The 57,215-nt window shown below is 68.1% G+C and carries 56 protein-coding genes and 1 tRNA gene (1 of these 57 running past the window's edge); 29 read left to right on the forward strand and 28 right to left on the reverse strand.

All coding sequences use genetic code 11. From position 1 onward, the window contains the following. From RWO82_RS03630 to RWO82_RS03645, 4 genes are all read left to right on the forward strand, one after another. Positions 1 to 867 (forward strand): hypothetical protein (locus tag RWO82_RS03630; RefSeq protein WP_314423460.1); only part of this gene is annotated, 867 nt, incomplete at its 5' end. A 5-nt stretch (positions 868 to 872) separates the two neighbouring features. Beyond that, entirely contained in the window at positions 873 to 1,253 is a 381-nt protein-coding gene (rsfS, locus tag RWO82_RS03635; RefSeq protein ID WP_201470043.1) for a ribosome silencing factor, read from the forward strand. 1 nt (position 1,254) lies between these two features. Further along, entirely contained in the window at positions 1,255 to 1,944 is a 690-nt protein-coding gene (locus tag RWO82_RS03640; protein ID WP_314423464.1) for an SDR family oxidoreductase, read from the forward strand. Between the two features lie 102 nt (positions 1,945 to 2,046). Further along, on the forward strand, positions 2,047 to 2,331 hold the full coding sequence (locus tag RWO82_RS03645; RefSeq protein WP_314423467.1) for a hypothetical protein: 285 nt from the start codon (positions 2,047 to 2,049) through the stop codon (positions 2,329 to 2,331). A 42-nt stretch (positions 2,332 to 2,373) separates the two neighbouring features. Here RWO82_RS03645 and RWO82_RS03650 read toward each other — a convergent pair whose 3' ends face one another. From RWO82_RS03650 to RWO82_RS03675, 6 genes are all read right to left on the reverse strand, one after another. Beyond that, positions 2,374 to 2,559 carry a hypothetical protein gene (locus tag RWO82_RS03650; protein WP_314423470.1) on the reverse strand — a complete coding sequence of 62 codons (186 nt, stop codon included), beginning with the start codon at positions 2,557 to 2,559 and terminating at the stop codon, positions 2,374 to 2,376. Between the two features lie 120 nt (positions 2,560 to 2,679). Further along, positions 2,680 to 3,810: an AI-2E family transporter gene (locus RWO82_RS03655; protein ID WP_314423473.1), complete on the reverse strand. Its 1,131-nt coding sequence runs from the start codon at positions 3,808 to 3,810 to the stop codon at positions 2,680 to 2,682. A 208-nt stretch (positions 3,811 to 4,018) separates the two neighbouring features. Beyond that, positions 4,019 to 4,642, reverse strand: a complete 624-nt coding sequence (locus tag RWO82_RS03660; RefSeq protein WP_314423475.1) for a hypothetical protein — start codon at positions 4,640 to 4,642, stop codon at positions 4,019 to 4,021. Then, entirely contained in the window at positions 4,639 to 5,499 is an 861-nt protein-coding gene (locus RWO82_RS03665) for an endonuclease/exonuclease/phosphatase family protein (RefSeq protein WP_314423477.1), read from the reverse strand. Before RWO82_RS03665 ends, RWO82_RS03660 begins: the two co-directional genes overlap by 4 nt. Continuing rightward, entirely contained in the window at positions 5,496 to 6,308 is an 813-nt protein-coding gene (locus RWO82_RS03670; RefSeq protein WP_314423480.1) for a glycosyltransferase family A protein, read from the reverse strand. The genes RWO82_RS03665 and RWO82_RS03670 overlap by 4 nt, the downstream gene beginning before the upstream one ends. 218 nt (positions 6,309 to 6,526) lie before the next feature. Further along, positions 6,527 to 6,599, reverse strand: a tRNA-Ala gene (locus RWO82_RS03675). Positions 6,600 to 6,718: 119 nt separating this feature from the next. Here RWO82_RS03675 and RWO82_RS03680 point away from each other — a divergent pair. The 4 genes from RWO82_RS03680 to RWO82_RS03695 all read left to right on the forward strand — a co-directional run bounded on the left by RWO82_RS03680 (position 6,719) and on the right by RWO82_RS03695 (position 10,308). Then, complete coding sequence (locus RWO82_RS03680; protein WP_314423483.1) at positions 6,719 to 7,159, forward strand: GNAT family N-acetyltransferase; 441 nt, start codon at positions 6,719 to 6,721, stop codon at positions 7,157 to 7,159. A gap of 57 nt (positions 7,160 to 7,216) precedes the next feature. Further along, positions 7,217 to 8,287, forward strand: coding sequence for an NAD(P)-binding domain-containing protein (locus RWO82_RS03685; protein ID WP_314423486.1), 1,071 nt, complete (start codon positions 7,217 to 7,219; stop codon positions 8,285 to 8,287). A 114-nt stretch (positions 8,288 to 8,401) separates the two neighbouring features. Then, complete coding sequence (locus RWO82_RS03690) at positions 8,402 to 9,058, forward strand: SDR family oxidoreductase (RefSeq protein WP_314423489.1); 657 nt, start codon at positions 8,402 to 8,404, stop codon at positions 9,056 to 9,058. Between the two features lie 5 nt (positions 9,059 to 9,063). Further along, on the forward strand, positions 9,064 to 10,308 hold the full coding sequence (locus RWO82_RS03695) for a glycoside hydrolase family 3 N-terminal domain-containing protein (protein WP_314423491.1): 1,245 nt from the start codon (positions 9,064 to 9,066) through the stop codon (positions 10,306 to 10,308). A gap of 20 nt (positions 10,309 to 10,328) precedes the next feature. On the opposite strand, the gene RWO82_RS03700 is transcribed toward RWO82_RS03695, so the two are convergent. From RWO82_RS03700 to RWO82_RS03710, 3 genes are read right to left on the reverse strand one after another with little or no spacing between them, the layout of a single operon-like run. Next, positions 10,329 to 11,195, reverse strand: coding sequence for a 3-methyladenine DNA glycosylase (locus RWO82_RS03700; protein ID WP_314423493.1), 867 nt, complete (start codon positions 11,193 to 11,195; stop codon positions 10,329 to 10,331). Position 11,196: 1 nt separating this feature from the next. Next, positions 11,197 to 12,222: a phosphatase domain-containing protein gene (locus RWO82_RS03705; RefSeq protein WP_314423496.1), complete on the reverse strand. Its 1,026-nt coding sequence runs from the start codon at positions 12,220 to 12,222 to the stop codon at positions 11,197 to 11,199. A 4-nt stretch (positions 12,223 to 12,226) separates the two neighbouring features. Further along, positions 12,227 to 12,904 (reverse strand): DedA family protein, encoded by a 678-nt coding sequence (locus RWO82_RS03710; RefSeq protein WP_314423499.1) that lies wholly within the window; start codon positions 12,902 to 12,904, stop codon positions 12,227 to 12,229. 41 nt (positions 12,905 to 12,945) lie between these two features. On the opposite strand from RWO82_RS03710, the gene RWO82_RS03715 reads away from it, so the two are divergent. After that, positions 12,946 to 14,262: an anthranilate synthase component I family protein gene (locus RWO82_RS03715; RefSeq protein WP_314423502.1), complete on the forward strand. Its 1,317-nt coding sequence runs from the start codon at positions 12,946 to 12,948 to the stop codon at positions 14,260 to 14,262. A 33-nt stretch (positions 14,263 to 14,295) separates the two neighbouring features. After that, entirely contained in the window at positions 14,296 to 16,872 is a 2,577-nt protein-coding gene (gene leuS, locus RWO82_RS03720) for a leucine--tRNA ligase (RefSeq protein ID WP_399540708.1), read from the forward strand. A 78-nt stretch (positions 16,873 to 16,950) separates the two neighbouring features. On the opposite strand, the gene RWO82_RS03725 is transcribed toward leuS, so the two are convergent. Next, a complete protein-coding gene (locus RWO82_RS03725; RefSeq protein WP_314423508.1) occupies positions 16,951 to 17,538 on the reverse strand; it encodes a TetR/AcrR family transcriptional regulator in 588 nt (195 codons plus the stop codon). 118 nt (positions 17,539 to 17,656) lie between these two features. Between RWO82_RS03725 and RWO82_RS03730 the strand changes: the two genes are divergently transcribed. After that, entirely contained in the window at positions 17,657 to 18,643 is a 987-nt protein-coding gene (locus RWO82_RS03730) for a chlorophyllase/cutinase-like alpha/beta fold protein (RefSeq protein ID WP_314423511.1), read from the forward strand. A gap of 19 nt (positions 18,644 to 18,662) precedes the next feature. Here RWO82_RS03730 and bla read toward each other — a convergent pair whose 3' ends face one another. Next, entirely contained in the window at positions 18,663 to 19,604 is a 942-nt protein-coding gene (gene bla / locus RWO82_RS03735) for a class A beta-lactamase (protein WP_314423514.1), read from the reverse strand. 41 nt (positions 19,605 to 19,645) lie between these two features. Next, the gene (locus tag RWO82_RS03740; protein WP_314423517.1) at positions 19,646 to 20,257 is read right to left on the reverse strand and encodes a helix-turn-helix domain-containing protein; all 612 of its coding nucleotides are present in this window, start codon (positions 20,255 to 20,257) and stop codon (positions 19,646 to 19,648) included. Positions 20,258 to 20,349: 92 nt separating this feature from the next. Here RWO82_RS03740 and RWO82_RS03745 point away from each other — a divergent pair, with 92 nt between their 5' ends. Continuing rightward, positions 20,350 to 20,991 (forward strand): hypothetical protein, encoded by a 642-nt coding sequence (locus RWO82_RS03745; protein WP_314423520.1) that lies wholly within the window; start codon positions 20,350 to 20,352, stop codon positions 20,989 to 20,991. Positions 20,992 to 21,218: 227 nt separating this feature from the next. After that, complete coding sequence (locus RWO82_RS03750; protein WP_314423650.1) at positions 21,219 to 21,782, forward strand: ComEA family DNA-binding protein; 564 nt, start codon at positions 21,219 to 21,221, stop codon at positions 21,780 to 21,782. A 49-nt stretch (positions 21,783 to 21,831) separates the two neighbouring features. Here RWO82_RS03750 and RWO82_RS03755 read toward each other — a convergent pair whose 3' ends face one another. The 4 genes from RWO82_RS03755 to RWO82_RS03770 form a co-directional block, all read right to left on the reverse strand. Continuing rightward, positions 21,832 to 22,239, reverse strand: coding sequence for a TM2 domain-containing protein (locus RWO82_RS03755; protein ID WP_314423524.1), 408 nt, complete (start codon positions 22,237 to 22,239; stop codon positions 21,832 to 21,834). A gap of 591 nt (positions 22,240 to 22,830) precedes the next feature. Further along, a complete protein-coding gene (locus tag RWO82_RS03760; RefSeq protein WP_314423527.1) occupies positions 22,831 to 24,696 on the reverse strand; it encodes a heavy metal translocating P-type ATPase in 1,866 nt (621 codons plus the stop codon). Beyond that, a complete protein-coding gene (locus RWO82_RS03765) occupies positions 24,693 to 25,172 on the reverse strand; it encodes a universal stress protein (protein ID WP_314423529.1) in 480 nt (159 codons plus the stop codon). The genes RWO82_RS03760 and RWO82_RS03765 overlap by 4 nt, the downstream gene beginning before the upstream one ends. A gap of 145 nt (positions 25,173 to 25,317) precedes the next feature. Next, positions 25,318 to 25,731, reverse strand: coding sequence for a pyridoxamine 5'-phosphate oxidase family protein (locus RWO82_RS03770; protein ID WP_314423531.1), 414 nt, complete (start codon positions 25,729 to 25,731; stop codon positions 25,318 to 25,320). A gap of 157 nt (positions 25,732 to 25,888) precedes the next feature. On the opposite strand from RWO82_RS03770, the gene RWO82_RS03775 reads away from it, so the two are divergent. After that, complete coding sequence (locus RWO82_RS03775) at positions 25,889 to 28,357, forward strand: phosphoketolase family protein (protein ID WP_314423534.1); 2,469 nt, start codon at positions 25,889 to 25,891, stop codon at positions 28,355 to 28,357. Here RWO82_RS03775 and RWO82_RS03780 read toward each other — a convergent pair. Next, positions 28,323 to 28,994 (reverse strand): response regulator transcription factor, encoded by a 672-nt coding sequence (locus RWO82_RS03780; protein WP_314423536.1) that lies wholly within the window; start codon positions 28,992 to 28,994, stop codon positions 28,323 to 28,325. The genes RWO82_RS03775 and RWO82_RS03780 overlap by 35 nt on opposite strands. Before the next feature lie 181 nt (positions 28,995 to 29,175). Between RWO82_RS03780 and RWO82_RS03785 the strand changes: the two genes are divergently transcribed. The 8 genes from RWO82_RS03785 (at position 29,176) to RWO82_RS03815 (ending at position 36,963) form a co-directional block, all read left to right on the forward strand. After that, on the forward strand, positions 29,176 to 29,781 hold the full coding sequence (locus RWO82_RS03785) for a pyridoxamine 5'-phosphate oxidase family protein (RefSeq protein WP_314423538.1): 606 nt from the start codon (positions 29,176 to 29,178) through the stop codon (positions 29,779 to 29,781). A 269-nt stretch (positions 29,782 to 30,050) separates the two neighbouring features. After that, complete coding sequence (locus RWO82_RS03790; protein WP_314423540.1) at positions 30,051 to 31,748, forward strand: GAF domain-containing protein; 1,698 nt, start codon at positions 30,051 to 30,053, stop codon at positions 31,746 to 31,748. Beyond that, positions 31,745 to 32,392, forward strand: coding sequence for a response regulator transcription factor (locus RWO82_RS03795; RefSeq protein WP_314423543.1), 648 nt, complete (start codon positions 31,745 to 31,747; stop codon positions 32,390 to 32,392). Before RWO82_RS03790 ends, RWO82_RS03795 begins: the two co-directional genes overlap by 4 nt. Before the next feature lie 171 nt (positions 32,393 to 32,563). After that, the gene (locus RWO82_RS03800) at positions 32,564 to 33,145 is read left to right on the forward strand and encodes a hypothetical protein (protein WP_314423546.1); all 582 of its coding nucleotides are present in this window, start codon (positions 32,564 to 32,566) and stop codon (positions 33,143 to 33,145) included. After that, the gene (locus RWO82_RS03805; protein WP_314423547.1) at positions 33,142 to 34,578 is read left to right on the forward strand and encodes an MBL fold metallo-hydrolase; all 1,437 of its coding nucleotides are present in this window, start codon (positions 33,142 to 33,144) and stop codon (positions 34,576 to 34,578) included. The genes RWO82_RS03800 and RWO82_RS03805 overlap by 4 nt, the downstream gene beginning before the upstream one ends. 80 nt (positions 34,579 to 34,658) lie before the next feature. After that, entirely contained in the window at positions 34,659 to 35,717 is a 1,059-nt protein-coding gene (locus RWO82_RS03810; protein WP_314423550.1) for a zinc-dependent alcohol dehydrogenase, read from the forward strand. 133 nt (positions 35,718 to 35,850) lie between these two features. Continuing rightward, complete coding sequence (locus tag RWO82_RS15535; RefSeq protein WP_399540709.1) at positions 35,851 to 36,075, forward strand: BON domain-containing protein; 225 nt, start codon at positions 35,851 to 35,853, stop codon at positions 36,073 to 36,075. 48 nt (positions 36,076 to 36,123) lie between these two features. After that, positions 36,124 to 36,963 (forward strand): universal stress protein, encoded by an 840-nt coding sequence (locus tag RWO82_RS03815; RefSeq protein ID WP_314423552.1) that lies wholly within the window; start codon positions 36,124 to 36,126, stop codon positions 36,961 to 36,963. A gap of 133 nt (positions 36,964 to 37,096) precedes the next feature. Here RWO82_RS03815 and RWO82_RS03820 read toward each other — a convergent pair whose 3' ends face one another. From RWO82_RS03820 to RWO82_RS03830, 3 genes are all read right to left on the reverse strand, one after another. Beyond that, a complete protein-coding gene (locus tag RWO82_RS03820; protein ID WP_314423556.1) occupies positions 37,097 to 37,558 on the reverse strand; it encodes a hypothetical protein in 462 nt (153 codons plus the stop codon). Positions 37,559 to 37,656: 98 nt separating this feature from the next. Next, entirely contained in the window at positions 37,657 to 38,115 is a 459-nt protein-coding gene (locus RWO82_RS03825; protein ID WP_314423559.1) for a universal stress protein, read from the reverse strand. 97 nt (positions 38,116 to 38,212) lie between these two features. Beyond that, complete coding sequence (locus RWO82_RS03830) at positions 38,213 to 38,977, reverse strand: universal stress protein (protein WP_314423562.1); 765 nt, start codon at positions 38,975 to 38,977, stop codon at positions 38,213 to 38,215. A 228-nt stretch (positions 38,978 to 39,205) separates the two neighbouring features. Here RWO82_RS03830 and RWO82_RS03835 point away from each other — a divergent pair, with 228 nt between their 5' ends. Then, entirely contained in the window at positions 39,206 to 39,700 is a 495-nt protein-coding gene (locus RWO82_RS03835) for a hypothetical protein (protein ID WP_314423565.1), read from the forward strand. A gap of 13 nt (positions 39,701 to 39,713) precedes the next feature. Here RWO82_RS03835 and RWO82_RS03840 read toward each other — a convergent pair whose 3' ends face one another. Together RWO82_RS03840 and RWO82_RS03845 are read right to left on the reverse strand one after the other, a co-directional pair. After that, positions 39,714 to 40,565: a hypothetical protein gene (locus RWO82_RS03840; protein WP_314423567.1), complete on the reverse strand. Its 852-nt coding sequence runs from the start codon at positions 40,563 to 40,565 to the stop codon at positions 39,714 to 39,716. A 21-nt stretch (positions 40,566 to 40,586) separates the two neighbouring features. Continuing rightward, a complete protein-coding gene (locus tag RWO82_RS03845) occupies positions 40,587 to 41,681 on the reverse strand; it encodes a hypothetical protein (protein WP_314423569.1) in 1,095 nt (364 codons plus the stop codon). 445 nt (positions 41,682 to 42,126) lie between these two features. Here RWO82_RS03845 and RWO82_RS03850 point away from each other — a divergent pair, with 445 nt between their 5' ends. Then, positions 42,127 to 44,415, forward strand: a complete 2,289-nt coding sequence (locus tag RWO82_RS03850) for a ComEC/Rec2 family competence protein (RefSeq protein ID WP_314423572.1) — start codon at positions 42,127 to 42,129, stop codon at positions 44,413 to 44,415. Positions 44,416 to 44,502: 87 nt separating this feature from the next. After that, positions 44,503 to 45,540, forward strand: coding sequence for a DNA polymerase III subunit delta (gene holA, locus RWO82_RS03855; protein WP_314423575.1), 1,038 nt, complete (start codon positions 44,503 to 44,505; stop codon positions 45,538 to 45,540). A 121-nt stretch (positions 45,541 to 45,661) separates the two neighbouring features. Here the strand turns inward: holA and rpsT are convergent, their stop codons facing one another. The 6 genes from rpsT to RWO82_RS03885 form a co-directional block, all read right to left on the reverse strand. Further along, a complete protein-coding gene (gene rpsT / locus RWO82_RS03860) occupies positions 45,662 to 45,922 on the reverse strand; it encodes a 30S ribosomal protein S20 (protein ID WP_314423577.1) in 261 nt (86 codons plus the stop codon). Between the two features lie 150 nt (positions 45,923 to 46,072). Continuing rightward, positions 46,073 to 46,858, reverse strand: a complete 786-nt coding sequence (locus tag RWO82_RS03865; RefSeq protein ID WP_314423580.1) for an alpha/beta hydrolase — start codon at positions 46,856 to 46,858, stop codon at positions 46,073 to 46,075. 30 nt (positions 46,859 to 46,888) lie between these two features. Beyond that, a complete protein-coding gene (locus RWO82_RS03870) occupies positions 46,889 to 48,589 on the reverse strand; it encodes an ABC transporter ATP-binding protein (RefSeq protein ID WP_314423583.1) in 1,701 nt (566 codons plus the stop codon). Further along, a complete protein-coding gene (locus RWO82_RS03875) occupies positions 48,586 to 49,629 on the reverse strand; it encodes an ABC transporter permease (protein WP_314423586.1) in 1,044 nt (347 codons plus the stop codon). Before RWO82_RS03875 ends, RWO82_RS03870 begins: the two co-directional genes overlap by 4 nt. Positions 49,630 to 49,634: 5 nt before the next feature. Further along, positions 49,635 to 51,155 carry an ABC transporter permease gene (locus tag RWO82_RS03880; protein WP_314423589.1) on the reverse strand — a complete coding sequence of 507 codons (1,521 nt, stop codon included), beginning with the start codon at positions 51,153 to 51,155 and terminating at the stop codon, positions 49,635 to 49,637. A gap of 89 nt (positions 51,156 to 51,244) precedes the next feature. Further along, positions 51,245 to 52,972, reverse strand: a complete 1,728-nt coding sequence (locus RWO82_RS03885; RefSeq protein WP_314423592.1) for an ABC transporter substrate-binding protein — start codon at positions 52,970 to 52,972, stop codon at positions 51,245 to 51,247. A 226-nt stretch (positions 52,973 to 53,198) separates the two neighbouring features. Between RWO82_RS03885 and lepA the strand changes: the two genes are divergently transcribed. From lepA to hrcA, 4 genes are all read left to right on the forward strand, one after another. Then, positions 53,199 to 55,052, forward strand: coding sequence for a translation elongation factor 4 (gene lepA / locus RWO82_RS03890; protein WP_314423593.1), 1,854 nt, complete (start codon positions 53,199 to 53,201; stop codon positions 55,050 to 55,052). A 72-nt stretch (positions 55,053 to 55,124) separates the two neighbouring features. Further along, positions 55,125 to 55,778, forward strand: coding sequence for a DUF1990 family protein (locus tag RWO82_RS03895; RefSeq protein ID WP_314423595.1), 654 nt, complete (start codon positions 55,125 to 55,127; stop codon positions 55,776 to 55,778). A 16-nt stretch (positions 55,779 to 55,794) separates the two neighbouring features. Then, positions 55,795 to 57,012 carry a radical SAM family heme chaperone HemW gene (hemW, locus tag RWO82_RS03900; protein ID WP_314423598.1) on the forward strand — a complete coding sequence of 406 codons (1,218 nt, stop codon included), beginning with the start codon at positions 55,795 to 55,797 and terminating at the stop codon, positions 57,010 to 57,012. Between the two features lie 149 nt (positions 57,013 to 57,161). Then, positions 57,162 to 57,215 carry the 5' end (the start) of a heat-inducible transcriptional repressor HrcA gene (hrcA, locus tag RWO82_RS03905; RefSeq protein WP_314423601.1) on the forward strand. The gene runs 978 nt beyond the window's last position, so 54 of the gene's 1,032 nt are visible here — the first part of the coding sequence; it begins with the start codon at positions 57,162 to 57,164; its stop codon lies beyond the right edge, outside the window.

Genomic DNA, 57,215 nt, shown 5'->3' on the forward strand with positions numbered 1-57,215 from the left:
GAGCTCGAGCGCGCGCGGTCGGGCTCGGTCGCACCCGCCACCGATGACGCACCCGTCACCGATGACGGTGCGGACAGCGATGACGAGAATTCCGATGACGCTCCCACCGCCCACGAGGCGACGGATGCCGAATCGCCCGCCGAGATCCAGCCCGCGCAGTCGCCCGCCGCAGACATCGACGACGTGGACGACGACGTCGATGCGGAGATCGTGGTCGCCGCCCCCGTGAGCGCATCGTCCGGAGCCGACCGTGACGACGAGGTGTCGGTGATCCCCGAGGCGGAGGCCGTGGACGAGTCCGAGGCGGCCGCAGCCGCTGCAGACGACGCCTCAGCCGACGTCGAGGCGGAGGACGAAGAGCGACCCACCGTGAACTCGACGTTCGGCCAGGCAGTGCTGAGCGATGAGACCGAACCCGCGAAGCCGTTCACTCCGTCGTTCGACGAGCTGCTCACCGTGGGCGACTCGACGGGCTCGCAGCACCGCGGCGGAAACACACTGATCTTCAACCCGGCGCCCGGCGAGGGCTCGCTGTCGGGACCGGTCGCCTCGACGGGGGAGATCCTCGTCACAGGCTCGTACGAGCTTCCGCGGGGCCTCGGCTCTCAGGGACATGCTCACGGCACGACCGACGGCAAGGAGGCGGACGCCGTGCTCATCGACGGCGAGCTGCCGCCTGCATCCTCGCCGACGCCGATCGCAGCGAGTGCTGCGGTCAGCACCATCAAGCCCGCCGGAGAGGTCATCCGACCGCCGGCCCCGGAAAAGGGCAACAAACTCATGCTCATCCTCGCGATCGTGGCGGGTGGTCTCGCGCTCGCGCTGGGCGTCGCCCTGATCGTGGCCTTCACCACGAATGTGTTCTGAATCTGATGCAGTCACCCGAAAACGCCGTACACATGCTGCAGCTCGCTGCAGACGCCGCCGTCTCGAAGGGCGGTGAAGACCTCGTCGCGCTCAACGTGTCGGAGCCTCTTCCGCTCGTCGACATCTTCCTCCTCGTCACCGGAAACAGCGAGCGCAACGTCGCCGCCATCGCCGATGAGATCGAGGACAAGCTGATCGAGGCGGGCCACAAGCGCGTCCGCCGCGAGGGCCGTGCCGAAGCGCGGTGGGTGCTGCTCGACTTCGGCGATCTGATCGTGCACGTCTTCCACCAGGAGGAGCGGGTCTACTACGGTCTCGAGCGCCTGTGGAAGGACTGCCCGGTCGTCCCGTTCGAGGTCGCGGATCCCGCCGCGGATCGCGCCTGACGTGCCCCTCCACCTGATCACCGGAGCCGGATCCGGCATCGGCGCGGTCGTCGCCCGTCGCCTGCTCGACCGAGGCGATCAGGTGCTCCTCCTCGCGCGTGATGCGGGACGAGCGCGAGAGATCGCTGACTCCCTTCCCGGTGCGTCCACGATCGTGGGGGACCTGGCTCAACCGGGCCGATTGTCGTGGGCTCTGTCGAAGCAGGCATTGCCGGAGCGGATCGACTCTCTCGTCCACGCGGCCGGTGTCGTCGACCTCGGCCCCGTCGCCGACCTGCCCGCGACGCTGTGGGAGCATCAGCTCGCCGTGAACCTCGTCGGTCCCGCTGAGCTCACGCGGCTCCTGCTGCCCCTGCTTCGCGTCTCGCGGGGGAGGGTCGTGTTCGTCAATTCCGGCGCAGGGCTGCACGCCCACGCCGGCTGGTCTGCGTATGCCGCCTCGAAACACGGACTCAAGGCGCTTGCCGATTCGCTCAGGGCCGAGGAGGCGGAGCACGGCGTCCGCGTCACCTCGATCTATCCGGGGCGCACCGCCACTCCGATGCAGGAGCGCGTGCACCAGCAGGAGGGGCGTTCCTATGAGCCCGAGCGCTTCATCACCGCCGACTCCGTCGCGGCGACCATCCTCACGGCACTCGACCTCCCGGATGACGCGGCATTGACCGATCTGACGATCCGCCCGAGAGGCTGACCTCCCGAGGACTGCGCGACAAGCGCAAACTGTCAAGGCCCTATCGACTGCCTTCGAGTTCACGCATGCTGCATGCGGGGAGAAAGTCATGGAGGCCAAAGAATGTCCGGAGACCCAGAGCCCAGATATGTCCTGAAGCGGATCACGCCCTCGGAGTGGGTGATCAACGACCTGCGCTATGCCGCGGATGATCCTCGTCATGTCGTCGCGTGCGTCTACGAGTACGCCGAGACGGAGGTCGAGGTCGTCTGGCTGCGGGACCTGCCGCTCGCCGTGAGGTATGCCAACGCGCGCGAGGTGCTCGACGAAGTGGCACGTGTGCAGGACTCGAGCCGCGCGACGCGGCCGATCGCGATCCCGCATCTCCCGCCGTTACTGGCGAGATGACGAGACGAGGCAGGCTCCAGGGGAGCCTGCCTCGTCGTCGTCTCAGACGTCGCGCTGCTCGGCCGTGCCGTGCTCCGCGGCGATCCGATCGGCGTCAGCGCTGTCGATCTCGTCGGGATTCGCATCCGCGTCGAGCGCGGGCTCTCCGTCGACGTCCTGACGCGGCACGCTGTCGTTCGGGTCGCCGTCGTCCGGGATCGGCACCAGTGGGGGAATGGGTGTGGACATCGTCGTCTCCTCTCGTGTGGGTGGCCCTCACGGTAGAGCCGGCGAGCGGCTCGCGGCAGATGCTTGACCGCCGCGCCCGCAAGGAGTAACGGGCGGCCGACGCATGCGGGCCCCGGCCGTTCAGACCGTCTCGGGACGCTTCTTCCGGAACGGACGGGCCGGCAGGTGCGGCCCGTCCCAGACCGTGATGATGCCCCAGGCGACCGCGGCGATCGGCACCGACAGCACCGCGCCGACGATTCCACCGAGGATGGTCCCCGTGGTCAGAGCGAGCAGGATGACGAGTGCATGCAGCTTGAGAGAGCGGGCCATGACCACCGGCTGCAGGAAGTTGCCTTCGAGCTGATTCACGAGCACGACGATGCCGACGACGATCAACGCCGAGAGCGGACCATGAGTCACCAGCGCCACGAGCGCCGCGAGGATGCCGGCGGCGGTCGCTCCGACCAGCGGGATGAACGCGGTGAGGAAGACGATCACGGCGAGCGGGAGTGCGAGTGGGATCTGGAGGATCGCGAGGCCGACGCCGATGCCGACGGCGTCCGCCGCCGCCACGATCGAGGTTCCGCGGACGTAGCCACCGAACACGTCCACGGTCTTGTCGCCGATGCGGCGAGCACGTGCGTAGCTGGCACCGGTGAAGGGTCGCAGCATGAACTCCCAGATGCGCGGCCCGTCCTTGAGGAAGAAGAACAGGACCACGATCATCAGCGCGAGACCGGTGAAGAAGCTCGCCGTCGCCGAGACGCCCGCGAGCGCACCGCGACCGAACGAGGCGCTGGTGAGGAACTCGCCCGCGCTCGCCCAGAGGTCGTCGAGATCGATCGCCGCGATGTCGAACGGCAGCGTGTCGAGCCAGGCCGTCACCTGGGAGATGCCGTCGGACGCCGACTCGACGAGGTCGTCCCACTGCGATCTCACGGTCAGCACGATCACCCAGACGACACCGCCCAGGATGGCCAGGATGCCGATCAGGGCGATCCACGTCGCAAGGATCGACGGCACGCCGCGTCGCCGCATCCACGCGACCAGCGGATGGATGGCCGAAGCCAGGATCAACGCGATCGTCACAGGGATGAACACGAGCGACAGCTGCGTGATCACGAGCACGCCGACGGCCACCACGGCGAGCACGGCGAGGATCTGCACGCTGCGGGTCGCGACGAGACCGAAGCCTCGGGCCCAGAGGCTGTCAGCGACCGGACTCGTCGAATCCGCTGTCATCGGCTCCGGTCGTCGGAACAGTCCCATCGCGTGCGCCTCCTGGTCGCGCCGACGCCGGAATGACGAACGATCGCCCCGTCTTTCTATCCAGGCCTGCCTCCGATGGCAAGCCCCTGGCGCGCGGGTCGCGTAAGTCGCGCCATTCCTGTATGGCGCCTGTGCGGCGACGGCAGAGGGCACAGGCGCGTCTCGCCGGTGGCCGACACCGGCACCGCTCGGGTGCGAGATGGTTCGTTCAGGTGAGGGGTGCGGTCGCGGCAGTGCGAACCCGTGCGCGCCGCCCCACCGGAACGAGCGCGAGAAGGATGCCGGCCGCGATACCGCCGACACCTCCCAGCACCATGTCGCCGATCGTGTCCTCATAGGTGACGAAGATGTCATCGCTGAGATATCTCCAGCCGAGCCACTCGATCATCTCCCAGACCGCGCTGATCGCGAGCGCGACAAGCGGGACGAGGGTGACCGGTGTTCGACGCCGCCGCGAGGGCCCGCTGTCGTCGACTGACGCCACGAGGGCGACGACGCCCGTCCGGGTGAGGATGACGGCGGCGATGACCGCCAGCACTCCGGTGCAGAGGAAGTGCAGGACGAGATCCCAGCCGGTGACGGTGCGGTAGAGGTCGAAGACGTTGCTCCACGCCGCGACGAGCACTGTCGCACAGGCGGTGATGTCGAACCAGGCGGCGAGGCCCAGCATCCGGGGGAGCATGAGCGCGGGCAGAGCGAGCGCGGCGATCCCCGCATCCGTGGGTGTCAACCAGATTGCGGCGGCGATCGTCCCGAGCACGCCGATCAGGCGCAGCACATCGGCGAGCCAGTCGCCGGGCGTCGCCGGTGGTCGGAGGAAGTCGTCTTTCACCGTGTTCCTCCGATGCGCAGGATGCCGTGCACGGCCAGGTGGTCGGAAGGAGAGACTCCGTCGAAGCGCCGGGCGTCGATGGCCGCCGATCGGACGTCGATGTCAGGCGTGGTGAAGATCCCGTCGATCCGTCTCGCGCCGGTGCGAGGCCGCCGGTAGTTCGGGTGCGTGCCCCACTCCGGTGTGCGCCGCGTGTGCGCGGTCGTCCACGCATCGACCAACAGCCCACCGTCGCGCATCCGCTGCAGGATCTTCGAGCGGGGTCCGGCGTTGAAATCCCCGAGCACGATCGTCGGCAGCGCCCGGTCCCTGAGCAGCGAGTGGGTGCGGGAGACGAACCGGTCGCGGGAGCGGGCGGACATCGGATCGAGGTGCGCGTTGACGACGAGGAACACGGACCCCGTGCGTCGGTCCTCGAATTCGGCCCACACGAGGATCCTCGGGAACGGGGTTCCCCGGTCTCGGGACCCCTCACGGTCCGGCTCATCGGACAGCGGTTCCTGCCTCCACGTCCGCACGGTCAGTCGGGTGCTGTCGTACAGCAGCGGAGTGCCCTCGCCGCGGCCTTCGGGCCCGCGCCCGCGACCGAGGCTGCGGTAGGCGTCGCCCAGCGCATCGCGCACGGTCGGCATGGCGTGCGGCAGCGCCTCCTGGAGGGCGAGCACGGCTGGTCGGGTGGCACGCATCAGCGCCGAGACCGCCGGAGCTCTCGTGCTCCACCGATCCGCTCGCCGCTGCAGGGCGCTGTCCGTCGGACGACGGAGATTGAAGGTCATCACGTGCAGATCGTCGGGATCCATCGGTCCCACCGGCGTCCCGCCGCTCCTCGTGGGAATCGCGGGGTCGGATGCTGTCATGCGGCGATCCTCGCCGATGTGCGAACGAGCGTCGCGCGGCGATGTCGCGCGACGAGACGACGGCGCGCGACGACACGACGCCAGCGACGGGGAGGGAAGTCCTCTGGCCAGTGCATCATCACGCTCCGGAAACCTCGACGCACGCGGCGGCCGAAGGCGCCCTGAGTCAGCGGTCGCATCGACATGCCCATCGACGACCCAGGCAGCCGAGCGATCGTGAACGCGTCGCCGAGGTGGAACGCGAGGTCGAGGTCGTCGTGGACCTCGGCGTCTTCGCGGTGCACGTCACCCTTGACCTGGTCCCAGGCTGAACGGCGGAAGGCGAGGTTCGACCCGAAGAGCGGCAGATGCCCGAGCGCCACGCCGGTCATCGCCGCGTACGTGCCGAGATAGAGCAGCGCGAGCGGTGCGCGGAGAGCGCGGGGGCCGTCGGTGAAGTGCGCACGCCCCGTGAACGCCGCGACCTGCTCGGCGCTCGAGAAGGCGTCGCGCACCTCCGCTACCCAGGTCGGTGCCGGCACGCAATCGGCGTCGAGGCGCAGCACGAGGGCTCCCCGCGCGGCGTCGTATCCGGCTGACGCTGCGGCGGGAATGCCCGGCACGGGGCACGGGATGACGCGGGCGCCTGCGGCGAGCGCCATGGCCGCCGAGTCGTCGGTGGAGCCGTTGTCGACGACGATCACCTCGTCGGGTGGAACGGTCTGCGCGGCGAGCGCCTCGAGGCAGCGGGCGAGCAGCGGGGCATCGTCCTTGACCGGGATGACCACGGAGGTTCGGAGGTGCTCCGCATCGACCGACAGCTCTGGCATCCGTGCGCCTCCCGTGACGTCGCCCACACGGAGGTCCGCCCGTGCTCTTGTCCCACCCTACGGAGGATGCGGGATCGGCGTGGCCGGGTTGACGACGGTCTGTCGCGCCGCTAGCGCCTGGGAGCGCCGCGGCGGCGGGTCGTCGCGTCCGCGGATGGCTCCTGCTCACGGACGCCGAGAGATACAAGAAAACCCGCGATCTCTCGCGGGTTTCGTTGTGGACCTGAGGGGACTCGAACCCCTGACCCCCTGCATGCCATGCAGGTGCGCTACCAGCTGCGCCACAGGCCCAGAATCGCTCCGTGAACTCTCGAAGCAACTTGAACAGAGTACTACACGGATCGCGCGCAGCACCAATCCGCGCGCGTCTCCCGGGCGCGTCGCCGCGCTCGCCTGAATAGGCTGGAGACATGACGACGATCACCACCATCGCGGATCACGATCTCTCGGAGTGGTCGCGGCTGTGGGCGGGGTATCTCGCGTTCTACGGCTCCGACATCGCGAGCGACGTCACCGCGGACACCTTCGCCCGTCTCGTGGCGGACGACGACCTGCACGGTGCGATCGCTCGCGACGACGACGGTCGAGCCGTGGGCCTCGTGCACTGGCTGACGCATCCGGCGACGTGGAGCCGATCGGAGTACTGCTACCTCGAGGATCTGTTCGTCGATCCCGCCGCTCGTGGCGCGGGCATCGGTCGGATGCTGATCGCGCACGTGCGGAGCTGGGCCGCGGAGCAGGGGTGCGCGAAGGTGTACTGGCTCACTCAGGAGAGCAACCATGCGGCGCGGGGTCTGTACGATCGCGTGGCGACCCACACCGGTTTCACGCACTACCAGATCACGCTCTGACATCCTTCCCGTCGATGCCCGCGGAACAACATCGCCACCGCACGCGTTGATCCGAGCGTGAACCTCCTCGACAGCATCGTGATCGGCGCGGGACAGGCCGGTCTCTCGGCGTCGTTCCACCTCACACGCCTGGGCGTCTCTCACGTCGTGCTCGACGGTGACACCGAACCCGGGGGAGCCTGGCGGCACCGCTGGGACGCGTTGACGATGCGTGACGTGCACGGGGTCGCCGAGCTCCCCGGCGATGTGGCGCCGCCGCGCGACGGGCGCCGAGCGAATGAGGCGGTTCCGGAGTACTTCGCCGCGTACGAGCGCGATCATGGTCTGCCGGTCGTACGACCCGTCCGCGTCGACCGAGTCGAGGACGAGCAGGGCGATCTCGTCGTGCACGCCGGGGAGAGGACGTGGCGCTCCCGCACTCTCGTGAACGCGACCGGCACCTGGACGCATCCGTTCCTCCCGCACTACCCCGGGATGGAGACATTCCTCGGCGAGCAGCTGCACACGGTCGACTATCCGGGGCCCGAGCACTTCATCGGCAAACGGGTGCTGGTCGTGGGAGGCGGCGCTTCCGCCGTGCAGTTCCTCGGTGCGCTCGCGCCGATCACCGACACGCTGTGGGTCACGCGCCGAGAGCCGGTGTGGCGCACCGACGACTTCACACCCGAGGCCGGCGCTGCCGCCGTCGCGCTCGTCGAGCAGCGGGTGGCCCGCGGGCTGCCGCCGGAGAGCGTGGTGAGCGTCACCGGCCTCATGCTGCGCGAGCAGGAGCGCGAGGCCGAGCGGCTCGGCGTCTACGCGGCTCGTCGCCCGATGTTCGCACGCATCGAGCCGGACGGGGTGCGCTGGGCCGACGGATCCTTCGAACGAGTCGACGTGATCCTCTGGGCGACCGGCTTCCGACCTGCGATCGCCCACCTCGCGCCGCTGCACCTGCGAAGCGAGTCGGGTGGGATCCAGCTCGATCGCGCCGGGCGGGGCACCACGGCCGTGAAGGACCATCGCATCCAGCTCGTCGGCTACGGCCCCTCTGCCAGCACGATCGGAGCCAACCGGGCCGGACGCTCGGCGGCGACAGGTGTGCAGAGGGCCCTTCGCGAGGCATCCGAGCGCAGCACGTCGGTCTGAGCAGCGCGGTCGCTCTCGGATGCCGCCGACCTCGACCGGAGTCCGGTCTTGCACGGTCGCGCACCGATCGCAACCCCACAGCGGCCGTCGGTACCGGAGCGTAGGGTGGAACACATGTCGCGCATCATCGTCTTCGGCGGTCACGGCCGCATCGCACTGCTTCTCGCACCGCTCCTCGTCGCCGACGGCGACGAAGTGACGGGCGTCATCCGCAACCCCGACCACGTCGCGGAGGTCGAGCAGACGGGCGCGCACGCGCTCGTCGCCGACGTCGAGTCTCTCGGGGTGAATGAACTCGCTGAGATCATCCGCGGCCATGATGCCGTCGTCTGGTCGGCGGGGGCGGGCGGAGGGTCCGCCGAGCGCACATATGCGGTCGATCGGGATGCTGCGATCCGCACCATGGACGCCGCCGTCGAGGCGGGAGTCCGCCGCTACGTGATGGTGTCGTGGATCGGATCGAAGGCAGACCACGGCGTGCCCGGGGACTCGGACTTCTTCCCCTACGCCGACGCGAAGTGGGCCGCAGACGAGCACCTGCGCGGCGCAGACCTCGACGGAACGATCCTGGGCCCGGGCACGCTCACGTTCGACGAGCCGACGGGGCGCATCGTCCTCGATCCCGAGGGCAAGGGAGAGGTGTCCCGTGCCGACGTCGCGCGCGTGATCGCCGTCACGCTGGGCACCCCGTCGACCTTCGGGCGCACGATCCGGTTCGGCAACGGCAGCGACGAGGACTCGGCTCCGATCGCCGATCTGCTCAGCGCCTGAGAATCATGACGCGTCGGATCCGGACGCGTCGCGGCATCTGCACGGCCGGGGCGGCTCTGCTCGGGATCGTCGCGCTCGCGATGCCGACGGCGGTGTCGGGCGGCCCCGCGGTCGCCGAGACCACGACAGCGACCCACGCCGGCACCTCGAGCACAGCGCCGGCAGGAGTCGGGATCCCGCAGACGATCGCTCCCGGTCCCCAAGAGCGCGCCGCCGAGCTCGTGGCGGACATGACGACGCGCGAGCAGGCGGCCAGCGTCGTGATGGGCCACATCTCGACGACCGACCCCGATGCGCTGCGCGCGTACATGGCTCAGGGGTGGGGCGGGTTCATCCTGATGGGCGGCAACATCCCGGCGAGTGACGACGAGCTGCGGGCCATCACGGCTGCCCTCGGAGCCGACTCCGAACTGCCACCGCTCATCGCGATCGACCAGGAGGGCGGCATCGTCTCCCGGCTCTCGGACGATGACTACCCCGCATCCCGGACGCTCAAATCAGAGCCGGTCGATCGCACGGCCGCCGCCTTCGCCGCCCGGGCCTCTCTCGTGGCACAGCACGACATCACCGTGAACTTCGGCACGGTCGCCGACGTCACCGCAGACCCCTCGTCGTTCATCTACGGTCGAGCGCTGGGCACCGATCAGACCTCCGCCGCCGAAAGGGTCGCCGCGGCCACCGTCGCGCAGGAGAGGTTCCTCGCGTCGACGCTCAAGCACTTCCCCGGGCACGGCGCCGCGCCGGGCGATTCGCATCACGCGATCCCGAGCACCGACGAGACGTGGGAGCAGTGGCGAGCTTCCGACGCGGTGCCGTTCATCGCAGGGATCGACGCCGGCGCCTCGCTGCTGATGTTCGGACACCTGGCCTACACCTCGGTGGATGCTGCTCCCGCATCGCTGTCAGCGCGGTGGCATGAGATCGCGCGCGACGAACTCGGCTTCGAGGGGGTGATCGTGAGCGATGATCTCGGCATGCTGCAGTCCTCGGGCGTCCCCGCGTACGCGGATCCCGTCGCGAATGCGGTCGCGGCGCTCACGGCCGGCACGGACCTGGTGCTCATGATCGCGGGATCGACCGACCAGACGGCGGGACAGATCGCCGACGGCGTGACAGCGGCGGTCGAGTCGGGTGCACTCTCCGCGGATCGGCTCGCGGACGCCGCGACACGGGTGATGGCGCTGCGGCTGCAGTCCAGCGCGGCGGGCGCGGACTGGGGCCTCTGCGAGGACTGCGAACCGGTCGGCTGAGGCTTTCCCGCGGGGCGCGCTCAGGCGGATGCGGTGCGCAGATCGGCTCCGCGCCACGCCTCCAGCAGTGCGGCGCGCAGCGTGGCACCCCGCTCGGCGAAGACGCGCTGACGACGCACGTACTCGGCTTTGCCCTCGGCGGTCTCGATGCGAACAGGGACCACACCCCAGGCGGACAGGTCGTACGGCGCCGCCTGCATGTCGAGCAGTCGGATCTCTCTCGCGTGCTCGAACGCATCCAGCAGCAGCTCGCCCGGTACGAGCGGACCGAGCTTGAGCGCCCACTTGTACAGGTCCATGCCGGCGTGCAAGCACCCCGGTTGTTCGAAGAGGGGCTGTTCGTCTCGGGTCAGCGATGCGCGGTTGAGCGGCACTGCCTCCGCGGTGAAGAAGCGGAAGGCGTCGAAGTGCGTGCAGCGCAGTTCATGGCGCTCGACCACCGCATCCGTGCCCGCCTGACCGAGGCGCAGGGGCACGGCATGGCGATGCTCATCCGCGCGATAGACCATCGCCCACTCATGCAGGCCGAAGCATCCGAACTGCCCGGGGCGGGAGGCTGTGCGTGTCAGCATCCGCTCGACGAGCGCGGCGAGTTCCGGCTTCTCACGGGCGAAGGCCTCGGCATCGGGCACCGCTCCTCCCGCGGAGACGCCGGGGGAGTACCAGCGCCAACTCGCACGTTCGGCCGCGTCTTCCAGCTCGACGCCGGCGCCGGGGTGCCACCGCCTCAACTGCGACGGCTTGTACGAGTAGTACGTGAAGAGGAAATCCCACACCGGATGCTTCTCCCCGCGCGCCGATCGTGCGCGGTGCTCGGCTGTGAGGGAGTCGGCGCGCTCCTGGTGTGCGGCCTCGCGCCGCTGCCACTCAGCCCGGGACAGGATCATGTCAGCGCAGGATGCCGGCTTCGCCGAGCAGATCGCGCAGACCCGCGCCGTCTTCGGCGCTCACCCACGGGGCGACGTCCTCGGAGTGCGGCTCGCGCCCGGCACGACCGCCGGCGAGCACGGCCTCGGCGGGAAGCAGACGCCGGATGGCGACACCGGCGACGGAATCCGGGTGCTCGTCCATGAACTGGGAGTAGATCGCCTCGTCGTGCTGTCCGTCGTCGCCGATCAGCAGCCACTTCATGTCGGGGAACTCGCCGGCCAGCCGTCGAAGGTTGGTGAGCTTGTGTTCGCGACCGCTGCGGAACCAGCGGTCGTGCGTCGGGCCCCAGTCCGTCAGCAGCATGGATCCGGCGGGGAAGAGGTGCCGCCCGAGGAACCGGGTCAGCGTGGGAGCGACATTCCACGCGCCCGTGGACAGGTAGATCATGGGGGACCCGGGGTGCTCGCGCAGCACCTGGTCGAGGAGCACGGCCATTCCGGGCACGGGCAGGCGAGCGTGCTCGTCGACGACGAAGGAGTTCCACGCCGCGATGAACGGTCGGGGGAGCGCCGTGACCATGACGGTGTCATCCACGTCGGAGACCACCCCGAAGCGCGTGGACTCCGAGACGATGAATGCGGTCGTCTCGACGGGCGCCTGGCCCTCGACCGAGAACGTGAAGGTCTGCCATCCCGGTTCGAGCGTCGACTCGACCACCGAGTCGATCACCCCGCCCCGGTCGGCGATGACATGATGCACCGAGTCGCCGATCTGCACGGTGACCTTCGCGAAGCTCACCGGGATGCCGACGAAGCTCCGCCACCCTCGGACGCTCGCGGGCTCGCCGTTCTTCGTGCGCCGCTGCGGAGGGACGATGAGCACGCGTCCGACGACGCGGACCCACCCCGGGCCGCCGTAACCGGGGAAGGGCAGGATCGTGGCCGTACGGCCACGGCGGCGCGCTCGTCCTTCCCGCCACACGTGGAAGCGGTGTTCGAGACGCGCGAACCAGTGGATCCGGGGCGCCGGGGGTGCGGGAGCCATTGCTTCAGTCTTTCATGTCCGCGTTGCTCTGCGTGCCGGTCTCGCCGCTCTCGAGGTGGCGGGACTCCAGACGCGCCAGCACCTTCTTGCCCACGTAGATCAGGACCAGGAAGAGAGCGATGATCCCCACGAAGATGTACCCGGCGAAATGCACGCGATCGACCAGCTCGCGGAAGCTTCCCGCCGCGAGCGACGTGATGCTGACGTATGCGGCCGCCCAGAGCAGACAGGCGGGTGTCGTCCACGCGATGAAGCGACGGTACGAGAAATGGCTCATGCCCACCGTGAGGGGCACGAGCGAGTGGAGCACGGGGAGGAAGCGGGACAGGAAGATGGCGATGCCGCCGCGACGAGCGAGGTAGTTCTCCGCGCGCACCCAGTTCGCCTCGCCGACGCGGCGGCCGATCCACGAGTGACGGATATGCGGACCGACCCAGCGTCCGAGCCAGAAGCCGATGCTCTCGCCGATCAACGCGCCGACCACCACGGCGAGCACCATGGCGGCAGCCTCGATCGGTCCGGAGACACCCATGGAGGCGATGATGACGATCGTGTCGCCGGGAACGATCAGACCGATGAGGATGCTCGTCTCCAGCATCACGGCGGCCCCGGCGATCAGCGTGCGCGTGACCGGGTCGATCGACTGGATCAGGTCGAACAGCCACAGCAGCAGGTCATCCACTCCTTGAGAATACGGGAGCACAGGAGGCCTAGGCTGAGAACGTGCCAGACCGTCTGACCGCTCGCATCCTGACCCGCGCGGTCGACCCCGAGGCACTGTTCCTCGCGCTCCACTCCGAGGCGGATGACATCTTCTGGCTCGATGCGGGGGCATCGGCGGTCGACGGCTGGAGCTATGTCGGCACGGGGGAGCCCTCGGCGGTTCCCCGCGGCGTGCGCATCGATGTCGGATCGACGACGGCCGCGGCGACACCGCCCCTGCACAGCGGCTGGGTCGGGTGGCTGGACTACGAGTCCGGTGCACGTGCGGCTGGTGCGCCGACGGCCGAGAGCGGGAGCGAACCGCACGAGGCCGGACTCCGCATCACCCGGATGGCCGCCTTCGACCACTCGACGGGTCGTGTCTGGGCCATGGCCCACGAATCGGGCCTCGACGACTGGGCCGCCTGCGTGACGTCCATGACGTCGGAAGGGGCGATGCACGTCGTCCCGCCGGCCCCGTCTCGCACGGCGGTCGCACGCGACACTCCCGGCGAGTACGCCGCGCTCATCGAGCGCTGCCGTGAGCTGATCCGGGCGGGCACCGCGTACCAGCTCTGTCTCACGACTCGCTTCTCCGTGCCCGGCGACCACGACGCCGTCGCAGCATATCGCCGTCTCCGGTCGGCCACTCCCGCGCACCACGGCGGGTTCCTGCGCATCGGGGACGTCGCCCTTCTGAGCGCCAGTCCCGAGCAGTTCCTGCATTCCGAGAGCGGAAGGATCAGCACGCGCCCGATCAAGGGCACGCGTCCGCGCGGGCGGGATGCGGCAGACGACGCCGCGCTCGCCGCAGAGCTCGCGGCAGATCCCAAGGAACGCGCCGAGAACGTCATGATCGTCGACCTGATGCGCAACGATCTGTCACGTGTCTGCGAGCCGGGATCGATCCGCGTCGACGCGCTCTGGGCGGTGGAGACGTATCCGGCCGTGCATCAGCTGGTCAGCACGGTGAGCGGTAGGGCCGCGCAGGGGACGACGTTCGGGGACCTGCTCGCAGCCGCGTTCCCCGCAGGCAGCATGACCGGGGCCCCGAAACTGTCGGCCATGACCGAACTGAGCGCGCTCGAGGGCGGGCCGCGCGGGATCTACTCCGGATGCTTCGGCTACGTGGGCGATGACGGCGCGATCGACCTCGCGATGGTCATCCGCAGCATCGTGCTCGACGGGCACGGCGCTCGGGTCGGAGCGGGCGGCGGAATCACCTGGCGATCGATCGCATCCGCCGAGGTCGCCGAGGTCGCCACCAAGGCGACCGCTCCGCTCGCCGCACTCGGCGCGGAAATGCCTGTCGCCTGGGCTTCCGATATCCTGAACTGATCCCCTTTTCCCTTCAGATTGGTCGTGTGTTCGTTGTCTGAGAACCTGTCCACCTCTCCCGTCGACGAGGAGTCCTCCTCGTCGCACGCCATCCAGGCCAAGTGGCAGAAGTACTGGGCGGAGAACGGCACGTTCCTCACCGGCGGCGACGACGACACCCGTCCTCGCCGATACGTGCTCGCGATGTTCCCCTATCCCTCGGGCGATCTGCACATGGGGCACGCGGAGAACTACCTCTACTCCGACATCGTGGCGCGCTTCTGGCGTCACCGCGGGCACAACGTGCTGAACCCGATCGGGTGGGACTCCTTCGGACTCCCCGCGGAGAACGCGGCGATCCGCCAGGGCGCCGACCCCCGCGAGTGGACGTACCAGAACATCGCTCAGCAGAAGGTCGGCTTCGAGGCCTACGGCGTCTCGTTCGACTGGAGCCGCGTGCTGCACACCTCCGACCCCGAGTACTACCGCTGGAACCAGTGGCTGTTCCTCAAGATGTCGGAGCGCGGACTGGCGTATCGGAAGAAGAGCCCGGTCAACTGGTGCCCCAACGATCAGACCGTGCTGGCGAACGAGCAGGTCGTCGACGGGCGCTGCGAGCGCTGCGGCTACGAGGTCGTCAAGAAGAAGCTGACCCAGTGGTACTTCCGGATCACGGACTATGCGGACCGGCTGCTCGACGACCTGAATCAGCTCGAAGGGCGCTGGCCGCACAAGGTGCTGCAGATGCAGCGCAACTGGATCGGTCGCTCGATCGGTGCCGATGTCGACTTCCGCATCGAGGGGCGCGATGAGCCCGTCACGGTCTTCTCCACCCGCCCCGACACGCTCCACGGTGCGACGTTCTTCGTCGTGGCCCCGGACGGCGATCTCGCGGCCGAGCTGGCCGGCGACGCCCCGGCCGAGGTGCGCGAGCGCTTCGAGAAGTACCTGGGCGACGTGCAGAAGACGACCGACATCGATCGTCAGTCGACCGATCGACCGAAGACGGGCGTCTTCCTCGAGCGCTACGCGATCAACCCGGTCAACGGCGAGAAGCTGCCGATCTGGGCTGCGGACTACGTGCTCGCGGACTACGGCCACGGTGCCGTGATGGCGGTGCCGGCCCACGACCAGCGCGACCTCGACTTCGCCCGCGCCTTCGACCTGCCCGTGAAGGTCGTGGTCGACACGACCGCTCCGATCACCGGAGCGATGCCCGTGATCGAGGTCGACGACGAGGGCGTGCCGATCGACACCGGTGCCGCCCTCGACGAGCAGAACCCTGCCACGACAGGCGTTGCTCTCACCGGCGAAGGACGGATGATCAACTCCGGCGCACTCAACGGGCTCTCGAAGCGCAACGCGATCACCCGCGCGATCGAGCAGCTCGAGGCATCCGGCACCGGACGTGCCGCCAAGAACTACAGGCTGCGCGACTGGCTCATCTCGCGTCAGCGCTTCTGGGGGACGCCGATCCCGATGCTCCACGCGGAGGACGGCAGCATCATCCCGGTCCCCGAGGACAAGCTGCCGGTCACGCTGCCGAGTGTGGAAGGCCTCGACCTCAAGCCGAAGGGCACCTCGCCCCTGGGTGGCGCCGAGAGCTGGGTGCGCACGGTCGATCCCGTGTCCGGCGAGCCGGTGCTGCGCGACCCCGACACGATGGACACGTTCGTCGACAGCTCGTGGTACTTCCTGCGGTTCCTGTCGCCGAACAGCGACACCATGGCGTTCGACCCTGCGCAGGCCGCGCGGTGGGCGCCCGTCGACTCGTACATCGGCGGCGTCGAGCACGCGATCCTGCACCTGCTCTATGCGCGGTTCATCACCAAGGTCCTCTTCGACATGGGCCTCATCGACTTCACCGAGCCGTTCTCGAACCTGATCAACCAGGGAATGGTGCTGCTCGACGGTCAGAAGATGTCGAAGAGCAAGGGCAATCTCGTGCTGTTCCAGGAGGAGCTCGACGCCCACGGCGCCGACGCGCTGCGGGTGGGTCTCGCTTTCGCCGGCCCCGTGGAGGACGACAAGGACTGGGCCGACGTCTCGACGACCGGGGCGCAGAAGTTCCTCTCTCGGGCGCTGCGCATCGCGCACGAGGTCTCCAGCCCGGTCGACGTCGTGTTCGCGGGAGGCGATGCCACGCTGCGCCGGACCACGCACAAGCTGCTGTCCGAGGCGCCGGGACTCGTGGAGCAGACGAAGTTCAACGTGCTGGTCGCGCGTCTGATGGAGCTCGTGAACGGCACACGCAAGACGATCGACGGCGCCGGGGGCGCGGGGGATCCCGCCGTCCGCGAGGCCGCCGAGACCGTCGCCGTGATGCTCGACCTGATCGCCCCGCACACCGCGGAGGAGATGTGGGAGGCGCTGGGGCACGAGCCCTCCGTCGGACTCGTCACCTGGCGTTCCGCCGACCCGGTGCTGTTGGTCGAAGACACCGTGACGGCCGTCGTGCAGGTCGGCGGCAAGATCCGTGCGCAGCTCGAGGTGTCTGCGCGCATCGGCGAGGCGGAGCTCGAGGCGCTCGCGCGTGCCGACGAGCGCGTGATCCGATCGATCGGCGATCGGGAGATCGTCAAGGTCGTCGTGCGCGCGCCGAAGATCGTCAGCATCGTCGTCAAGGGCTGATCTCCGCCGCCTTCATCGCCGGCTCACCGGCTCTGCACATCCGGCCGCCCGAGGGGTTCTTCCCTGGGGCGGCCGGAGTCAGTTCAGCACGCCCGAGATCAGCAGCTGCACGAGAGTGTCGGCCCTGTAGCGGGGATCATGGGCCGCACCGATGCAGAGGTTTCCGACACCTTTGAGCACGTTGTAGGCATCGACGGGCGGTTGCGCGTCGGTGCCTGCTCGGGCCGCCGCGAGCAGTTCGTCGCACACCGGCACGAGGCGCCCGACGAAGTAGGCATGAAGCGCGTCGGAGTCCGCGCCGTCTCCTCGGAGCGCGTCGGCGAGTCCGTGCTTCGTGACGAGGAACTCCACGAACATCGTGATCCACGATCGCAGGGCTGCTTCGGGTGTGGCGCTCTCGGTGAGCAGCCGTGGTCCCGCCTCTGCGCACGCCTCGACCTGATGCCGGTAGACCGCGACGACGAGCTCCGGTCGCGTCGCGAAGTGACGGTAGATCGTGCCCACGCCGACGCCTGCCTTCGCGGCGATCTCTCGCACCGGAGCGTCGACTCCGGAGGTGGCGAACACCGCTGCCGCCGCGTCGAGGAGCGCCTGCTGACTTCGACGTGGCCGACCCACCTGCGAGGGCCGCGAGGTCTGCGCTGTGTCGCTGTCCGTGTCATCCATGGGTCCACCTCGCCGGTCGATGAGCGTGCGGTTGCGTAACGGAACAAAGTTCCGTAACGTTGCGGAACGTCGCTCCGATAAACAGTATCGCAGAGCGCACCCGGAGAAAGGAATCGCAATGGCCCAGCCTCTCGTCGACGCACTGGACGGCATCATCGGAGCCGGGGCTCCGGTCGTCTCCGTCAGTCCCGTCACCCTGTCGGCCCCCGGTCGACCGGTCCCGCTGGAGGTGCGCGTGTCCGCGCCGACGTCCGGCTCGCGCCTCCCCGTGGTGGTGTTCTCGCACGGCAACGGGTGGAATCTCGACGGCTACGCGCCGCTTGCCGCGTTCTGGGCCTCCCGAGGATTCGTCGTGGTCCAGCCCACGCACCTCGACTCGCGCCGGAACGGCTTCGGGTTCGACCACCCGGTGTTCCCCAGGATCTGGACGGAACGGATCGCGGATCTCACCCGCATCCTCGACCAGATCGACACCATCGAGGCAGCCGTGCCGGGACTCGCGGGCCGCATGGACGGCAGCCGCATCGCTGCTGCCGGTCACTCCTGGGGCGGACAGACGGTGCAGTCGCTGCTGGGTGCGCGGATCCTGGACGACGGGGGCCGGGTCGGGGACGACATGTCCGACAGTCGCGTGATGGCCGGCATCCTGTTCGCGGCAACGGGGCTCGGCGGCGACGACCTGCATCCGTTCGCACAGGCGCACTTCCCGTTCATGCGCCCCTCGTTCGAAGAGCTCACCACCCCCGCTCTCGTCGTCGCAGGAGATCGCGATCAGTCGAAGATGTCGACCCGCGGGCCCGACTGGTTCACCGATGCCTACGCGCACAGCCCCGGCGCCACCGATCTCCTCACGTTCTTCGGTGCGGAGCACTCCCTCGGCGGGATCGTCGGCTACGAAGTGGCCGAGACCACGGATGAGAACCCGGAGCGCGTCGCCATCATCCAGCGGATGAGCACCGCCTACCTGCGGAGCGCCCTGCGGGTCGACGAGAACAGCTGGCACGCCGCCCGCGCCGTGTTCGACGAGAGCGCTGATGCGATCGGCCGCGCAGACAGCAAGCGATCACGCGGAAGCGCAGGTGCGGGGGTGAGATCGGCATCGTGACAGTCGCCTCCTCGGAATCTCAGCCGCCTCCCACCGCGTTCAGGACGATGGATGCGGTCCGGGCGACGAGCGCGTCGTCGAAAGCGGAGTCGGGGTCGTTGCGCGAGGTCATCACGGTGATGATGATCGGCTCGCGCTCGGGGGGCGTGACGATGGCGACGTCGTTGCGTATCGGACCTGCTCCGCCCGACTTGTCTGCGACCACCCAGCCGTCGGGCGCTCCGGCCCTGATCAGGGCGTCCCCGGTGCGGTTGTCGCTCATCCATCCGATCAGCAGCGCCTCGTCTGCTGCCGTCATCGTGGATCCGTCGAAGATCGCCGCGAGCGACGCTGTGAACGCGGCCGCGGTGGTCGTGTCCTCGGTGCTGCCGGGTTCGATGGTGTTGAGCGTCGGCTCGTCGTTCACGACCTCGGTGGTGGTGTCGCCTCGTTCTGCGAGGGCGGCGTCGAGGGCTGCGGGGCCGCCGATTCTGTCGAGGATGAGATTGAGGGCCGCGTTGTCGCTGAATCGCACAGCGGCTTCGGCGAGCTGCGAATAGGTCATCCCGTCGTCGACATGCTGCGACGTGACGGGAGCGTGGCCGGCCGCGGCGGCCTGCTCTGTCGTCCACCGGACGAGCTCCTCGCGATCCGATCCGTGCACCGACCGAAGGAACTCCGCTGCGGCGAACGCCTTGATGGTCGACGCGAAGCCGAACCGCCGGTCACCTCCGTAGGCGACGGACGCGCCGGTGGCAGTGTCGAGGGTGACGACGCCGATGGTCGCGTCGTACTCCTGCTCGAGTGCGGTCAGTCCCTCGTCGACGACGGAATCGACGTCGGGCGACGGCGCGGTCGCCGTGGGTGTGGCGACCGGTGCACTCGGAGGCCCCGCCGTCGTGGCGACGCAGCCGCTGAGCGCGACGACGGTCAGGAGACAGCCGAGAGCCAGGGGACCGAGGCGGCGCATGCGCTCAGGCACCCGCGAAGATCCCGGGGCGATGCGCTCGTCGAGAACCCGATTCATGCGGTGGGCCATGCGCTTGCGACCGCGTGGACGGCGAGACGCAGGGTCTCCTCCTCGGTGTCGACGCGCACCGCCTCGGAAGGCAGCGCTCGTTCGGTCATGATGCCGGTGGTCACTGTCGAGAGGAATCGGGCTCGCGCCTCGATCCGGTCTGCGGGAATGAAGCCCTCGTCTGCAAGGACGGTCAACCACTGCTCGATGCGGTGGCGGCCCATGCGATCGAGAGCGTGGTACGTGGCGACCTGGTCTTCGGACGGAGCGGTCGCCACATACGCCTCGTAGAGGGCGCCCCACTGCTGTCGAGCCCGACTTCCGACTCCCACGTGGCTGAGCATCAGCTGCAGGCACGCGAGAAGGCGCTCCTGCGGTGCCAGGGAGCGATCAGTGATGGGATCGTCGGGAATCTCCAGGTCGTACATCGCTGCGATCACCGTGTCGATGAGCTCGCGCTGCGTGGGGAAGAAGTGGCGCAGGGAGCCGGTGCTCACCTGGGCGCGCGCGGCGACCGCCCTCACACTCAGTCGCGCCGTGGGGTTCTCTCCGAGCATCGTCGCCGCGGCGATGAGGATCTTGGCCCGGGTCCCGGGTTCCGTCGATTCAGCGTCCATGTCCGCCCTTCGTGTGTGACACCTTTCTAGCACAGTGTGCTAGCTTGAGTCGTTCGCTGCTATCACACTGTGCTAATCGAAGGGATGGGTGAATGGGGATCTCACGCTGGCGCACCCGCCGTGTCCATGCCGGATCCGGCGAGCCTGTGCAGCGCTACCGCTGGTGGCAGGTGTTCAGCCGCTCGCTGCGCTCGATCACGCTCACGTCGGAGGACGGCCGGACGTCCACCTACGCCGTCGACGTGCGCCACGGGGGCGATGCGACCGACGGTGAGGTCCGCGCCCGCCTCTACGTCGACGGCGCGCTGCAGTCATACGCGAAGATGCCGACCCGCTTCGTGGTGCCGGGCGGCCATATCGAGGTGGCGATCACCGGCTTCGGTCTCAAGCGATGCCACTACGTGCGGGCAGACGGCACCGAGGAGCAGCTGTCTCCCGATCCGCGATCGGCCGAGGGGCGTCGCGCGCGCCTGCACCAGCGGCATCCCGCGACGAGCCGGGCAATCGGGATCCTCTCCGTGCTGTTCGTCGCCGTGGGCCTCTGCGTCGAGGTTCCCCAGATCATCGCGGCCCTGTCGCAGATCCCGCCGATCGCGGAGTCGATCGGCACCTTCACCTCTCCGATCCAGCTGCCTCTCCACGTCAATCTCCTCATCGGACTCGCGGCTGTCGTCGGCAGCACGGAGCGAGCCCTGCGGATGCGATCGAGCTGGATCGATGAACTCGCCAGTTGAGGCGAGTTCGCTCGAAGTGCTCTGAGCGATCGTCCGTCTCGGCGGCGCACGGTCGACGGTCATCAGCGCGGCATAGTGAACGCGCGAGGCGCTGAGCGATTTCTGCACAGCATGCCGCGGCACGTCGTTGTCCACGGGCTGCGGCCCCCTGCGGTCCGCGGGCTTCCCGAGCGCCGTAGCGTGGCGTGATGCCTGAGCAGTCACCGCCCCCACAGCGACCTCACCGAATGCGGGTGAGCATCGGAGCGGCGGTCGTCGTCGGTCTCGTCGTGCTGTCCGGAGCCGTGGGCTTCGGCCTCCTGTCGGGGCAGGCCGCGCCCACGGAGTCGGTGGCGCTGACAGAGGATGCCGGTGACTCGGCCGGGTCGGGAGAGCTCTACGTGCATGTGCTCGGCGCGGTCGAGCATCCGGGGCTGTACGTCCTCGATCTCGATTCCCGGATGGTCGACGCGGTGGCTGCGGCAGGAGGCACGACCAAGGCCGCGGATCTGGCCGGCATCAATCTGGCGAGAGTGCTCGACGACGGCGAGCAGATCATCGTGCCCACTCTGGCTGCGCCGGGCGCGGTGACCGGAGCGGCACCCGCTCCGCCGGGCGACGAGCGGATCGATCTCAACACGGCGGATCAGACGTCGCTCGAGACGCTGCCTCGCATCGGTCCGGCACTCGCCGAGCGGATCGTCGCGTGGCGCGAGGAGAACGGCGGATTCTCCTCCGTCGACGATCTCCTGGCGGTGCCGGGCATCGGAGAGAAGCTCTTGGCAGGCATCCGCGACGGCGTACGGGTATGAGGTCGCAGCCCGAGCAGGGAAGCCCTGACAGGGCGACCCGTACTGCGGATCAGGGGACGTACCACCAGGGCATCATCGGCCAGAACTGCTCGGGCATCCGGTCGAAGACTCCGGAGATGGCGGCAGTGAGGAGCCAGAGCCCGAAGCCTGCGGCCGTGATGGTCCACGCGATCATCTTGTGCTCGGCGAAATCGGGAAGGAGTCGGCCCTCTTTGTCTCGTTGGACGCCGGCGAGCGTGAGGATGAGATCGATCAGCCACCATATGCCGAAGCCGCCGACCGTGAGCAGTTCAAGGATGCCGGTGCCCGTCTTGCCGAGATAGAACCGATCGACCCCCAGGAACCCGAGAAGCCAGGCGAACATCCAGGTGGCGACGAACGACCGGGTCGAAGGATCCGTGGCGGCGAGCGGAACGGCTGTGTCACGTGCGCCGACCGGAGGAGGGTTCGTGGACATGCTCTACTCCTTTCCCTACTTCAGCGTGAACGATCGTGTGCGCGGGAGCCGGGTCGAAGGTCCTCTAGGCGCAGCCGACCTCAGGTGCGGGGATCGTCGTGCGCGGGACCTTCGACCCGGAGGACCCGCGCCGCACAGGCCACGCTCTCTGCATGGCGACGACGGAGTGGTCCGGATCCCCGTGGGGAGGCGGTGTGCGGTGCAGGCGGCTGCGCGAGGGCGAGTGCTGGGAGAGGTTCGCCCACGCAGACATCCGTATCGCGGCGCACGTGATGGACGGTCGGGAGGCGAAACCCGTGCCTCATGTGGTGGAGAACGGCGGACTGCTGTTCGCGACGGCGTCGGGCGGCTCGCCGGATGGGGGCGATGCTCATGGCCTGATGACCGTGCAGATCGACGGCTATGACGCCACGGAGGCGTTCAGCGTCGCGCTGATCGGGTACGCCGATGAGCCGACGCCGGAGGACGGAGCGTCCCTGCGCCGGGATCCGACGCTGCCCCGCGGCGTCGACGGACGAAAGTGGGTGCGATTCGTTCCGCTGAGCATCGAGGGTCGGATCTACACCGCTGTCGCCTCCGCGGATGCGGGGTCTACGGCCTCCTCCGCACGTCGCCAGGGGCATCGCTGGGTCCGCGAAGCGCCCGCAAGGCGAAGAGGATCGTCGCCAGGTCCACGAACTCCTGCGTGACGGCGCCGACCACGGCCGGGATGATCCCGGTCGTCGCGATGATCATGAGCGCGAGGCTCAGGGCGATCCCGATCCAGATCGCGGTCAGGGCGACCCGCAGCGTGTGTCGTCCGATCGATACGGCGTCCACGACTTTCGCCAGGGAATCCACGAGGATCACGATGTCGGCGGCATCTCCGGCCGCTGTGGCTCCCTTCGCGCCCATCGCGACGCCGACGTCCGCTGCAGCGAGCACAGGCGCATCGTTCACGCCATCGCCGATCATCATCACCGGACGCGGTTGCAGCTCCTGCGCGAGTCGCACCTTCTCCGGCGGGAGGAGCTCCGCGTGGATGTCGTGGATCCCGGTCTGCCTGCCCACTTCGTCGGCTGTCGAGCGCACGTCGCCGGTGAGCATCACGATGCGCTCGACGCCGTTGGATCGGAGCCACGAGACGACCGCGGCGGCGTCGGCGCGGGGGTCATCGGCGAACACGAGAGCGCCGGCGAAGCGTCCGTCCACCGCGACGTAGGCGGCGGCTTCTCCTGTGGAGAGCGCGGTGCGCACAGCATCCGGTGCGATCGCGGCGATGTACGCGGGCTTCCCCACCGAGACGGTGCGTCCGTCGATGATCGCGACCACGCCGTTCGTCGCGTCCTCGCGCGCGGAGCTGGCAACACGCAGACCGAGGCCGCGATCCGCAGCGGCGCGGCGGATCCCCTCGGCGAGCACATGCGAGGAGTATCCCTCGGCGGATGCCGCGAGCATCAGCAGCTCGTCGGCGTCGAAGCCCTCGGCGGGACGGACATCGACGAGCTCCGGTCGCCCCTGGGTGAGGGTGCCGGTCTTGTCGAAAGCGGCGGACCGTACCCGGGCGATCTGCTCGATCACGGCACCGCCCTTCATGATCACCCCCGCTCTGGCAGCGCGGGAGAGGCCGCCGAGGAAGGCGACGGGTGCAGCGATCAGGAGCGGGCAGGGTGTCGCGAGCACGAGGACTTCTGCGAACCGCGTCGGATCGCCCGACAGCGCCCAGGCTGCACCTGCGATGAGGATCGAGACCGCGGTGAAGGGGATCGCGAATCGATCGGCCAGTCTCACCACCGGCGCGTGGGATTCCTCGGCGGCTTTCACGAGCGCGACGATCTGCTGATACTGGCTGTTCTCGCTGGTGCGTGTCGCCCTCACCAGCACGGCGTGATTCCCGTTGATCGCGCCTGAGAAGATCTCGTCGCCCTCCGAGTGGGCGACCGGCATGCTCTCACCCGTCAGTGAAGACTCGTCGAAAGAGGCGGCCTCGGTGAGCAGGCTCCCGTCGACCGGCACGATCTCGGAGGGCCGGATCACCAGGACGTCCCCGATCTCGACGTCGTGCACGGGAACATCATGAACGTCGTCCTCGGCACCCGTGGCGGCATGCCGCAGCACATGCGCGATGCGCGGAGAGCGGTCGAGGAGCGCCGACAGGTCGCGCGCGGCACGTCGCCCGGCGAAGTCCTCGAGCGCTTCTCCGCCCGAGAGCATGAGCACGATGATGAGCGATGCGACGAACTCGCCGACCGCGAGTGTGGCGATCATGGCGACCAGCGCGAGGATGTCGAGACCGACGTGACCACGGAGCACGTCGCGCACCATCCTCGCCAGAGTCCAGACGATGAACGCACCGACGTAGATCGTGGCGATCCATCGGCCTTCGCTCCCGCCGCCGATCAGGGATGCGGTGACGACGACGGCGAGCACCACCGCACTGACGGCGACGATGAGATATCGCGAATCCGCGGATCTCAAGGGTTCAGCTCTTCGTCGCCGGGCGGAGGGCCGGCTTCGCCGTCGCTCGCGGTCTTCGTGTGCACGATCAGCACAGGGCAGTGCGCGTGCTCCGCACAGGCCGCGCTGACGGATCCGAGCAGCAGTCCGACGAAGCCGCCATGTCCGCGGCTGCCGAGCACCAGCATCGAGGCCGAGTCGCTGAGCCGGATCAGTGTGCGCGCTGCCGGTCCGAGAAGCACCTCGCTGGTGAGGTCTCCTGGCGGCTCGTCTCCGAATGCTTCCGCGATCGACTCGTCGAGGATCTCGCGGGCGTACTCTGCGGGTGACCACTCGATCGCCAGGTACGGCTCGATCGGGGGAGCGGTCCACGTCGTGACGACGTGCAGAGGCTCTTTCAGCGCCACAGCCATGTCGGCAGCGTAGCGGAGGGCGGCGACGGAGGAGCGGGATCCGTCGACGCCGACGACGATGCGGTGTGCGTGCGTGTTCTCCATACGTCCACGGTGCTGCCCAGGCGTCGGGGTCACCGGGTCGAAGGTCATACGCGTGCTGCATCGCTGCGGAACCCTGTGCCCTCGCGAGCCGTGGGCATCTCCCGGAGCGCGGCGAGAGGCGCCCGGTGACACCTCGTCACGAGGACTACCGGGGTGCGAGCTCGAACACTCGACCTCGCACCCCGGTGGGAACGATCCTGACCCAGCGATCCTTCTCCTCGGGGGCCCAGGGGCGCACGCCGAGGCGTTCCGCCGCGAGCACGTCGGCATCCCGGTCGAACTCCTCCGCCGTTCCCTTCACCACCACGCTGAAAGCCTCGTCATCGTCGTATCCGTCGACCTCGAAGGCGACCGAGCTGTGGATGGTCAGTTCGAGCAGCTTTGTCCCGGCGGACGTGCGGAAGACGATCGCCCGCCCATCGGTCTTGTGGTTGACGGGGAAGATGTCGATCTCGCCGGCTGCGCCGCAGGCGATCCGTCCGTAGGGAGCTCTCGCGAGGCGCGCCCAGCACTCGTCTTCGCTCAGAGGTCGCGTCAGCGAGCGTTCGATCTCCGTCATGATGACCTCCGTTCCAGACGACGTCGTCGTGCTCATCGTCCTGGACGCGCGGCCGGGGAGAGCGGGCCGAAAGTCCTGTCGTCGCGCCAGGCGTCGCGGCGCTCGGGATGGGACCTTCGGCTCTGTCACCCGCCGGTGCTGCGGAGAGACTGCGGGCATGAGCGCAGTGTGGACGCCCTCGACCGCGGCGCCGGCCGCCGACCGCGACGACACCGGGAGCGCGGGCGCCTGGGTGCTCGGGAGCGGCGAACCTCCGACGGCGTCGACCCTGGAGACGGTGCACGCATGGTGGCGCGCGGCGAACTACCTGTCGGTGGGGCAGATCTATCTCCTCGACAACCCGCTGCTCCGCGAACCGCTCCTGCCTGCGCACATCAAGCCGCGGCTGCTCGGGCACTGGGGCACGACTCCGGGACTGAAGTTCGTCTACGCCCATCTCAACCGCGCCATCAGGGAGCGTTCCCTCCGCACGATCTACATCGCAGGTCCGGGGCACGGAGGGCCGGGGATGGTGGCGAACGCCTACCTGGACGGCACGTACAGCGAGGTCTACAACAGCATCGATCGTTCGGAGGACGGCCTGCGTCGCCTGTTCCGACAGTTCTCGTTCCCCGGCGGGATCCCGAGCCATGTCGCCCCGGAGACGCCCGGATCGATCCATGAGGGCGGAGAACTGGGCTACGCGCTCTCCCACGCCTATGGCGCGGTGTTCGACGATCCCGGTCTTCTCGCCGTGGCGGTCGTCGGTGACGGCGAGGCGGAGACGGGGCCGCTTGCGACGAGCTGGCACGGCAACAAGTTCGTCGACGCGCGGCAGGACGGCGTCGTGCTCCCGATCCTGCATCTCAACGGATACAAGATCGCGAACCCGACCCTGCTCGCGCGCATCCCCGAGCCGGAGCTCCTCTCGCTCATGCGTGGTCTGGGGTACACCCCTCACATCGTCTCCGGAGGATTCGATGACGAGGATCCGCTGGAGGTGCATCGACGCTTCGCGATCGTGCTGGACCGAGTGCTCGACCACATCGCACAGATCAAGGCCGATGCGGCAGCCGGCGCTCTGCGGACGAGACCCGCATGGCCGATGATCATCCTCCGGACGCCGAAGGGCTGGACCTGCCCGGAGACGATCGACGGACACCCGGCGGAGAACAACTGGCGTTCGCATCAGGTGCCTCTGCGCGACGCGCGCGACACCGATGCGCACACGCGGCTGCTCGAATCCTGGATGCGGTCCTATGCCCCGGACGAGATCTTCGACGAGCGCGGCGCGGTCAGGGAATCGATCACGGCGCTGGCGCCCGACGGCGAACTCCGCATGAGCGCGAACCCGGTCGCCAACGGCGGGCTGCTCAGGCGCGAGCTGCGTCTGCCGGACTTCCGAGGGCACGCGGTCGACGTGCCGAGCCCGGGTGCGACGACGAGCGAGGCGACGCGTGTGCTGGGGGGGTGGCTTCGCGACGTGATCACGGCCAACCCTGACAACTTCCGCATCTTCGGTCCCGACGAGACGGCGTCCAATCGACTCGATGCCGTGTTCGAGGTGACGGACAAGCAGTGGAACGCGGAGTCGCTGCCGATGGACGCCGACAACCATCTGTCGCACGCCGGCAGGGTGGTCGAGATGCTCAGCGAGCATCAGTGCCAAGGATGGCTCGAGGGATATCTGCTCACCGGACGCCACGGTGTGCTGAACTCCTACGAGGCGTTCATCCACATCGTCGACTCGATGTTCAACCAGCATGCCAAGTGGCTCAAGACCGCGAGAGGGATTCCGTGGAGGCGGCCGATATCGTCGCTGAACTACCTTCTCAGCTCGCATGTCTGGCGGCAGGACCACAACGGACTGTCCCACCAGGATCCCGGATTCATCGACCACGTCGTGAACAAGAAGTCCGATGTGGTGCGGGTCTACCTGCCCGTCGACGCCAACACGCTCCTGTCCACGTACGATCACTGCCTGCGATCGAGCGACTACGTCAATGTCGTGGTCGCCGGAAAGCAGCCTGCACCCGACTGGCTCGGGATCGACGCTGCCGTCGAGCACTGCACGCGCGGACTCGGCATCTTCGAGTGGGCGGGGACAGAAGTTGCCGGAGAGACCCCGGACGTGGTTCTCGCCGCAGCCGGCGACGTGCCGACTCTCGAGGTCCTCGCGGCGGCGTCGATCCTGCGTCGACGCATCCCCGCCCTGAAGGTGCGCGTCGTGAACGTGGTCGACCTCATGCGCCTGCAGAGCGAGCGCGAGCATCCGCACGGGCTGAGCGATCGCGAGTACGACGCGATCTTCACCACGGACAGGCCGGTGATCTTCGCCTACCACGGCTATCCCTGGCTCATCCATCGCCTGACCTACCGGCGACACGGTCACGATCAACTCCATGTTCGCGGATACACAGAAGAGGGAACGACGACCACTCCGTTCGACATGGTGATGATGAACGACATCGATCGCTTTCACCTGGTGATGGACGTGATCGATCACGTTCCGCGCCTCGGCGCTCGAGAAGCGGTCCTGCGTCAGGAGATGCAGGATTCGCGGGTGCGCGCACGGGCGTACACCCGGCGCCATGGGGAGGACCCACCCGAGATCAGGAACTGGGAGTGGTCGCCGAGCCCGGGCTGACGACCGCACGGCCCGCTCTCCCTGCCTCGATGATCGCCGCCTGTGTGCGCCTCTCCAGGCCCAGCTTGCTCAGCAATGACGACACGTAGTTCTTGACGGTCTTCTCCGCCAGGCCGAGCCGATCGCCGATCTGCCGATTCGACATCCCCTCGGCGATGAGGGCGAGGACCTGCTTCTCGCGCTGGCTGAGAGCGCCGAATCGGGGGTCGTCCTCGTCCGCGTCTCCGACGCTCCGGGAGACATGGCGCATCATCGACGGCTTGATCAGTCGGCGACCCTGAGCGACGGCACGGACCGCCTGTGCGAGTTCGTCGCTGCGCAGCGTCTTCACCAGGTAGCCGGCCGCATCGCCGAGGATCGCGGCGAACAGGGCGTCGACATCGTCGAAGGCGGTGAGCATCACGCACTGCACGCGCGGGTGCGTCTGGCGGATCTCACGACACAGATCGATCCCGCTGCCGTCGGGGAGATGCACATCCAGAACCGCGACATCGGGAGCGGTCGCGGCGATGCCGGACGCGGCATCCCGGCATGTGGACGATTCACCGACGACGATCATGTCGGGCTGGGCGGCGAGGAGATCGGCGACGCCCCGACGAACGACCTCGTGATCATCGACGAGAAAGATCCGGAACATCTCGGCCACCCTTCCCCGACCGTCTGCGCGTGAGCACCAGGGTACCGCGCGGTCTCCGCACGCCGTCGGGACTTTAGGCCCTGTCGACCGCGACCGCGGGGCCATTGACTGTACGCGTTCCGACAGGACATCCGGTGCATTCTCGACGCAGTCCGGCAGACGATACCCAGGAGACATCATCGTGGCGAACGAAGACACGACACACGAAGCCCGAGAGCCCGCGGCGTCTGCGGCGGTCGACGACGCGCTCGGCGTCGAGGAGATCGGCACGTCGGCATGCTGGCGACTCGTGGAAGCGCACTCCTTGGGACGGCTCGCGCTGCAGAACGTGGATGGTCACCCCGACGTGTTCCCCCTCAACTATCTCGTGTACGAGGGAAGCGTGTACATGCGATCCGCTCCCGGTGCCAAGCTGCGGAGCATCGTCGCCCATCCCGACGTGGCCCTCGAGGTGGACGGCACCGAGGACGGGTTCCACTGGAGCGTCGTGATCAGGGGCGTCGCGCAGCGCCTGGACACCGACGCTCTCATCGAGGCGTCCGGGATACTCGATCTGGTGTCGAGCAGTCCCACTGCGAAACACGACTACATACGACTCGTCCCCGCGACGGTCACGGGTCGCCGGTTCCCTGCGCGTCCCCCTGGTGCGCCGCCGACTGACGGGCACCGCGCGACGCAGGAGAGCGCCAGTGCGAGCGACCGTGGCGCGTGGCGGCGCAGCATGCCTCGACGAACGGTCGACAAACCGCAACCCATCCCGCATCTGCAGCCGTGGGGCAACGACTGACGGGATGCGACTGCCGCAGCCCCGTCCCGACCCGAGGGAACGGGCGCGAGCCGCCTGTGCGGGGGTCGGTCGCTCGTCAGGTGTGGGGACCTGCGAGCGAGCCGAGGGCGGTGGTGTGAAGGGGGAGACGGAGAGGGATGGTGCGTCAGGCCGCACCATCCCTCTCTGATGGGGCCGTGGGCCTCCGCTCGCCGATGCGCGGAGCCGATGGTCCCACGAGCCCGCGCGGGAGTATCCTCGTCACCAGTGACGGCCCGGAAGGGAGTGCGATGGACGACGAGCACCTCCAGTTCCCGGATCAGCATCGTTCCGAGCTAGAACGCACGATCGGGGAGCTGGTGGATCGTGCGCACCGAGTTCTCGGGGCTCAGGGGCGGCTCCGCAGTCTCCTGCGCGCGAGCCAAGCCGTCGTCGAGGACCTCGAACTCGAGCAGGTTCTCCGCCATATCGCCGAGGCGGCGGTCGCACTCGTCGACGCCGAATACGGTGCCCTCGGCGTCATCGATCGCGACGGCCTCCTCGAACAGTTCATCCACGTCGGGATGGCGGCTGACGTGGCGCAGAGCATCGGACACCTCCCCGAAGGACACGGAATCCTCGGAGCGGTCATCGAGAGCGAGCATCCGATCCGGCTGGACGACCTCGGCAGCGACCCGCGCGCGGTCGGATTCCCGGCTCACCATCCGCCCATGCGCACATTCCTGGGTGTGCCGATCCGAGTGCGCGGCGAGATCTTCGGCAACCTCTACCTCACCAACCGCGCCGGCGGCACCTTCACCGTCGAAGACGAGGAACTCGTACTCGCCCTCGCATCCACCGCGGCGATCGCGATCGACAACGCGAGACGGTTCGAGGAGTCGCGGCGCAGGCAGAGACTGAGCAGCGCACTGGCAGAGATCACCGCAGCGTTGCTCGCGCCCGATGTCGGTGACGTCTTCGGTGTTCTCGCGGAGAGGGTGGCATCGCTGGTCGACGCAGACATCGTCTGCATCGTGATTCCGGATCCGATCACCGAGCGCTTCCGGATCCAGACGGCGCGCGGAACGGATGCCGAATCGCTCGAGGGCACCGACGTGCCCGAGCACAACACGGTCGTCTCGCGCGCGATGGCCAGCGGCGGGGTGATGGAAGCAGACGGGACGCTCGGGGCCCTGTCGGAGGACGCCGACATCGCGGACGGCTGGACCATCGCGGTGCCGCTGATCGTCGCCGGCGTATCGGCGGGTGCTCTCTGCGTCACGCGGGGCGCGGGCGGTCGCAGGTTCTCTCCCGACGACCTGTCGACACTCGCGGAGTTCGCGGCACAGGCGGGGCTGGCGCTCGCGGTCGCCCAGGCCCGCGCAGATCGTCAACGGCTGGATCTGATCGAGGATCGAGCTCGCATCGCCAGAGACCTCCACGACAACGTCATCCAGCGACTGTTCGGCGCAGGACTCGGCCTCCAGGCGCTCGCCGCCAAGATCCCCGATCATGCGGCACTCATCGCCGCACAGGTGGAGCAGATCGACGCCGCGATCGCAGACTTCCGCACCGCGATCTTCGCCCTGCAGACTCCCGATCCCGAATCCGTCAGGCATCGACTGCTCGATGTGGCGAACGAACTCGCACCGCTGCTCGGCGTCTCGCCGCGCGTCATTTTCGCCGGGCCCATCGACCTCCTGGTGACGGGTGCGCTCGCCGACGACGTCGTCGCGGTCGTGCGAGAGTCTCTCAGCAACGTCGCCCGGCACGCACGAGCCACGAGCGCCGAGGTCACCGTCTCCGCCAGCGCGTCGCATATCACGGTCGTCATCGATGACGACGGGATCGGAATGCCGGCGAGACCGGCGCGGCAGAGCGGCACCGTGAATCTCGCGACCCGAGCGCGGACGCACGGCGGCGTGTACCGTGTCGAAGCGCGAAGTGAGGGAGGCACGCGGGTGCGCTGGCACGCACCGCTCGCATCGATGGAAGCGGCGGAATCGTGATCCGGGTCTTCGTCGTCGATGATCACGAGATCGTTCGCCGAGGGATCACTCGCCTGATCGATGCCGATCCCGGCCTCGAGGTCGTGGGGGAATCCGCGACCGCGAAGGGGACTCTCGGGCGAGTCGCGGCGACCTCTCCCGATGTCGTCGTCCTCGACGTGAACCTCCCGGACGGCGGCGGGGTCGACGTGTGCCGTCTCATCCGATCGAGCCATCCCGACATCCGCTGCCTCATGCTCACCGCATTCGACGACGATGCGGCCAGCGTCGCCGCGGTGGTGGCCGGTGCGTCCGGCTATGTGCTGAAGACCATTCACGGATCGGCGCTCATCGACTCCATCCATCGCGTCGCGAGGGGAGAGAGCCTCGTGCCCGGAGAGGTCTCCGAACGCGTGCGCCGCAGCCTCGAGGCTCGGGTCGAAGAGAGGGACGGGCCGTCTGCGGAGCTGACGCTGAGAGAGCGTCAGGCGCTCACACTGATCGCCGAGGGCCTGACCAACCGGCAGATCGGCGAGCGACTCGGTCTCGCCGAGAAGACGGTCAAGAACTACGTCTCCGGTCTTCTCGCCAAGCTCGGCATGCAACGCCGCACTCAGGCCGCGGTGTACGCGGCCCGGGAAGGCGAGGGCCGCACGCTTCTGTGAGGGCGGGCGTGGCCAGGGGACGCACGACCTCCTCCTCTCGCCCCGGAGTTCGCGAACGAGGCGGTGTTCCCCGTGTGTTCCGCCGCCGCGAGGGACCTTGTGCCCTGACGGCGATGCTCTCGACCGAGACGATGGGGGAGAGGGAGACCACATCGTCAGCCAAGGAGCGCCATGAACGACTCGACTCTCACCCCCGCCCGCCCACCCGCAGTCGCCGTCGTCTACGAATCGCTGTTCGGAAGCACCCGCAGCGTGGCGGAGTCGCTGACGGAAGGCATCCGAGAGCAACTCCTGGCAACCGTGACGCCGATCAGCCTCGCCTCGCCCAGCGCGGACTGCGACATCCTCGTCGTCGGGGCGCCGACGCACGCCCACTCGTTGAGCACCCCCGCATCGCGCGCGGAAGCCGAGCGGTGGGCGCGTGATCGGGCGCGGCACCTCACCCTGGACGATTCCCCCCACACGACGGGCATGAGGGAATGGCTGGAACGGCGTCCGACAGCGCGGCTCGGGTACGTCGCGTTCGACACCCGAGTCGACATGCCACGAATCTTCACCGGCTCGGCGGCGACGGCCATCGGGCGGCGTCTGAAGAAGTACGGACTGCGTGAGATCCTCGCGCCCGAGAGCTTCCTCGTCGACTCGCACAGCCGTCTGCTGTCGACGGAGCGCGACCGAGCCGTGCGCTGGGGTCGCGAGATCGCGGAGGCCGCTCTCGCCCTGACCGACGAGACGGCACGGATCCCACGATGACCGCGACCACTCCGCGTCCCGCGCGCAGGGACCGCGGCGCGACGCTGTCATTCCTGGGCGGCGCCGGTACGGTGACGGGCTCCCGATACCTGGTGACCGACTCGACAACGCGAACCCTGATCGATTGCGGCCTCTTCCAAGGCTTCAAGGTGCTGCGTCAGCGCAACCGTTCTCCGTTCCCCGTGTCGCCGAGCTCGATCGACGCGCTCGTTCTCACGCATGCTCACCTCGATCACTCCGGATACATCCCTGCCCTCGTGCGCGACGGCTTCCACGGCCGCATCTACGCGAGTGAGGGCACCATCGCCCTCTGTCGGATCATGCTGCTGGACAGCGCTCACCTTCTCGAAGAGGAAGCGAGCCACGCCGCGCGACACGGATGGTCCCGACACGAGCGTCCTCGCCCGCTGTACACGGTCGACGACGCGAGGGCTTCGCTCGACCATTTCGTCGCTGTCCGCGACGGTCAGGAGATCGCGCTGCCCGGTTCCATGAACCTGCGCTTCTCGAGTGCCGGTCACATCCTCGGCGCCATGAGCGCCTACCTCGACGTCGAAGGGCAGCGCCTGTGCGTCACCGGCGACCTCGGACGTCCCGACGACCCGCTGATGCGACCGCCTCACCCCTTCGACGGCGCGGATGTGCTCGTCACGGAATCGACGTATGGGGAGCGCCGACACAGCGAAGTGAACCCCGAGGACCAGCTCGCGGACATCGTCCGACGAACCGTCCACAGGGGTGGCGTGGTCCTCATCCCCGCCTTCGCGGTCGGGCGCACCGAGACGATACTCCTGCACCTGTCGAGGCTCCGGGAGCGCGGCGAGCTTCCCGATGTCCCTGTGCACGTCAACAGTCCCATGGCCGTGAGCGTCGCCGATGTATACCGCAGCCATCCCGATCAGCACCGCATCTCGCTCGATGAGGTGGAACGGATGTACGGACTCGCCACGCCGGTCCGGAGCGTGGACGAGTCGAAGCTCCTCAACCTCCGTGGAGGGCCGATGATCATCATCTCCGCGAGCGGGATGCTCACGGGCGGACGCATCCTGCATCATCTGCGGGCGTACGGCCCGGAGGCGCGGAACACCATCGTCCTGACGGGATTCCAGGCTCCGGGCACACGAGGTGCGCGCCTCCTGGCGGGAGAGCGTTCGCTGCGCATCTTCGGCAATGACGTGCCCATCAGGGCGGAAGTGGCCGTCATCGACTCGATGTCCGCACACGCCGACGCGGACGACCTGCTCGCGTGGATGAGTGGCGCTCCGCGACCGCCACGCGCCGTGTACGTCACCCACGGCGAGCCCTCAGCCGCCGACACCCTCCGCCTCCGCATCGAACGCGAGCTGGGGTGGACCGCTGAGGTGCCTGATCACGAGCAACAGGTGCATTTCGCGAACGACCGCGAACTGTCACCCGAGCAGCACGCGGGGTGACGCCGACGGCGGGACCTTGGACCCGATCTCGGCACAGCACCCCCTCAAGACTTCATGTATCCAGTCGTCAAGGAGGAAAGATGCGAACAGCAGTCGTCTCGAATTCCGGTGAGAGTGCCCATGTGGACGAGCGTCCGCTTCCGGAGCCCGGTCCCGGTCAGGTCTTGATTCGCCTGGAGACATGCGGACTATGCCATACCGACATCCACGCGATGCGCGGCGACTGGCCTGTGAAACCGGCTCTCCCGTTGGTGCCCGGTCACGAGGGAGTGGGGATCATCGAGGCGATCGGCCCCGGAGTCGCGAATCGCACGGTCGGTCAGAGAGTCGCGATGCCCTGGCTCGGGCACGCATGCGGCGAATGTCGATACTGCGTCAGCGGCCGCGAGAATCTCTGCGAGCAGCAGTACAACAACGGCTACACCGTCGATGGCGGCTTCAGCGAATACATGCTGTCCGATTCCCGCTTCGCCACCCTCGTTCCCGATGGGGTGACGGCGCTCGACGCCGCGCCGCTCACATGCGCGGGAGTCACGACGTACGCCGCCATCAAGAACGCGCATGTGACGCCGGGCGAGACCGTGGCCGTCTTCGGGATCGGCGGGCTGGGCCATCTCGCCGTGCAGTATGCACGCCTGGTCGGCGCGAAGGTGATCGCGATAGATGTGACGACCGAGAAGCTCGAGCTCGCGACGGAGCTCGGGGCGGATCACGTCATCAATGCCGCGGAGGTGGATCCGGTGGACGCGATCCACGACCTCGGCGGGGCAGACGTCGCCGTGGTGCTCGCGGTCGCCCCCGCCGTGTTCACGCAGGCCTTCACCGCGCTCAACCGCGGAGGACGCCTGATCCTGGTCTCGTTGCCTGCCGGCGGTGAACTGACGATACCTGTCTTCGACACCGTGCTGAAGGGCATCAGCGTCATCGGCTCCATCGTCGGCACACGGCAGGATCTGGCTGAGGTCTTCGCGCTTCACGCTGCGGGTCGCACCAGAGTCGTCACAGAAACCCGGGAGCTCGACCAGGTGAACTCCTCGGTCGACGAGGTGCTCGCCGGAACGGTGCCGGCGCGACTGGTCTTCGAGTATCAGACCGCCGACGTCGTACCGGTTCGTGACCCCAGCTCAGTCTCGCTCTAGCGCATCGGAACGTGCGCTGCGCGGCACGCGGCGGCTCGGATGCCCGGCATCTCCTGTGTCGAGTCGGCGACGGACGGACGCATGGGACCTAATGCTCTGATCGAGACCGAGGACCTGGACGATCGTGGTCGGAGTGCGCAATGCGTTCACTCGCAACGCCCAGCTCGATGCGCAGGGCATCCATGTGGAGGTGGACGGCAACAGGGTGATCCTGCGCGGAACCGTCAAGACCTGGGCCGAGCGCCGTCAGGCGGCGAACACAGCGTGGTCGTCCCCCGCACGTGTCGGATGTCGACAATCGCATCTCGGTCCGCGGTTTCTGACGACGAGCAGATGGTCGGACCCTCAGAGGCACTGACAGCCGTTCGCCGGCCATCGAGAGAATCGACGTGATCGGAGCTGACACGTGACGGAGAGCATCCTGGTCGGAGTGACCGGATCCGCCGCATCGCGACGAGCGGCGGCCTGGGCAGCCCGCAGGGCGTATGACCGCCACGCGAGGATCGAGCTGATATCGATCGTCGGGGGAGCGGTGGGAGCGGTCGGGGAGGGCAGTGTCCTCGACGCCTTGCTCCAGTCCGCACGCAGGACATTGGACGGCGTCGCTGAGAACCTCCGCGCAGGCGGCCTGACCGTGGACACGAGGATCGGCAGGGGTGATCCCGTGGGCGAGATCGTCGACGCGAGCATGCTCTTCGATCTCCTCGTGATCGGCGGCGCCGACCGAGGTCGGAGCGCTGCGTCCGACCGGTACTCTCACGGACCACGGATAGCCGCGGGCGCGCATTGCTCCGTCGCCGTTGTTCCGGACGTGGACATCGCCAGCCGCCACGGCGTCGTCGTCGGAGTGGACGGATCCGTCTTCTCCGCACGGGCACTCGAATTCGCCGCCGTCGAGGCTGCCCGCACGGGCGAGAAACTCACCGCGATCACGGCATGGTCCCCTCTTCCGCTACCGCTGGGCATGCACGAATACCCTCCGTCGTACATCGACGGGATGCAGAGACTCGCTCGGGAAACGCTCGACGATGCTGTGGCGGGGGTGACCCGGCTGCACACGGAGCTGGAGGTCGTCCGTGTGGTCGAACGCGGTCACCCGGCAGCGATCATCGCTCGTCACGCAGAGACCGCTCGCATCGTGGTGGTCGGCTCCCGCGGACACGGTGCTCTCGCGCGTCTCCTGGTTGGATCGACCAGTCAAGAGGTGCTCGACCGGCTCGGTGCCGTCGCGGTCGTGGTTCGCTGAGGAGCGGACCCGTCGCCGCCGCCCCCGGCGCAGACCGACCGCGCCGCTCCCTGCACCGCCGCGGCCGAGCCCGACGTCGACGTCGCGTGCGGATCCCGGCGCGACGAGTCCGACTCCCGACCGCGAATCCGGCCTAGGGATCCTGCGGCTCGATGATCTCTGGCGTGCTCAGGGATGCCAACGAGGTGCGCGGGAGCCACGCCGCGACGCCGAGCATCGCCATCACGGCCACCAACTGGGCGATGCCTGTCGAGAAGTAGAGCGCTTGCAGCCAGAGCATCCCGCGGATCATCCCGGTCTCGGTGAAGATCCACACGAGCATGCCGAACCCGGCCACCGCAGACCAGAGCAGAGCGGACTCTCTGCGCGCCAACAAGAGTCCGGCCGCAAGAGCCTGGGATCCTCCGACCACGCCGACGAGTATCACCCCAGGCCATACGAAAGATCTGAACGGACCGTCGTCGAGAGCGGACTGAGGCATTCCGAGTCCGGCCGTCGCCACGAGACCGATGCCGCCGGCGAACGCGGATACGGCCTGGAAGATCGCCAGCGCGACCAGAGACCAGAACGACAGAACCCGCAACCGTTCGATCATGACGCTCCCTCTCGAGTCGAGTTGTTCGTTCCGTCCTACAGGTCGTCCCGCGCGATCCAGGGGGCGTGTTCCGGGCCGAGGGCCCCTCTGTTTGATCCTCACGTCGCTGGGTCGGCGGCGATCTTGGGGGAGTGCATGACCAGCACCGGGCAATGCGCGTGCGCGGCGCATGCACTGCTGACCGATCCCAGCAGCAGACCGGCGAAGCCGCCGTGACCCCGGCTGCCGAGCACGAGCATCGACGCGCGTTCGCTCTGCTCGATCAGCACCCGCGCCGCTGGCCCCTGCATCACCGACTGGGTGAACCCTGATGGTGGGGAAGCGGGGAACGCTTCGGCGACGGAGTCGGCGAGCACCTTCTCCGCATCGCCCTCGGGCGACCAGTCGTCGATCGGGTAGTACGTGTCGAACATCGCCGGGTACTCCCAGGTGGTGATCGCCCGAAGCGGGATGCCGAGGGCAGCGCTGATCTCCGCGGCACGGCGCAGGGCAGCGATCGAGGAGGGGGAGCCGTCGACGCCGACGATGATCGGCAGGGACTCTGTGTTCGTTGTCATATCGCCACCCTTGTCCTCCCGTCCGGCGTCGGTAGGGTCGAAAGTCTCGCCACAACAGCACCTCGAACCTCGAGCGCACGGCCGTGGGCGGAACCGCTCACGGTTCGGCGCGATCCGTCCAGAGCCGGCGGACGATGAGGACGGGCGCGTTGATGTTCAGAAGCACATCGTGCGTGACAGACCCGAGTGCGTGGCCGGCTCCGCGCCGCTGACCCGATCCGACGACGAGGAGCGACGCATTCCTCGACGCGTCGAGCAGCGCTTCTGCCGGCGGACGACCTGTGGTGCGCGTGCGTATGTTCGCGCGGTCCACACCGGCGCTCGCGACCACAGCCGCACGGTCGAGCACCCGCTCGCGCGTCTCGACATCGGCGGGCACGAGACCCGTGAACGAGGAGTGGATCAACTGCATCGGCTGGTTGAGCGCGCGGGCCTCGTCGGTGCACGCACGAACGATGGGCACCAGCAGGTCGTCGTCCTTGACTCCCCCGACGACTCCGCGCCGGAAGCGCAGATCCACCTGAGGAACCACCGCCACCGTGCAGTCGACCTCGGCGGCGATCTGGAGGCTCAACGAGCCGAAGACACGGCTGCGGATGAATCCGGTCTTCCCTGTGCCGATCACGAGGGTGTCATCGGTGTTCAGGAAGCGCGCGAGTGCTTCCGGCACCGCCCCGGCGAGGTGAACGAGTTCGCGTGACGCGGGGTCGGACACCCGACGCGACGCGTCGGCGACGTCGACAGGGCCGACATGCACCCGCACGAGAGACACTCCGGCCTGAGAGGCGTGGAATTCCGCCCATGCCTCGGCCCCGTTCGCCGCCTGCGGATCGCCGACGCCGAGGACATATCGTGCAGGCATGGTCCACCGTCTCCTCGGATCAGAACAGGTTCGAGCCATGGTCCGGCATGTGTGATCAGAGGTGAAGAGTCGAAGGTCCCGGGTCGATCCGACGACGGTTGCCTCCGTGCGGACAGAGGCAGCCCGGAAGGGAATGCGATGGGCGAGGCGAATCTCCGGTGACCGGAACATCGGTGTTCCGCGCTGGTGCGCACGATCGGAGAGCTCGTCGAACCCTAGAGTCGAGGGGTGCTCACCCATCGCCGCAGGCCACTGTCCACGACCGCCGTGCTTCTGGGACTCGGCGTACTTCTCGGCGGATGCGCGGTCCCGTCGAGCGGATCCGCCGGCGCGGAGATGGACGACGCCGCGGTCATCGCCGGAATCGAAGGCATCCCGGGTGTCGTGGAGGCGGGGATCGGCTCGTACAACACGGGAGTTCCTGGTGCGTTCGCGGTGAACGTGTCGCTCACGGTCGACGAGAAGGGCCTTGAAGACATCGGCGACGTGATGCACGAGACGATCAGGGTCGTGGCGGCGGATCCGGGGGACTACCAGAGCTACGACTTCGAAGTGACCGCACCGGAAGCCGATGGCACGGTCTCGGACAGCGAAGACGCTCCCCCCGAGCTGGTGATCATCACGTTGGAGAGTTACGACGACGTGATCGACCTCCCGGTCGGGACCTATCTCGGCTCGACGCTGTCGCTGACGGCGGACGAGCTTCGCGAGTTCCAGGGCTGACCGGGCGACACCGCTAGCGTCGGCGCTCCCGCCATGGCGGCGGGGTGCTCTCGCGGAGGGCCCGGCGCCGGTCGCGTTCCGTGATCAGCAGTGTCTTGTGCAGGTACGCGAGCACTGATCTCCTCGCGGAGATGACCTTCTCATGATCGTTCTCGAAGTACTCCGGACCGGCCTTCGCCCACCACTGGTCGAGCTCTGTGAACACCGGATCCTGTCCACCGACGTCAGCGGACTCGGTCGAATTGGCGCGGAGCGGCTGCCCTGATCGTGCGGTGACGCGTCCCCGGTACCAGAGCACCAGGGCCGCAGCGCTGGACATCACGAACAAGACGAATCCGGCGATCACCGGGAGCGGCTGGTGCCTGTCGGTTTCGTCCCAACGGAACATGATCGCGCCGGTGCAGAACAACAGCCAGACCCCAGCCAGCACGGGATGGATCCGAGCGGGTGCATGCGATCCCCAGAGGGCTCCGCTGGCTCGACGCGGCTCGAGCCAGGCCAGAACACCGACAGAGCACGCTGCCAGGAGACCCGCCGGAAGCATCCCGCTCTGCAGCGACAGCGCAGCGCCCCCTGTGCGCGGCGAGACCGTGACGAGTGCGACCGCCACCATGCCCAGAACGAGTGCGGCGATGAATGTCCCGCGATGCCAGCCCGTGGTCGCGCCGGTCGGGTGCTGGGCTGAGGCTCGAAAGACCGCCTGGCGCAGAAGATCATGCTCGCGCGCGGCTCTCCGGGACACCGCCAGCAGCGCCACCCGCCACGAGTCTTCGATCGCCGCCTGAGAGTCGGGGTAGTCCGCGTCGTCGACGAGGTACTCGATGCGGTCGATCGTGAGGGCGGCTGACAGGGCGCTGTGCTTCACCGACGCATCATCGCACGAGCCTCATCGCATGCGCGACGGTGGCAGCCATGCCTCAGTGTGGCCGAGGACCAGGTAGTAGCCCGGCAGTGAATCCGGCTGGTCGTCGACGACGGGATTTCCCGACTCCTGCAAGAGCCGGAACGAGACCGCGCGCACCGCGCGCAGCTCATCCAGATCCACGTCGTCGTTCTCGAGTTCCCGCGCGAACGCGTCGAGGATCCGTCTGCGCTCGACCTCGACGTCGGCGCTGACGTCGAGGTACGCCGTCTCGAGAGCGTCGTCGATCCGCTGACGCTGCACGCGGTCCCGCCGGCCCACCAGGTACAGCACCAGAGCCAGCAGAGCACCTGCGGCACCGATGAGGAACAGCCATCGCTGGTGAGCCGGACTGTCACCGGAGAACCCTGTGCCGATGACACCGACGCCCACCGACAAGACCGCAGAGACCTGCGCCTGGATGAGCGTGCTCCGCGGTACAGGCTTGCCCACGACCAGCAGCGAGACCACGAGCTGCAGCACACCGACGACGCACGCAGCCACTGCCGCGGGCAGAAGGATCTCCTGCGCGCCGAAGCGGGTCATGCCCAGCAGGCCTGCGGGCACGATGCCGGCGAAGGTGAGCAGGAACACCGCCAGTGAATGCGCGCCGCTCAGCTGTGGCCGCCGGGCGCCGTAGCGCTCACGCAGCAGCGCGGTGACCGTGCGGCGCGCACGAGCACTCACGCCGTTGGACTGCGCGACCAGCTCGTCTGCGAGGCGCCCCAGACCTGCAGTGCGCAGCACCGCGTATTCGATCAGGTGCCTGCTCGCGGTGGTGGGCGTGAGGAGATCAGCAGCTGCTCGTTCGGCGCGGACGGAGACTGAACTCCCGTCGCGGTCGCGGTCGCGGTCGCGCACTGCCTGAGCTCTGCGGTGCGACAGTTCGTCCTCGCGGAGAGCGGTCCCGAGATCGTCCACCTGAGTGAACGCACCGAGCCCCCGCAAGCGCGCGTCGAGATACGCCTCACTCGGGAACCGCGCGTCGGCGTCCCCGTCGACGGCGAACACCATCGCGTCCCCCGAGTGGTACTCGATGAAGAGGTACTCCGCGTCGATGCCGGCGCCCGGAGTGATCACGCGCGCCCACGACGGCCCAGTGCCGGCCGCCTCCGCACGACGAATCAGCGCCGCGCCGCGGCCATCCCCTCGGTACAGCGCAGCGTCGAATCGAAAAGCTGATTCTGCTACTCGCACCGCATCAGCATACGGGCGGCGTCCTCGGCGCTGACGCACCCTTCATGGCTGGTTCGACGACAGACGCCGCATCCCCGATGATCGTTCCCCTGGTGCCGACGGAGCCCGGTGTGCTGACGCGATGCCGCGTCCGCGTCGAGGTGGTGCGTGATCCGCCGGGGTGTCCGCCGTGTTCTGCACGCTGTCGCATCTCGGCCGCTTGTGCACAGCGCTCGTGGTGATGCCTGCATGACCGCGTCGGGAGATCCTAGGTTCTTCTGATGCGAAGACCCGCGACGAGCGTGAGGAACCGTGAGACGCTCACCTCCCTCCGTGATGTCGTGCGGTCATGAGGCGTGATCTGCGGTTGCTGCCGATCGCGGCGGGTGTGTGGATGGTCGCGCTCTTCTGCGTGTTCGTCCCGGCTGCATCGGGGTGGTGTGCAGGAGTGTGCGGCTTCGGCGCGGTCGCCGTGCTGGGAATCGTGCGGAAGCGCCCCGAACCCACGGCGTCGAGGGGCGGGCTGGTGGTGGTGCTCCTCGCGGCGATGGCGGCGGTGTCGATCACCGTCGTGGCCGCGTCGCCGGGTCGCGACAGTGCGGCGTCGTGGGATGGCCGTGTGGTCGAGGCGACGGGGGAGGTCGCGTCGTCGGCGTCGGTGGGTCGGGACGGACGGTTGTGGATGGAGGTGCGGCTGACCGGCATCGGGTCGCCGGGGGCGGTGCAGGGGGCATCGGCTCCGGTGCGGGTCGGCATCGATCCGGCTGAGGGGTTCGATCTCGGTGCGACGATCAGGGTGAAGGGCGAGGCGGCGGCGACGGACCCGGGGGAGAAGTCCGCGCTAGTGGTGTTCGCGAGCACTGCAACGGTCGAGGTTCCGGCATCCGGAGTGTTCGCGGTGGCCGCGGATCTGCGCAGCGGCTTCATCGAGCGGTCGACACGTCTCCCCAGACCTGGAGCAGGCCTGCTTCCGGGACTCGCCGTGGGCGACACGCGCGCGGTCTCGACCGAGCTCAACGACGACATGCGCACCAGCGGTCTCAGCCACCTGACCGCGGTCTCCGGCGCGAACTGCGCGATCGTCGTGGGCGCCATGTTCTGGCTGACGGCGCTGTGCGGCGGCGGGAGACGCATCAGGGTGCTCGTCGCCGCGGCGGCGCTCAGCGGTTTCGTGGTGCTCGTGACTCCCGAACCGAGTGTGATCCGTGCGGGGGTGATGGCGGGAGTCGCGATGCTCGCTCTGCTGCTCGGGCGACCCAGCGCGGGAGCGGGGCTGCTCGCGTTGAGCGCGACGGTCATCCTGCTCGCGGATCCGTGGTTGGCGGCGACTCCCGGCTTCGCCCTCTCGGTGGCGGCCTCGGGCGCGTTGATACTGCTCGCGCCGCACCTGGCGCGGGGGATGCAGAGGTGGATGCCGAGACCGCTGGCCCTCGCGATCGCCGTGCCCCTTGCCGCTCAGCTCGCGTGCGGCCCGATCATCGCTCTGTTCGCCGACGCGCAGTCGTTGGTCGGTCTCGCCGCGAATCTGCTGGCTGCTCCGGTCGCGCCCATCGCGACCGTGATCGGGATGCTGGCCTGCCTCGCCTCCCCGATCCCGCCCGTGGCGGATCTCCTTGCCGCGTCCGCGTGGCTCCCGGCATCGTGGATCGCAGCCACGGCGGAGGTGAGTGCTGCGCTGCCTCTCGCACAGATCACGGTGCCGGCGGGCGTTCCGAGTGCCGCGGTGGTCGGTGTCGTGAGCGCTGCGATCGCGATCGTGCTGATCGGCGGGACAGCGAGCACGGGTGGTCGTCGGCTCACAGCCTTCGCGGGAATGGTCGTCGCGATCGTCGTGGCTGCAGCCGGAGCTCGCATGCTGCTCGACGGTCCGTTGGCGAGTTCGACATCCCCGGACGGCTGGTCGATCGCCGCGTGCGATGTGGGGCAGGGCGATGCGCTGCTCGTTCGCTCGGCGGGAGAGGTGGCGTTGATCGACACGGGGCCTGAGCCCGAGCTCTTGGCCGAGTGCCTGAGGTCGCTGGGGATCGACAGGGTCGATCTTCTCGTGCTCACGCATTTCGACCTCGACCACGCGGGAGGCGTCGAGGCGGTCCAGGGCCGCGTCGGTGCCGTCGTGCACGGGGTCGTCGGAGAGAGCGCTGACGACCGGTTGCTCGCTCGCCTCGCCGCGGGAGGCGCGACGATGACACCCGCCGTCGCAGGTATGCGGGGTGCGCTGGGTGACGCCGAATGGAAGGTGCTGTGGCCGGAGCGCCGGGTGGCGGCATTCCCGCCGGGCAATGATCTGAGCGTTGTCCTGGAGATCGGCGGGGGAGAGGTTCCCCGAGCGGTGTTCCTCGGCGATCTGTCGGCACAGGCGCAGCGGATGCTGGTGCGCGCTGTGCGCATCCGCGGTGAGTTCGCCGTGGTGAAGGTCGCGCACCACGGCAGTGCGGATCAGGATGCCGGGCTCTACGAGAGCCTGAGTCCCACGGCCGCGCTCATCAGCGTCGGGAGCGGAAACGACTACGGGCACCCGCGCACCGAGATGCTGTCGATTCTGGAGGCTGTCGGCGCCCACGTGGTGCGGACCGACGAGAGCGGTCGCGTCCTGTTCACGAAGCGCGACGGCGAGTTGCAGGTGTGGAGCGAAGAGTGAGTGTCCCGAGAGAACAACTGAATGCCCGTTCAGGCATTGGTCGCCACGCGAGGGAACCGTGTCGGACCTCGCCGGTAGGCTGGAGGTATGGCAGCTTCGCGTACCCCGTCCCGTGGTGGTGCGAAGGCGTCCAAGATCCCGCAGGTCTCGTGGCGTGACCCGCGCCCTGCACCCGTGGTGCTCGTGTTCGGCCCGGAAGAGGTGTGCGCTGAGCGTGCGATCGCCGGCGTCCGCGACTACCTCCGCACCGAGGACCCAGCGCTCGAGGTCACCGATGTGCGCGCAGACGACTATGCGCCCGGCACTCTCCTCGCGCTCACGTCGCCGTCCCTGTTCGGCGAACCGCGGCTCGTGCGGGTGTCCGGCGTCGAGAAGTGCTCGGATGCGTTCCTCGCTGAGGCCGTCTCCTATCTCGATCACCCGCAGGAGGGCGCGACCGTCATCCTCCGGCACACCGGTGCGAGCGTGCGCGGCAAGAAGCTGCTCGATGCGCTCAGGGCAGGAGTGGGCGACGGCATAGAGATCGCGACCCCCGCGATCAAGCGCGATGGTGACCGGGTCGACTTCGCCGCGGGCGAGTTCAAGGCCGCAGGCAAGCGCATCGCGCCGGCGGCACTGCGCGCGCTGGTGTCGGCCTTCGCCGACGACCTGACCGAGCTCGCCGCGGCATGCCAGCAGTTGATCGGCGACGTCGAAGGCGACATCACCGAAGAGGTGGTCACGAAGTGCTACGGCGGTCGAGTCGAGGTCTCGGCGTTCGTCGTCGCCGACACCGCGATCGCCGGCCGGTACGGAGAGTCGCTCGTCGCCCTGCGGCACGCGCTCGCGTCCGGCGCCGACCCGGTGCCCATGGTGGCCGCATTCGCCATGAAACTCCGCACCATGGCGCGCGTCGCCGGCATCCGCGAGCCCAGCAGGCAGCTCGCTCAGCGACTGGGCATGAAGGACTGGCAGGTCGATCGCGCTCGTCGAGATCTCGCAGGCTGGAATGAACGATCCCTCGGCCTCGCGATCCAGGCGACGGCGCGCGCGGACGCCGAGGTCAAGGGTGCGTCACGGGATCCGATCTTCGCGCTCGAACGCATGCTGACCGTCGTCGCGACCCGTCGCCCCTTCGGCGAATAGGACGCGCAGGAAGAGCCTGCTCTTCGCCCTTCGGCAAGGAGCGCGCGCACGAAGAAGCCCGCCCCGCGAACGGGACGGGCTTCTTCACGCCGGTGGGCGCTGATCTGCGAGCGGGGTGCGCTCAGAGAGCTGCGACCTGCTTCGCGATGGCCGACTTCTTGTTGGCAGCCTGGTTCTGGTGGATGACACCCTTGCTGACGGCCTTGTCGAGCTTGCGGGCGGCGGTCTTCAGGGCGGCCTCGGCGGCAGCCTTGTCGCCGGAGGCCACAGCGGCGCGCGTTGCGCGGATGTGCGTCTTCAGCTCGCTCTTCACGGCCTTGTTGCGCTCGTGAGCCTTGTCGTTGGTCTTGTTGCGCTTGATCTGCGACTTGATGTTTGCCACGTGTGGACACTTTCTGTACAGGAGATATTCGGAGTGCCGGCAGAAGAAGAGGGCTTCCACACGGCGGTCGTGAGGGAAGAACCCACACGCAAGCCAAGAACCAACTCTACCAGCAGTCCGGCCGTTCGCCCTAAACGACCGGCAGGGGGCTCACTCCGCACGCTCCTCGGCAGGTTCGCCGAGTGCGGTCCCGCCCTCGGCCTCGACCTCGGCCCTGCCCTCGGCCTCGACCGTGGCGATGCCGAGCCGGAGCACGGCGTTGAACACATCCGGCCGCATGGCTGTCACGAGATGCGTCGTCCGCGGAACCACGATCAGCTCGGCGTGCGGGGCGAGGCGCTGGAAGAGGCCCTCGTTCAGGCGCAGCTGGTCGTACTGACCGTTGACGAACCAGAGCGGCACCTCGATCCGGGCGAGCGCGGTCGCGATGTCGAGCGAGGCGAGAGCGCGCAGAGCGATGTCCTGCGTGTCGAGTGCGTAGCCCCCGGCGGCGAAGTCGAAGCGGGTGTCCTCGGGGATCGTCGCCTCCAGGATCCGCTGGGTGAGCCACATCCCCCTGTCCGGCAGGCGGTCGACCGCGCGCGCGAGCACTCGATAGGCGGCGAGCCCCGTGCCGCGGGGAAGCGAGGTGCACGAGGCGGCGATCAGGCCTGACACGGGGGGCCGCTGCGCTCCTCCTGTATAGGCCAGCGTCAACAGCCCGCCCATCGAGTGCCCGACGAGCAACACAGGGCCTCGTTCGGCCGCCTCGCGAACCGCGACGTCGATCGTGTGCAGGGCCTCGTGCAGGGTGAAGTCCTCCCGCATCCGGGTGCCGTGCCCGGGAAGGTCGACAGCGGTGGCGGGGATCCCTGCCTGCTCGAGGAACAGCAGCTGGGACCTCCACATCGTCGCGGACGTGCGGATGCCGTGCACGAGGACGATCTGAACGGTCACACCCTCAGCATAAGAAATCAGGGCCGTGGTTCAGAGCCCGCTTCCGAGGAGAGCGTGCCGCGCGACCCGCCGTTGAGCCTGTTCCACGGGGTCAGGAACCGGCGCCGAGGCCAGCAGCGTCTTCGTGTACTCGTGCTGCGGGGCGTGGAGCACGCCCCGAGTCGGCCCCTGCTCGACGGCGACGCCGTTCTTCATGACCAGCACATCGTCCGCGAGCAGATCGATCACGGCCAGATCATGGCTGACCAGCATGCACGCGAACTCGTACTGCTCCTGGAGGTCCTTGATCATGTCGAGGACGGCCGCCTGCACCGACACATCGAGCGCCGACGTCGGCTCGTCGGCGATCAGGAGCTCCGGCCGCAGCATCAGCGCGCGTGCGATCGAGACGCGCTGACGCTGACCGCCGGAGAGCTCGTGCGGATACCGGTTGATGACGCTGCGCGGAAGACGCACCGCCTCGAGCAGCTCCTGTGCCCGCTCCAGACGTGCCTTGCGTGTGCCGACCCTGTGGATCACCATCGGCTCGATGATGCAGTCGCCGATCGGGAACCGGGGATTGAGCGAGGCGGCCGGGTCCTGGAAGATCACTCCGATCTTCGCCCTCGCGGCCTTGGCATGACGCCCGCGCAGCTTCGCCAGATCCATGCCCTGCACCCGCAGGCTTCCGTCGGCGACCGCGAGCAGGCCCAGAGTGGCCTTCGCGATGGTGGACTTCCCTGATCCCGACTCGCCGACGATGCCGAGGATCTTCTTCTTCGAGAGGGTGAAGCTCACCCCGTCGACCGCGCGGAAGATCTTGCCGCGCTGATCGTACTCGAGCACCAGATCCTTCGCCTCGAGGACCAGAGTGCTCGTGTCGTCGTGATCCGGCGTGCTCTCGTCGATGGGCGGGGCGTCGATATCCAGGGGGCTGAGGCGGGGGACCGCGCTCAGCAGCTTCTGCGTATAGGGGTGTTCGGGCCGCTCGAGCACGGCGTCGACGCCGCCCGATTCGACGATGCGTCCCCGGAACATCACCTCCACCCGGTCCGCGAGATCGGCGACCACGCCCATGTTGTGCGTGATGAGCAGGATCGCGGCGCCGAGGTCGTCCTTGAGTCGACGAAGCAGATCGAGGATCTCGGCCTGCACGGTGACGTCGAGCGCGGTCGTCGGTTCGTCGGCGATGATCACCTTCGGCGAGCAGGCGATCGCCATCGCGATCACGATGCGCTGACGCTGGCCGCCGGAGAACTGATGCGGGTACTGCCGGATGCGCTTCTCGGCGTCGGGGATCCCGACGAGGTTGAGGAGATCCAGCGCCCGTCGCTTCGCGTCGCTGCCGTACGCGATGTCGTGGATCTCAAAGATCTCGGTCAACTGGCGCTCGATCGTGAGCACGGGGTTGAGTGCCGTCATCGGCTCCTGGAAGATCATCGCGACCTCGGTCGCACGCAGTCGGTTGATCTGCGCGGCGGGGAGGCCGACGACCTCCACCTCGCCCAGCTTCGCGGAGCCGCTGATCAGCGCGTTGTCGGGAAGCAGCCCCATCGCCGCAGAGGATGTGACGCTCTTCCCCGACCCGGACTCGCCGACCAGAGCGACGACCTCGCCCGGCCGCACGTCGAACGAGATGCCCTTGACCGCGTCGACGATCCCGCTCTCCGTGGCGAACCGCACGCGGAGGTCGGTGAAGGACAGGGCGGCCGGCTCGTGGGAGAGCGGGCGTGACATCGCCGGATCGTTCATGCGTCGTTCCTCCTCGCCTTGAGCAGGCGTCGAGCGTTGTGCGTCTGGCGGGGATCGAAGGCGTCTCGTAGCCCGTCGCCGATGAAGTTCACCGAGAGGGCGATCACGAGGATCAGCATTCCGGGCCACCAGAACAGCCAGGGGCGTGAGGTGAAGGCGTTCTGATACTGGCTGATGAGAAGACCGAGTGAGGATTCCGGCGGCTGCACTCCGAAGCCGAGGAAGCTGAGCGAGCTCTCGAGCAGAATGGCCCCGGCGATGCCGAACGTCGCGTTCACGACGATCACCCCGACCGCGTTGGGGAGCAGATGGCGAAAGACGATGCGCCCCGAGCCCGCACCCATCGATCGGGCTGCCGAGACGAACTCCCGCTCCCGCAGGCTGAGCACCTCGCCGCGCACGAGTCGCGCGAGGCCCGTCCACGTGAGCAGCCCGAGCACCAGCGCGAGCGGCAGGATGGAATCGCCGAGGTTGCCGGCGATCTTGCCCAGCACGGCCGCCAGCGCGAGAAGCGGGATGACGATGAACAGATCGGTCACGCGCATCAGGAAGGAGTCGATGCGGCCGCCCCAGTATCCGGCGACCGCTCCCACGACCGAGCCGATGCAGGTGGCGACCAGTCCCACGACGAGACCGATGATGAGCGACTTCTGCGTGCCGCTCATGACGAGGGCGAAGTAGTCCTTGCCCGTCGAGTCCTGACCGAACGGGTGCTCGCCCCAGACGATCCCGGCGCCTCCCAGCCACTCCGGGATGAGGCTCAGGGTGGGCCGACCGCCGTTGACGACGTCGGCTGCGTCGAGATAGCTCTTCCCCCACCAGCCGGGAATCCCGGCGAATCCGACGGAGGAGAAGGCGACGACGGTGATGATGGCGAGCGTGATGATCGAGATCAGCGCCCCGCGATGCCGGAAGAACCGGCGCCGCACGAGCTGACCCTGCGACAACGGCGCGGCATCCTCGCGGAGCAGCGCGACGTCTTCCGCCTCGGCGAGCGAGTAGATCTCGACGGGGGTCGTGCGTGGAGAGTTGTCAGTCATTTTCCTCACACCCTGATCCGGGGGTCGAGCACGGCATAGAAGATGTCCGCGAGAAGGTTGAAGAAGATGGCCGCGGCCCCGGTCACCAGGAAGAACGCCATCACGGGCGCAGGATCGGCGTTGGAGAGCCCGGTGCGGAAGAGCTCACCCATGCCTTTCCAGCCGAACACGGTCTCGGTGATGACGGCTCCACCGATCAGCCCGGCGAAGTCGAACGCCGCGATCGTGGCGATCGGGATGAGGGCGTTGCGGAACGCATGCCGGAAGATCACGATCCGTTCCGGCGCTCCCTTCGCGCGAGCCGTACGGATGTAGTCCTGGCGCCCGACCTCGAGCATGGACGACCGGGTGTACCTGCTGTAGCTCGCGAGAGAGATGAGTGCGAGAAGCAGGGTCGGCAGCAGCAGCTGAGTCGACAGGTCCAGGAAGGTCTCCCAGAAGGTTCCGTCGAAGTTCGGCGTCTGCGATCCGATCGTCGAGATCGGCCGCGGCTTCTTGTCGAGGAATCCGGGCCAGCTGCGGAAGAGGTGGTCGATGACGGTCAGTGCGGCACCGCCCAGACCTGTCGTGATGCTGACTCCGATCGCCGCGCTGCGATAGCGCCCGCCGAGCCGCGAGCCGATCACCCACGGCACCGCGATCGCCGCGACGGCGCCGAGGATCAGGATCCACCAGTTCATGTAGTACACGAACACGTTGACGAGTGCGAACTGCAGCACCACCACGAACCCGGCCGTGATCAGCGCCGGGATGAGGACCTCGCGTCGATCGAGTCCGACGGTCATCGCCGTCGTGCTGAGTGCGAGCCCGACGGTGAGCACGGCCACGCCGGCGTAGCCGAGCTGCGGGGCGCGGAAGAAGTCCGTCGCGAGCATGGCGGCGAGGCCGCCGCCGATGACGACCGCGGTCACCAGGAACGTGAGAGCGCGTCGTCTCCACGATCCTCCGAGCACGACCTGGAGCACGAACGCGAAGGCCACCGCTATAAGGAAGATCTGCAGGGGTGGGAGTTCGGGTTCCGCGATCCAGTCGTTGAACCCGATCGCCAGATACTCCTTCAGGAGCACAGCTGCCCAGAAGACGGGCAGCGAGAAGAAGACGAAGGTCAGGAAGGTCACCGCGTAGTCCAGGCCGGAGTACTGGCGGATGGCGGTCAGGATGCCGACCGCGACGCCGATGACCAGGGCGATCACCGTGGCCAGGAACACGAGTCGAAGTGTCGATGATGCCGCCTGTCCCAGAAGGGTGCTGACCTCGACCCCCGTGCGATCCCTGCCGAGGTCGCACTGGCCGATCACGCATCTGCCGACGCCGCCGAGCCAGGTCAGGTATCGCAGGTACCAGGGCTGGTCGAGGTTCATGAAGCTGATACGGCGCTCCATGAGGAGCTCGCGATTCTTCGCGCGGCTCTCGCGCAGATCTGCGAGCGGGTCACCCGCGTTGATGACGAGGACGTACATCAACACCGAGGCGACGAGGAGGATGCCGATGGCGGCGGCGAACCTCCGGAGAATGAACTTGATCACGGTTGGGGCCTCATCGTTCGGTCACGACCACGCGGGTCCGGCACTCCGGTGCCGAACCCGCGCGATCGCACGTGCAAGCGGAAGGGAGCTTATTCAGCCCGCTGCCAGGCCTCCGCGTTCCAGATGATGCCCTGCTGGGTCACGTTGTGCTCGAGACCCTCGAGATCCGACGACGAGGCGTCGAGGCTCGGGTGAGCGAACACCGGGATGCCGAAGAGGTCATCCCAGAGGAGCTTCTCGATCACCTTGGTCTGCTCGAGGTGGACGCTCGGGTCCATGCTCGTCGCGAGGGTCGTCCAGGCCGCGTCGACCTCCGGGTTCGAGTACTGGCCGTAGTTCTGCGGCTTGCCCGTCGAGTAGATGTTCTGGCCCGACGTGATCTGGCCGGATCCGGCCCAGGCGAACAGCGCGACCTCGTAGTCGCCGCGCTCCTGCGTTCCGCCCGGTGCGAAGAAGTCCTCGTTGCCGGCGTCGACGATGCTGAAGCCCGCCTTGTCGCAGGAGGACTTGATCATCGCGACCTCTTCCGTACGGCGGGGGTTCGGTGCCGAGTAGCCGATGCGGATCTCGGTGCCGGTCGCGACCTGCTCCTCGACGATCGCCTTCGCGCCCTCGATGTCGACCTCGTCGTATGCGCCGTCGTACGACGCGTCGAGGACCTCCTGGTAGGTGTCCTGGAACGGGAACACCTCGCGGGCGTTCATCACCTCTGCGTTCGGGTTGATCGGCTTGATGAGGTTGTCGACGATCTGCTGGCGGGGCACGCACATGGCGAACGCCTTGCGGAGCTCGAGGTTGTCCGAGAAGACGGCACCGGGCATGAAGTTGAAGTCGAGGTGCTCCCAGGTCAGGGTGTCGCCGTCGTAGATCGTCACCTTGTCGCCGAGGTCCTCCAGCTGGCTCAGCGTGTCGACGGTCGGCTGCGGCGAGATGACGTCGAGGTCACCGTTGTCCAGTGCCTGCACCATCGCATCCTGCGCGACGAAGCGGATGACGAGCTGGTCGGTCTCGGGCTTCGGTCCGTAGAACTCGTCGTTCGCGACCAGAGTGACGGACTCTCCGGCCTGCCACGAGTCGATCTTGTAGGGACCGGACGAGGGGATCAGGGACTCCTCGGGCACGGTTCCCGGCTCGGTCATCCAGCCGGTGTTCCAGAACTCGGCGGCGTCGGCGAGCGCGGTCGCATCTTTCGCCAGAATCGCCTCGGTGAGCTCTTCGACGCTCATGCCGGCCTGCTCGGCCACGACGTGCGCGGGGTCGAGGAGGTACGTCTGGATCTTCCAGTCGGGGTCGGGGTTCGCGTACTGCACCGTGAACGTCTTGCCGTCGAAGTCGCCTTCGGGGCCGGCGGGGATCGTGTCTCCGAGGTCCTGCGACACGGAGTTGAAGAGCGGAGCGCCCTCCGCGTCGGCGATGTTCACGTTCTGCACGCCCCAGGCGAGGACGGCGTCGGCCACGGTGATCGGCTCGCCGTCGGACCACACCGCGTCGTCCGCGATCGTGAACTCGATCGTGAGCGGCTCCTCCGAGAGGACCTCGGCGGTGCCCAGCTCCTCGTACGGCTGCACCTCGCCCTTCGCGTCGAAGTAGAAGAAGCTCGCCTTGATGCGATCCGTGATCGCGCTGTTGTACGTGCTGTAAGTCTCGGGCGTGTATCCGTTGTAGCTGATGAAGTCGTTGGGGCCGACCGATGCGGACACCGACGTGGACGAGCTGCTGTCGCCGTCCACCTCGCCCTCCGGCGGGGCACAGGCTGCGAGGACTATTCCGACGGCGGCAAGGGATGCGATGGCCGCGGAGACACGCTTGAGACGCATATCTACTCCTAGTTTGTTTGTCAACGATGTGGCAGGTGACTCGGCATTGGGTGCTTGAGCGGGTGATATTGCGATGTGCCACCCGCGTGTTGAGTGAGCCTGCCATCTGTCGACCCCCAACGCAATGATTGCGTGAATCGTTGCTAACTGGTAAAGGCCAGGGTGAGGGGGTGTCTTTCGCGGCGAATCGGGCAATCGTGTCGCCTCACCGTAGAATCGACGGGACATGTCACCACGCGCCCTCACTCCGCTTCAGCCTGCCGCGACGCCTTCGGCGCAGATCCGCAATTTCTGCATCATCGCGCACATCGACCACGGCAAGTCGACGCTCGCCGACCGCATGCTCCAGATCACGGGCGTGGTCGCGGATCGCGACATGCGTGCGCAGTACCTCGATCGCATGGACATCGAGCGCGAACGCGGCATCACGATCAAGAGTCAGGCCGTGCGGATGCCGTGGGAGATCGAGGGTGAGACCTTCGCGCTGAACATGATCGACACCCCCGGGCACGTCGACTTCACGTACGAGGTGTCACGTTCGCTCGCAGCCTGCGAAGGGGCCATCCTGCTCGTCGATGCGGCGCAGGGCATCGAGGCGCAGACTCTCGCGAATCTCTATCTCGCGCTCGAGAACGATCTGCACATCATCCCGGTGCTCAACAAGATCGATCTGCCCGCGGCCGATCCCGACAAGTACGCGAAGGAACTGGCATCCCTCATCGGAGGCAAGCCGGAAGACGTGCTGCGCGTGTCGGGCAAGACCGGCGCCGGCGTCGAGGAGCTGCTCGATCGCCTGGTGAAGGAGATCCCCGCTCCCGTGGGCGACGCCGACGCACCGGCACGCGCCATGATCTTCGATTCCGTCTACGACGCCTACCGCGGTGTCGTCACCTACGTCCGCATGGTCGACGGCAGTCTGTCGCCGCGCGAGCGCATCCAGATGATGTCGACGGGTGCCACCCACGACGCGCTTGAGATCGGCGTATCCAGCCCCGAGCCCATCCCGACCAAGGGGCTGGGCGTCGGCGAGGTGGGCTACCTCATCACCGGTGTGAAGGACGTGCGTCTCTCGAAGGTCGGTGACACGATCACCGCGGCGCGCAAGCCTGCGGCCGAGGCCCTCGCCGGGTACACCGACCCGAAGCCGATGGTCTTCTCCGGGATCTATCCGATCGACGGCAGCGACTATGCCGAGCTTCGCGAGGCTCTCGACAAGCTCAAGCTCTCGGACGCATCCCTGCAGTACGAGCCCGAGACATCGGTCGCGCTCGGATTCGGCTTCCGATGCGGCTTCCTCGGACTGCTGCACCTCGAGATCATCACCGAACGCCTCGAGCGCGAGTTCGGACTCGATCTCATCACCACGGCGCCCAGCGTGATCTACGAGGTGCTCACCAGCGACACGGGTGAGACCGTGACCGTGACCAATCCGAGCGAATACCCGGACGGTCGCATCGGTTCGGTCTCGGAGCCCATGGTCAAGACGGCGATCCTGCTGCCCAAGGACTACGTCGGCACCGTCATGGAGCTGTGCCAGTCGCGTCGTGGCTCGCTGCTCGGCATGGAGTACTTCTCCGAGGAGCGCGTCGAGCTGCGGTACATGATGCCGCTCGGCGAGATCGTCTTCGACTTCTTCGACCAGCTCAAGTCGAAGACGCAGGGCTACGCCTCGCTCGACTACGAGCCGGCCGGACAGCAGGAGGCCGACCTCGTGAAGGTCGACATTCTGCTGCAGGGGGAGAAGGTCGACGCCTTCAGCTCGATCGTGCACCGTGACAAGGCGTACGCCTACGGCACGATGATGGCGGAGCGGCTGCGCAAGCTGATCCCGCGCCAGCAGTTCGAGGTGCCGATCCAGGCCGCGATCGGCGCACGCATCATCGCCCGCGAGACCATCCGCGCGATCCGCAAGGACGTGCTCGCCAAGTGCTACGGCGGTGACATCACCCGCAAGCGCAAGCTCCTCGAGAAGCAGAAAGAGGGCAAGAAGCGCATGAAGATGGTCGGCCGCGTCGAGGTGCCGCAGGAGGCGTTCATCGCCGCGCTGTCGGGCGACGTCGAGGGCAAGGACAAGAAGTAGGGTCCCGCGAGTCGGGCTCTGCTCGGCGCGTGGAGGGTGATCGTCCAGGGAACGGGAAGTAGGCTGAGAATCATGCGGCGCGGGACTTTCCGAGACGACACGGTGGACTATGCGGCCGTGGGTGCGACCCACGCGCCCGATCTGATGCAGTACCCGCCGGAGCGCAGCATCCCGGCGGAGAGCTCCTGGCGGATCGGCAGCGGCATCGAGCGCTTCCAGTCCGCGGGCGAGTCGCTCCTCACCTGGACGGCTCAGCGTGCGTCGGGTCTTACCGTCGAGGACGTCCGTCCGGCTCCCGGTCCCGCCTATGCCGGGGTGAGCTTCGACGCCGAGGGGAATCCGATCGCCCCGAGCAAGAACGACGTCGAGCAGCGCTTCGATGCCGAGGGCACTCCGTTCGCCGGGCCCGGAATGACCCTGCGGGTGCACGGCCGGGTCTCCGGCATGCGGGCCGACGCCGAATTGCGCGTGATCTCGGTGACGGAGGAGAAGCGCCGGATCGGATTCGTCCTCGGCACGGTCGGCGGTTCGGTCGTGCGCGGCGAGGAGTCCTTCGACATCGACTGGCGCGAGGACAACGACGAGGTCTGGTTCACGGTGCGGGCCTTCGATGCACCGAACTCGCTGCTCTATCGCACGATCCCCGCCCTCGTGAAGCGCCGTCGCCGCGAGCTCTTCGCACGCTACCTGCGTGCGATCTCACCGCTCTACGCGACGCCCGTCTGATGGACTCAGCCCTCTGATGGCCGGACCTCTGCCTCTCGGCGATCCGGCCCCGGCCGACGGCCGTCTCCCCGCCGATCTGCCGATCGACCGCACGGTGCCGTTCTCGGCGTACCTGCACATCCCGTTCTGCCGTGTGCGCTGCGGCTACTGCGACTTCAACACCTACACATCGGGAGAGCTGCGCGGCGCGCGTCAGGAGGATTACGCCTCGACGCTGCTGGCGGAGATCGACCTGGCGAAGCGGGTTCTCGACGGGGCCGGCGCCCTGCGTCCGATGGACACCGTGTTCTTCGGCGGCGGCACGCCGACGCTGCTGCCGGCGGGGGATCTCGCTCGCATGCTGCGCGCCGCGACCGAGGCGTTCGGTCTCGTGGACGGCGCCGAGGTCACGGTCGAGGCGAACCCCGACACGGTCACTCCTGAGGTCGCGAGCATCCTCGCCGATGCCGGCGTGACGCGGTTGTCGATCGGCATGCAGTCGGCCGTTCCGCACGTCCTCGCAGCCCTCGACCGCACGCACCGTCCCGAGAACGTCGTGACGGCGGTCGCCGCAGCCAAGCAGGCGGGTCTCGACGTCAGCGTCGATCTGATCTACGGCGCACCGGGGGAGTCGCTCTCCGACTGGGAATCGTCGCTCGACGCGGCACTCGAGCTGGACTCGGATCACATCTCGGCCTACGCGCTGATCATCGAGGACGGCACGAAGCTCGCCAGGCAGATCCGTCGGGGAGAAGTGCCCACGCCCGACGACGACCTGCAGGCCGACATGTACGAACTCGCGGATGCCCGACTCGCGGCGGCGGGCTTCGAGTGGTACGAGGTGAGCAACTGGTCGCGCTCCGTCGCGCAGCGGTCGCGCCACAATCTCGCGTACTGGCGGGGGAGCGACTGGTGGGGTTTCGGTCCCGGAGCGCACAGTCACGTCGCCGGTCTCCGCTGGTGGAACGTCAAGCACCCCGCTGCCTACGCGCAGCGACTCGCCGCGGGAGAGTCGCCCGCGGCCGGCACCGAGCGGCCGGATGAGGAGTCGCGGATGCTCGAGCGCATCCTGCTGCTGAGCCGTATCCGCGAGGGCATCGCGGTGGCCGATCTGCAGCCCGACAAGCGCACGCGGGTCGCCGGCCTCATCGCCGACGGCCTCGTCGATGCGGGAGCGGCGGTGCGCGGTCGTGTACAGCTCACGCTGCGGGGGCGCCTGCTCGCCGACGCGGTGGTGCGCGAGCTCACCGACTGATCATCGCCGAGCGACCGGCCCTCGATCTCCGAGCGCGCGCCTCGGGCGGGCCGACACACGCGGTCCACATCGTCGGAGATCAGCGCGTGCCCTCGACGGCGGGTAGAATTGGCACTCGTAGTAGGCGAGTGCCAGAGGGAGGAGATGCGATGGTCAGCGAACGAGGCCTTCAGGTCCTCCGCGCGATCGTGCAGGACTACGTC

It is taken from the genome of uncultured Microbacterium sp. (assembly GCF_963521645.1).
In the GTDB taxonomy this organism is placed as follows: Bacteria; Actinomycetota; Actinomycetes; order Actinomycetales; family Microbacteriaceae; genus Microbacterium.

Bases quoted from the DNA above. Each gene is read 5' to 3' on its own strand.
- rsfS (WP_201470043.1), top strand. From the start codon at position 873: ATGCAGTCACCCGAAAACGCCGTACACATGCTGCAGCTCGCTGCAGAC.
- RWO82_RS03645 (WP_314423467.1), top strand. From the start codon at position 2,047: ATGTCCGGAGACCCAGAGCCCAGATATGTCCTGAAGCGGATCACGCCC.
- RWO82_RS03650 (WP_314423470.1), bottom strand. From the start codon at position 2,559: ATGTCCACACCCATTCCCCCACTGGTGCCGATCCCGGACGACGGCGAC.
- RWO82_RS03655 (WP_314423473.1), bottom strand. From the start codon at position 3,810: ATGGGACTGTTCCGACGACCGGAGCCGATGACAGCGGATTCGACGAGT.
- RWO82_RS03665 (WP_314423477.1), bottom strand. From the start codon at position 5,499: ATGACAGCATCCGACCCCGCGATTCCCACGAGGAGCGGCGGGACGCCG.
- RWO82_RS03670 (WP_314423480.1), bottom strand. From the start codon at position 6,308: ATGCCAGAGCTGTCGGTCGATGCGGAGCACCTCCGAACCTCCGTGGTC.
- RWO82_RS03680 (WP_314423483.1), top strand. From the start codon at position 6,719: ATGACGACGATCACCACCATCGCGGATCACGATCTCTCGGAGTGGTCG.
- RWO82_RS03690 (WP_314423489.1), top strand. From the start codon at position 8,402: ATGTCGCGCATCATCGTCTTCGGCGGTCACGGCCGCATCGCACTGCTT.
- RWO82_RS03695 (WP_314423491.1), top strand. From the start codon at position 9,064: ATGACGCGTCGGATCCGGACGCGTCGCGGCATCTGCACGGCCGGGGCG.
- RWO82_RS03700 (WP_314423493.1), bottom strand. From the start codon at position 11,195: ATGATCCTGTCCCGGGCTGAGTGGCAGCGGCGCGAGGCCGCACACCAG.
- RWO82_RS03705 (WP_314423496.1), bottom strand. From the start codon at position 12,222: ATGGCTCCCGCACCCCCGGCGCCCCGGATCCACTGGTTCGCGCGTCTC.
- RWO82_RS03725 (WP_314423508.1), bottom strand. From the start codon at position 17,538: ATGGATGACACGGACAGCGACACAGCGCAGACCTCGCGGCCCTCGCAG.
- RWO82_RS03730 (WP_314423511.1), top strand. From the start codon at position 17,657: ATGGCCCAGCCTCTCGTCGACGCACTGGACGGCATCATCGGAGCCGGG.
- RWO82_RS03740 (WP_314423517.1), bottom strand. From the start codon at position 20,257: ATGGACGCTGAATCGACGGAACCCGGGACCCGGGCCAAGATCCTCATC.
- RWO82_RS03745 (WP_314423520.1), top strand. From the start codon at position 20,350: ATGGGGATCTCACGCTGGCGCACCCGCCGTGTCCATGCCGGATCCGGC.
- RWO82_RS03750 (WP_314423650.1), top strand. From the start codon at position 21,219: ATGCGGGTGAGCATCGGAGCGGCGGTCGTCGTCGGTCTCGTCGTGCTG.
- RWO82_RS03755 (WP_314423524.1), bottom strand. From the start codon at position 22,239: ATGTCCACGAACCCTCCTCCGGTCGGCGCACGTGACACAGCCGTTCCG.
- RWO82_RS03765 (WP_314423529.1), bottom strand. From the start codon at position 25,172: ATGGAGAACACGCACGCACACCGCATCGTCGTCGGCGTCGACGGATCC.
- RWO82_RS03770 (WP_314423531.1), bottom strand. From the start codon at position 25,731: ATGACGGAGATCGAACGCTCGCTGACGCGACCTCTGAGCGAAGACGAG.
- RWO82_RS03775 (WP_314423534.1), top strand. From the start codon at position 25,889: ATGAGCGCAGTGTGGACGCCCTCGACCGCGGCGCCGGCCGCCGACCGC.
- RWO82_RS03780 (WP_314423536.1), bottom strand. From the start codon at position 28,994: ATGTTCCGGATCTTTCTCGTCGATGATCACGAGGTCGTTCGTCGGGGC.
- RWO82_RS03790 (WP_314423540.1), top strand. From the start codon at position 30,051: ATGGACGACGAGCACCTCCAGTTCCCGGATCAGCATCGTTCCGAGCTA.
- RWO82_RS03800 (WP_314423546.1), top strand. From the start codon at position 32,564: ATGAACGACTCGACTCTCACCCCCGCCCGCCCACCCGCAGTCGCCGTC.
- RWO82_RS03805 (WP_314423547.1), top strand. From the start codon at position 33,142: ATGACCGCGACCACTCCGCGTCCCGCGCGCAGGGACCGCGGCGCGACG.
- RWO82_RS03810 (WP_314423550.1), top strand. From the start codon at position 34,659: ATGCGAACAGCAGTCGTCTCGAATTCCGGTGAGAGTGCCCATGTGGAC.
- RWO82_RS03820 (WP_314423556.1), bottom strand. From the start codon at position 37,558: ATGATCGAACGGTTGCGGGTTCTGTCGTTCTGGTCTCTGGTCGCGCTG.
- RWO82_RS03825 (WP_314423559.1), bottom strand. From the start codon at position 38,115: ATGACAACGAACACAGAGTCCCTGCCGATCATCGTCGGCGTCGACGGC.
- RWO82_RS03830 (WP_314423562.1), bottom strand. From the start codon at position 38,977: ATGCCTGCACGATATGTCCTCGGCGTCGGCGATCCGCAGGCGGCGAAC.
- RWO82_RS03850 (WP_314423572.1), top strand. From the start codon at position 42,127: ATGAGGCGTGATCTGCGGTTGCTGCCGATCGCGGCGGGTGTGTGGATG.
- holA (WP_314423575.1), top strand. From the start codon at position 44,503: ATGGCAGCTTCGCGTACCCCGTCCCGTGGTGGTGCGAAGGCGTCCAAG.
- RWO82_RS03870 (WP_314423583.1), bottom strand. From the start codon at position 48,589: ATGAACGATCCGGCGATGTCACGCCCGCTCTCCCACGAGCCGGCCGCC.
- RWO82_RS03875 (WP_314423586.1), bottom strand. From the start codon at position 49,629: ATGACTGACAACTCTCCACGCACGACCCCCGTCGAGATCTACTCGCTC.
- RWO82_RS03885 (WP_314423592.1), bottom strand. From the start codon at position 52,972: ATGCGTCTCAAGCGTGTCTCCGCGGCCATCGCATCCCTTGCCGCCGTC.
- lepA (WP_314423593.1), top strand. From the start codon at position 53,199: ATGTCACCACGCGCCCTCACTCCGCTTCAGCCTGCCGCGACGCCTTCG.
- RWO82_RS03895 (WP_314423595.1), top strand. From the start codon at position 55,125: ATGCGGCGCGGGACTTTCCGAGACGACACGGTGGACTATGCGGCCGTG.
- hemW (WP_314423598.1), top strand. From the start codon at position 55,795: ATGGCCGGACCTCTGCCTCTCGGCGATCCGGCCCCGGCCGACGGCCGT.